Source organism: Solibacillus kalamii, assembly GCF_002174535.1.
Taxonomy (GTDB): Bacteria; Bacillota; Bacilli; order Bacillales_A; family Planococcaceae; genus Solibacillus; species Solibacillus silvestris.
The window spans coordinates 57,672-115,342 of the sequence record NZ_NHNT01000011.1; the positions used below are offsets into that span (position 1 = coordinate 57,672).

The following is a 57,671-nucleotide window of genomic DNA, read 5'->3' on the forward strand; positions in this document are numbered from 1 at the left end:
CAGCAGCTGAAGCTAAGAACCATAACGCCATTGTTTGTCCTGCGAATGCAGCTGGAGCCAATTTCGTTGTAGCTGATAGACCAACCGGTGACAGCAATAGCTCACCTAATACTAACAGGAAGATTGAGAATACAACCCAAAGTGGATTTACTAACGTATCTTCCGGAGTTAAAACGATTGCTGCGATCATTACGAAGAATGAAATACCTGCAAAGAATAAAGATAAAGCAAATTTCTTCGGAGTTGATGGTCCGCGATCCGCTAATTTTGTCCACATAATCGCAAACATTGGCGCTAGAACGATGATGAATAACGGGTTAAATGACTGGAACCATGCAGCTGGAATTTCAAAGCCCCATAAATTTAAATTTGTACGTGTATCAATGAATGTTGCAATAACTGTTGAAGATTGTTCAGCAATTGCCCAGAACATTACCGCACAGATAAATAATGGGATATAAGCTAATAGACGAGATTTTTCGTCTGCATTTGTTTTTGGACTACGATACATATAAATAATAAATAGCGTAGGAATCATTACACCTAAGAATGTAATTAACAATGAGAAGTTTTCAATGCTTGCGTTACCTGTTTGGTAAGCTACGAAACCTAAAATCACAATAATTAAACCACCGATTGTGAAGTTACGAGTCGTCGTTTTCTTCTCTTTACCAGAAAGTGGGTTTGGTGCTACAGAACCTGCTAAACCAAGGCTCTTTTGTGACATTAAGTAAACAACTAAACCGATGAACATACCTACCGCAGCAACACTGAATCCTGCGTGGAAGCCCCAGTTCTTTTGGAATAAACCAACTAATAACGGTGCCAGGAAGCCACCCATGTTGATACCCATATAGAAAATAGAGAATCCTGAATCACGACGTGCATCATTTTCCGCATACAAGTCACCAACTACCGATGAAACGTTTGGTTTTAATAAACCAGTACCAATAATAATAAAGAACATTGATAAGTATAATGCTGTTACACCAAGCGGCAAGGCCAATAATATATGACCAATCATAATTAATATTCCGCCGTAGAATATCGCTTTACGCATACCAGTAATTCGGTCAGCGATCCACCCGCCAATAATACCTGACATGTAGATTAATGAACCGTAAATCGACATGATGATGTTTGCTTGCGTACGATCCAATCCTAATCCACCATCTTTAACTGCGTAATACATGTAGAATAGTAGAATGGCACGCATACCATAATATGAAAAACGTTCCCAAAACTCTGTAAAGAATAGTGTAAACAACCCTTTAGGTTGACCGACAAAACCAGTTTGAGGAACGGACTTCACGATTTCTTCTTTTGAATACATTTGAAATCCTCCCGATTAATAAATATTCCGACAATATACTCCGTCGTCTGTTGTCTGACATTTGAAATAATATACTTGAACACTTTAGCCTAATAGTTGATTAAAATCAACAAATAATCAAAATGTTATAATTTTATGTTTTTTCTATATTTTCAGATAAATTAAGTGGATTGTCACAACAAGATTTTTGTATTATAAATCAATTAATTCAGTAATGAAATTATTTTGACTTTTCCTTAGAAAAATAAATTTTCATAAATATAGAAAAAGACTAAAGTACAATGTGTCTGCAATGTACTTTAGTCTTTCGTTTATATTATTGCTTAACAACATAATTTTCATACTTTTGATAATCCGCTTCTTTAAGTTCAAGCGTCAATAATGTACCCTCTTCTTCATACTCCGTTTCTAGAACGGTTGCCTGCTCATTTAAATAGGAAACAATTCCGCCCTGATTATATGGAATAAGCATTTGACACGTTATATAATTAGCAAAAATTTGCTGACGAATTAACTGAAGTAACTCCTCAAGTCCTACATCTTCCTTCGCAGAAAGCCAAATATTATCTCCGCTGACTAACGGATATTCTACATCAGCCAAATCGGATTTATTATATACATATATAGTAGGAATATTTTCAACATCAATTGCTTTTAATGTCTCATTCGTTACATCCATCATAAATCGGTATTCCTCATTAGAAACATCGACAACATGCAGCAACAGGTCGGATTCTCGTGCTTCTTCCAATGTCGATCGGAAGGCTTTTACTAAATGATGCGGCAATTTACTAACAAAACCAACCGTATCAGTCAGTAAAAAGGATTTGTTATCTTCTAGGTCAATATTGCGGACCGAAGTTTCAAGTGTTGCGAACAACATATCCTTTTCAAACACTTGCTTTGTATCATCTTGCCCTGCCTTTGCAAGTAACTGGTTCATAATCGTGGATTTCCCTGCATTTGTATAACCTACAATTGATACGACAGGCACTGCATTTTTACGGCGTTGTTTACGCTGTGTTTCACGCTGTTCTTTAACTACTTCCAACTCTTTCTTGATTTTCGAAATCTGATCTTCAATTTTACGGCGGTCAAGTTCAAGTTTCGTTTCCCCTGCACCACGGTTTTTAAAGCCGCCGCCTGTTCCTCCCCCTTGACGGGATAATGAAGCATGGAGCCCAACTAGGCGCGGGAGCATATACTGTAATTGAGCGAGCTCTACTTGTAATTGCGCTTCACGCGTTTTTGCACGGCGACTGAAAATATCTAAAATCAGCATTGTGCGATCAATTACTTTACATTGTAAATCACGTTCTAAATTACGGATTTGCGATGGTGAGAGTTCATCATTAAAAATAACAATGTTGGCATCTGTTTCATCAAAGAACGCCTTAATTTCTTCAATCTTCCCTGTGCCTACATAATGTGAAGGTGTGACCCGTTCCAGATTTTGCGTCACCATACCGACAACTTCTACATCTAAGGCTTGTGCTAAATTCGCCAATTCTTCCATTGAGTAATCGAAATGCTCATCCTTTTGTAAATTGACGCCAACTAATACACCGCGTTCAATCAATACTTCAACATCTTTCAAATTTTTGCCTCCTTGCTACCATCTATAGTTTTTTCCCATCGTAACATACAATTCAAAAGCCTGTACAATGACAGCATATAAGCGCATTATGATACTATAGGAACACAATTATTTCTCTTCATCATCACTCACCTTTCGCTGGTGAGTGATGAATGAAGAAAAGCCCCGGCGGATGTCACAGATTTTTTAAAGGAAAATGAAGTCAGCCTAAATACGTCACATCATGTGACAACGGCTGACTGCCCCACATCCTGTGGGCCTAAAAAAATCTGGATGCAATTACGCCGAGGCGTAATTGATGAAAAAAGAAAAGGCGGTTTTTATGGAATTCGAACAAATGAAAGTGCAGCTTCATGCACTCATTTCTAATAAAACACTACTTCAGGCAACAATTAGCCAGCCACGTCAGAAGTCCAATGACCTAAAACGGGTCAAACTCAAGCCGGTAGAGATTCGCGGAGACTATATGATCCAGCTGGAATTTCAATATGAGCGCATTTTAAAACATGAAAATATTACAATTGAAGATTTAGCTGTAAAGCTTGATGCTCTTTTTGAACAGTTTCGTCAAGTACATGCAGAGTTTCAGGAGCAGACAGTACAAGTGCAACTCTCGAAGAAAAATAAAGTACTTTGGAAATCCGATCAAAATACAACAGCTAAACAGGTGAACTTATCCCATAATCGAAAAAAACAGTATTTATTGGATGATTCCCGTGTTCATCCGTTTTTAGTCCGCTTAGGGGTGCAAACAGAGGATGGAAAAATAAAGAACCAAAAATACGATAAGTTTAAACAAATCAATCGCTTTGTTGAGTTTATCGATGATTCATTAGCGCATTTGCCGAAAGACAGAACGATTCGCATTTTAGATTTCGGTTCAGGTAAATCTTATTTAACATTCGCTTTGTACCATTACTTAAAAATTGAAAAGGGTCTTGATATTCATGTCACAGGCCTGGACCTCAAAAAGGAAGTAATCGAAGAATGTAATCGGATTGCTGCTGATTTACAATATGAAGATTTACAGTTTTTAGTCGGGGATATTAATGACTTCAATGAAGAAACTGCTGTAGATATGGTCGTAACGCTTCATGCTTGTGATGTTGCGACAGATATGGCATTAGCCCGTGCAGTAAGGTGGGGCGCAAAAGTTATTTTAAGTGTTCCTTGTTGTCAGCATGAGCTGAACCGTCAGCTGCAGGTACCAGCACTATCAATTATGACACAGCATGGTTTAGTGAAGGAGCGCTTTGCAGCATTAGCTACCGATTCAATTCGCGCTGAACTTTTATCACTTGTCGGCTATGATACTCAATTATTGGAATTTATCGATATGGAAAACACACCAAAGAATATTTTAATACGTGCTTACCATACCGGTAAGAAGCCAACGAGTGAGCAGCGGTTAAAGTACGACGAATTTGTGCGCTTTTTATATGCCAAGCCATTTCTAGAAAATGAGCTGCAAGATTTACTCCTATAGTAAAATAGTTTTCTCACTTTGTCTTTTTTTCTCTATTTTGTGACCAAAATTGATTACTTATTCAGCTTTTCCTTTTGTTACAGAATTGTAAAGATTGATAAGGTTAGAGTAAAATTTGTATAGATTTTTTTAAGTTTTTGTTATGATAATTGAGGTTAATTTTTAAAATTATTTTAATTATATATATTCAGGAGGCAATTCCATGTTTAGTTCAAAGAAGCAAGATCCGTTTTTCTCAGCCTTATTGAAAATTGCTGAAAATATGCGTGAAGGTATCCATTATGCAAATGATTTTCGCATTGAAACGGTTGCAGACTTAAAGGAAATCAGCATTCGTATGAAACAATACGAAACAGCGGGTGATAAATTAATTCATGAATTAATCGTCATGCTTAATAAATCATTTATGACACCAATTGAGCGTGAAGATATTTTATCATTAGCGATTCGTATGGATGACGTGTTAGATGGCGCAGAAGGTACGATTGCACATTTCGAAATGTTTTCATTAACAGAAATCGATGAATCAATGCGTGATTTCCTAGCATATATCGCCAAATCTACTGATGAAATCGTTAAAGCGATGGAACTTTTAAACAAAAAAGATCTTGTTGGAATGCGCCAGCACGCCATTTTAATTAAAGATTATGAGCGTGAATGTGATGAAGTATTACGTTCTTCTATTAAAAAACTATTTTTAAACGAAAAAGATCCTATTCGACTAATTAAATTCAAAGATATTTATGAGCAGCTAGAAGAAATTGCCGACTACTGTCAAACAGTTGCTAACACAATCGAAACAATCATTATGCGTAATGCGTAATAAATGAGGAGTCCTTTTAATGAATACACTACTTATCATTACCGTCCTAGTAGTCTTTTTTGCACTTGCATTTGACTTCATTAATGGTTTTCATGATACTGCAAATGCGATTGCAACATCTGTTTCAACACGTGCGCTACCTCCTCGAGTAGCGGTAATCATGGCAGCATTTATGAATTTCTTGGGTGCCATTACATTCGTAGGTGTTGCAAAGGCGATTGCGTCAGATATTGTTGACCCGTTTGCATTATCTACACCTGATGCACCATTAATCGGTTCTGTTGTTATTTTGGCCGCTCTATTATCGGCGATTACCTGGAACTTAGTCACTTGGTATTTTGGAATTCCATCAAGTTCTTCTCATACATTGATCGGTTCGATTGCAGGTGCTGCCATTGCAGCATCTGGAGTCGGGGTTTTAAATTATAGCGGATTCACAAAAATTATTATTGCTTTATTAGCATCACCAATCATTGCAATTTGTGCCGGTTATTTAATGATGACAATAATGAAATTTATTTTTAAGAATATGAATCTTTATAAAACAAATAAAGGCTTCCGTATTATGCAAATTTTCACTGCAGCCATTCAATCATTTACCCACGGGACAAACGATGCTCAAAAAGCGATGGGTATTATTACGATGGCACTGATTGCAGCGAATTGGCAAACAACGGATGATGTACAAGGCTGGGTTCGTTTTGCCTGTGCTTTAGCAATGGGTCTTGGTACATCGATCGGTGGCTATAAAATTATTAAAACAGTCGGCGGTAAAATCATGAAAATCCGCCCTGTAAACGGTGCCGCTGCGGACATTGCTTCTGCATCCATCATTTTCGGTGCGACATTAATTCACTTGCCTGTATCAACAACACATGTTATTTCTTCTGCAATTATGGGTGTTGGTTCGGCACAAAATGTAAAAGGCGTAAACTGGGGTATGGCTCGTAAAATTGTCACAACTTGGATTATTACAATGCCTATTTCTGCAGTCATGGCAGCAATTATCTATACAGTATTAAATCTATTCTTTTAAAAAAGAGGGCAGGTTTGTTTCGAAATTTTTTTCGGACAAACCTCCCTCTTTTCTTTTTTTCTATGAATCCATTACACTGTATTTATGGAAAAAGAAAGGCGGTAATTTATGAAACAGTTTGCAGCATTCATTACAAAATTCGCAAAACCGATTGTTCTACTATGGTCTGCACTTTTAATTGTTCTTGCATTTTTTGCGCTTCAACTCCCTTCTAAACTGCAAGGGGATGGTTTTTTCTACGATGGCGACCACTCGTATGTAACGAACGAGCTATCGGATACATTCAACTTACCTGCAAAAACGATTTTTGTACTGTTTGAAAATAAAACAGATGAGGAAATTTCGTCTGCACTTGAAAGTTTAGAAACAATCGAAGAAATTCAATCCATTACATCTCCTGTAGGTGTTGAAGAATTAAACAAAGAAGGATATGCCTATGGAATGCTGGAGTTCGATAACACGGTGGATGATTACTTCCCTATTATAGATGAGCTGCGTGAAAAGCTTGGCGATATTAACGGCATTTCCATTACAGGAGAACCGGTTATTTCAAAGGACATTAATGTTGCGAGTCAAAATGATTTAATAAAAGCTGAAACGATTGGCCTTCCGATCGCCTTAATCGTTTTATTGTTAGCATTCGGTACTATCGTAGCTTCTTTACTGCCGATATTAGTCGGCGGTGCTACGGTTGTCATCACACTTGGTCTATTGACTCTATTAGGAGATAGTGTGAACTTATCGATTTTCGTGTTAAATATTGTCCCAATGCTCGGGTTAGCCTTAAGTATTGATTTTGCATTGCTGCTTATTAACCGATACCGTGAAGAACGCAATACACAATCGGTTGAGCAGTCTGTTCAAATTGCTATCCAAACAGCCGGACGCTCAATTATCTTTTCAGCGCTTTGTGTCATGATCGGTCTTGGCGCAATGATCGTCATTGATGTGGAAATATTCATGAACATCGCGCTTGGCGGATCAATTGTCGTGTTGCTCGCTGTATTAACAGGTATTACACTTTTACCGGCAACATTGATGATTCTAGGCGACCGTTTAAATAAAGGCCGTGTTTTCCGTATAAAACCAAATGCCTCTCGTTGGCAGAAGTTCGCCGCCTTTGTCATGAAACGACCTGTCACAATTATCGTTGTGGCTATCATCTTGCTATGTGTTGCAATGGTGCCGATTAAGGATATCGAGTTAACTATTCCTTCTACGGAATCACTGCCGGAATCCTATGAGTCACGCCAAACGTTTGATACGCTCGATGAACAATTCGGTCTCGGCGATAATACACCAGTATTCCTTCTGGCAGAAAATGATGAAGCCGGTGCTTGGGATACGATAGAAGGCCGCGAGAAAATACTCGATATTCAGCAGCAGCTGTTGGATGATCCGCTTGTTGATCGTGTAACGTCAATGTTTACTATGGCCAATATCGATTCTGTTGAAATGTGGGAAATGGCGAACAGCAACCCGCAAGCACCAGGTGCACTGGATGAAGTGGCGGAAAACTTTATTCAGGAAGATAAAATGTATATGGTCACATACTTAAATGCAGAAGGTTCTTCATTCGAAGCACAGGATTTTGTACGGGACTGGAGTGAAAAGGATTTAGGTGTCGATTTCGCTTTGTCCGGTCAAGCAAAGTTCAATCAGGAAATCTTTGATGAGATTGCCGGCAAAGTACTCATTGCTATTGCGATCATCATTGTATCAACCTTCTTCATTTTAATGATTGCATTCCGTTCGATTTTAATTCCGTTGAAAGCGATCTTAATGAACATTCTCGGATTGGGTGCGACATTCGGAATTCTCGTCTACATTTTCCAGTATGGCCATTTCGGTTTGGAAGCGACGACGATTGTGCTGATTATTCCGGTGTTGACCTTCTGCTTAGTATTCGGCTTAAGTATGGACTATGAAGTATTTTTAATTTCACGTATTCAGGAAGAATATTTAAAAGGGGCAACAAATACGAAGGCAACGGTCGATGGACTTGTCTCGACGAGTAAAATTATTACATCTGCAGCGCTTATTATGATTGTTATTACCGGTGCATTCGCATTTACGGATGTCATGCCCGTGAAGCAAATCGGTGTCGGTATTGCGATCGCGATTGCCATTGATGCAACAATCATCCGCCTGATGCTAGTCCCAAGTTTCATGAAGTTGTTTGGTGACTGGAACTGGTGGCTGCCGTTTAGAAAGAATACTAGATAACGTTGAATAAATAGTCGTCCGGCCTTTTGTAAAGGAATCGGGCGGCTGTTTTATTTCGGTCATGATTTTATTAGAACAATTTTCGGGGATATTAGAAGATGCAGTGAGGTTATTAGAACATCTGTAGTTTTTATTAGAAAACCGGGTGAAACGGATGACTCTCCTTTCAATTAGAGGGAGTGCCGGGTGACCAATCTTGCGTTTATTAGAACATCTCGTGCCGATATTAGAACAAATTGACGGGATATTAGCACTTTCATCCTCTATATTAGAAACTCTTGAACACTTATTAGCACATTGAGCTTATATATTAGAAAATGAGACTTTTATTAGAACTTTTTAAAATATATTAGACCATTCCACCTGTTTATTAGAAAATCACCTACCCACGTTCCTCAAATAAAAAAATCCCCTTCGTCACTATAACGATGAAGGGGATTTTAGAAATCAAAGCGACCAACCTAGCCTATATACAGCTGTTCCTCAAACGGCAGCACAACTGCATATGCTTCGCTCGACTCTTCACTTTTGTTTAACTCGATCTGTTTCGGGTCTTTAGGTTCCCACAACATATAAAATGCTTGAATTACAATGACAATAACAACGGATGCTACTAAAATTGTACCGACGATAATCTTGACCATTTTATTTCCGGACATTTCTTTCGATGAATTCTGTTGTGCCATTCTTCAATTCCCTCACTTATCTATTTTGAAAGTCGGAAACCTTCCTCACGTAAATAAGCGATAGCATCTTCACGCGTACCGAAAGATTCCTCTAAATTTCCTTGATGATAAATATTCCAAGAACGATCATTAAACTCCAGCTCTAGTTTCGTTCCTTCACGCGATGTCCACGTCTCGACAATCGGTAAAATCTCTTCTTCTTCCTCAGATAAATAGTTGATTGATTCGCGCACTATTTCACGTAACGCTTCCTCGCTGTAGTCACGAATATTGACTAGCCCGTTGTCGCCCGCTTCTGTTTCATATTTCAATAAGTCACCGACGAAAACAAAGCCATTGCCGTTTGGATGCAACTTTTCTACAACAATCGATTTTTCGTAAAGGCTTCCTTCAAAATGATAATTCACACGTTTTAATGAAATTTCCTTTTTAGTCAACTGAGGAAATGATTCGATAATTTCTTGTTTTTGTTCAAATGTTAGCATTGTCTGCTCCTTTAAAATGTCTTTTCAATATTAAGTATACCGTGTCCGGCGAAAATTAAAAAGCGAAGCATATGCTTATCACATATGCTCCGCAACTTAGCCATATAAACTAGGTTATATCGTCTTATTGGCAGTCTCTTTAATCTGTTTACGTTCTTCATAAATATTTTGAACGATTACTTTAATGACGCAGTACGTAGGGATCGCAATCAGAATTCCGATAAACCCGGCAATATTTCCTGCTGCCAATACGATTGAAATGACTGTCAACGGGTGAATATCCAAAGATCGTCCCATAACATTTGGTGTGATTAAGTTACTTTCTACTTGCTGTGCGACAAGCGTTACTACACCAACCCAAATAACGTCAAACGGATTATTCAGAAGTGCTACAATCACTGCCGGTACAAGGGAAAGCCACGGACCGATAAACGGAATCATATTCATGAAAAATGCAAACAAAGCAAGTAATAATGAATATTCCAAACCAATGATTAAATAGCCAATGTACATCATGATTGCGAGTAAAAAGCTGACCAATACTTGTCCTTGTACATAGCTTCTTAATACGTTATCAATTTCTTCTAATGTTTTTTTCACCCATGTGCGGCGTTCCCCAGAAAATATACCATAAATCTGAGGAGCGAATTTTTCATGGTCTTTCAACATAAAAATAAAGAAAAATGGTGCTAATACTAATGTTAATGTGACGGTTACCGCCCCGCTTAAGAAAGAAACAAGATATTTACTACTTGCGACAGCAATGTCTTGTATCGAATTGGTTACAGATGCTATAAACTCTTCTACTTGCGGAGGTAACATCGGAATATTTTCCTTATTATCTAAAATAAAATCAGCTGCTTCTTCAATATCCTTAGCGATGGTCGGTGCATTTTCAACAAGTCTGTTTACCTGGTTTGCAATTGGAGTACCAACCAAAATCAAAAAACTTGCAAATAAACCTGCAATTATAAGAACAATGGTTATTAAACTACCCCATCTCGGCATTCCCCGTTTTTCTAATATACGCTGTAATGGCTCTGAAATATAATAGAGCACCCCACCGAGTAATAACGGTACAAGAATTGTCGTAAAAATGATGATAATCGGATTAAATATCGAATGAATTTCAATAAAGTATTTAATAATTAATAATGTTAATAAAATACCTACGCCAACTTGGAACCACAGTTTTCTTGTCATCGGCTCACTCTCTTTCCCAAACTTTCTTTTACTTTAAATTTTCACTATAACTATGTACGTTTTAGCATGCCATAAAGGTTCATAAAATACAAAAAATAAAAAGGTTTGTTTCGCAAAGGAGTTTTTGCGAAACAAACCTCTTAACTTTTATAGCTTTTTATCGTCAATTGAATTTAAATAGTCTTCGATTGTACCTACAACCGACTCCACACAGCCGTCGTCAAATGGCGAGATTAAGCCCGCTTCCTCAACAAGTTTTGTGAAAGCAAATGACCCGCCAAGACTGCATAAATGCAGATAGTCTTTCCAAGCACCATCAAAGTCTTCGCGTGAACGTTTCCAAAACTGGAATGCACAAATTTGCGCTAACGTGTAGTCAATATAATAGAATGGGCTTGAATAAATATGACCTTGTCGTTGCCAAAAAGCTCCGGATTCCAAGTAGTCATGTCCATCATAATCGCGATGCGGTAAATATTTCGCCTCGATTTCTTTCCATGCAGCATTGCGCTCTGCAGGTGTCATTTGTGGATTTTCATACACGACATGCTGGAATTCATCTACTGCTACACCGTATGGTAAGAATAGTAACCCGCTGCTTAAATGCGAGAATTTATACTTATCTGTTTGGTGCTTGAAGAATAGCTCCATCCAAGGCCATGTAAAGAATTCCATACTCATAGAATGAATTTCTGCTGATTCATATGTCGGCCATAAGTATTCAGGAATTCCAATATTTCGGCTTGAATACACTTGGAATGCATGTCCTGCCTCATGTGTCAGTACATCAATATCTCCGGATGTGCCATTAAAGTTCGAGAAGATAAACGGTGATTCGTAGTCTTCGATAAACGTACAGTACCCACCGCTTTCCTTACCTTTCTTCGCAACTAAATCCATCAGGTCATGCTCGATCATATAGTTGAAGAACTCGCCTGTTTCTTTTGAAAGTTCTTCGTACATTTTTTTACCATTATCGATAATCCATTGCGGATCACCTTGAGGTACGGCATTTCCTGTTAAGAATGTTAAACCTTCATCATAGAATTTGAAGTCTTCCACCCCAATGCGCTCTGCTTGGCGTTCATATAGTTTTGTGGCAAGCGGGACGATATTTTCGCGCACTTGCTCGCGGAATTTCGCAACCATCTCTGCATTGTAGTCTATACGGTTCATGTTGACATAGCCTAGTTCCACATAGTTTTTGAAGCCTAATTTCGTCGCAATTTCATGGCGCAGCTTCACTAAATCATCATAAATCTGATCAAACTTTTCTTTATTTGAAGCATAAAAATCTGCAGTCGCTTTACGTGCAGCTTTACGCGCGTTACGCTCTGTAGACTCTGCATATGGACCTAGTTGCGCCAACGTCAATGTTTTACCGTCAAATTCAATCTGAGCAGAAGCAACTAGCTTGCTGTATTCAGATGTTAATCTGTTTTCTTTTTGCATAAGCTCGATTACTGCTGGCGAGAAACCTTTTAATAAGTTTTCAGCTAAAGCAAATAGCTGCGTACCCCATTTTTCTTCCAGTTGTGCACGGAAAGGCGACTTCACGAGTTCCGTATAGTAGTTAAATACAAGCTCATCTGCCATTGGACTTACTTCATCAAAATAGTCGCGCTCTTTTTGGTAATATTCATCATTCGTATCAATTGATGCACGTACATAGACGATATTGGCCATTGTAGAAAATGTGTTGCGAATCGCATTTAATTTTTCGATGACCTCGCTTTGTTCATCTACTGTAGTTGCAGCTTTAAACTCTTCTAATAATGCTGCTGTCTGTTCTTTCATTTGTTCTAAATCCGGACGTTTATAATCAAAGTCTTTAAATGTTACCAAACTCATTCACCCCATCTGTTCACTTCATTCGGAATTCGAAATTCCCTCTTTTATTATTTATGATTATGGCAAAAATTGCAATTATTTTCAGAATATTTATCTCGCTTTATTTTAGGTTTAAATGGCATAAAACAAGCAGCCGAGAAAAGGTCTCAGCTGCTTGTTTTTATATCTTGAACTTATTCATTTCCAATACGACTTGTTGTGAATGGCTATCCAATTCTTCAACCGCTTTTGTTAAATCATCGACTACGAGAGTTTGTTCATCTGAAGCAAGTGCCAAATGTTTGGCGTAGTCTGATGTATCGTTTACTAAGCGACTCATCTCCTCAGTTGAAGCTAGAATTTGCTCTGCTCCAGCAGACATTTGCTCGACAACTGCTGAATCATCCTGAATTCGGTTGTTGACATTCACTACGGAATTCAAAATTTGGTTTAAACGCTGACCAATTTCACCTACCGCCATCGTTCCTTCTTTAACATCTGTAGTTGTCAGATCAATCTCAACTAGTAAACGATCCGTTATATGCGAGAAGTTTTGCAGATGATCTGAAATCTCCTCCGCTGATGATCTGGACATTTCCGCCAGTTTCTTTACTTCATCCGCTACAACGGCAAAACCTTTTCCGGCTTCCCCGGCACGCGCCGCTTCAATTGCAGCATTAAGCGCAAGTAAATTCGTCTGATCCGAAATATTCGTAATGACGGTCACCATTTCTTTAATCGAATGGAAGTTTTGCCCCATTTCCTTCACTAGCTTAGCCGTATTTTCTACCGATTTTTCTACCCCTTGAATCTGGTCAACTACCTTTCCGGAACTTTGTGCGCCAACTTCAACAAGGCTCGTCATATCGGAAGAAACTTCAGCAATCTCATTAAATGTATCGGCCAGTTTCTGAATGCCGATTGCCATTTCATTCATCGCAGCATTTACTTCATTATTGCTTATTTGCTGTAATGTCCCGCTGTGTGAAATCGTGGCGATATTTTCTACCATTTTTTCATTTGATGTGTTCACACGTTCTGTAGATGTTTCGATTAAATCGACTACTTCTCCCAGCCCATCTGTACGTTCCTTTAATACTTGGAATGTTGCAGATAATTCGACGAGTGAACTTTGGAAATTTTTAGCGAACGCTGTAACTTCATTATTCGTTTTAAAACTCAGCTTGTCCAACAAAGCCTGTGATTCAACAATATCACCTGAAGCTAGATTTTCCGCTGCTTTATTTAATGTTTGTAGTGGGGATAATGCCCGACGGATATAGGTATAAATCCCGATTAAAGCTACGATAAATATAATAATGAAAATAAGCGCTATAAGTGGGACAATCTCTTTTGCTACATTCTCTGTTAAAGAACTGATATACGAAGCATCGATATCAACACCTAAATAGGCAATCGTTTCTCCTGCATCATTTTTAATCGGAACAATGCCGGTAATATATTCACCGAAATCGCTGCTTAAAAGGTCTGATGCATATTGGCCGTCTTCGATAACGCGCTCAATATGCTCGTATTTTGTAGAACCTGATGGGTCACCCAGTTTCCCGGCGTTTTCAGTATCATCTGCCGGCATGCCATCAACTAAAAAGGAAATCTCCCCATTTTCTTCTGGTACAAAATAGGTGTAGGCATACATGACACCATTGTATTCACGTAATTCATTTAACTGTTCACGTAATTCCCAATAGGTTGCATTTTCACTTGGTTTTTCAATAAGTTGCTCATACTTTTGTACATCTATGTATTTTACGATATTGCTAGCTACTTCAATCGTACGTTCTTTTACAGATGATTGAACTGAACGCGCTGAGTTATATTGAAGCATAATGACGGTTAATAGCAAAATAACGGCGAAAATACTGCCGATCATCAGTATTATTCTACTACCTAATTTGTCCATTCTTTTCATAGCCTATTCTATCTCCTAGTATAATATTTAATTGTTTAATTTATTTTGAATTAAAGATTATTTAAATGCAACTTCTTTTCGTGAATCCTTTATATTATTAATGAATAATAAGTCAATAGAACTATTAATTTACCGCTAATTCCTAAAAGTAAATGAAGACAGAAAAAAAGCCCAAAGAATCATCTTTGGACTTAGATTTTTATTCGCCTAAATCAGCATTGTGGTAGACGCGTTGCACGTCTTCCAAATCTTCCAATGCATCAATCATTTTTTCAAACTTCACTAAATCATCACCAGTTAAAGCCACATCTGTCATTGGCAGCATCGTTAACTCTGCTACAGTAAAGTCTTCGATGCCCGCTCCTTTAAATGCTTCTTGTGTTGCATGGAACTGTTCCGGCTCAACATATACGATAATTGTGCCTTCTTCATCCATAATGTCACGCATATCTAAATCAGCTTCCATTAAAATTTCAAGAATTTCATCTTCTGATTTACCTTCAATTCCGAATACAGCTGTATTTTGAAACATATGCGCCGCTGAACCAGATACGCCCATATTACCGCCATTTTTACCGAATGCTGCACGTACTTCAGAAGCTGTACGGTTTACGTTGTTTGTTAATGCATCAACGATTACCATTGTACCTGCTACCCCGAAACCTTCGTAGCGTAATTCATCAAATTGCTCATCTCCGCCGCCTTTTGCTTTGTCGATTGCTTTTTCAATAATATGTTTTGGTACAGAATACGTTTTTGCACGTTCCAAAACCGTTTTCAGTGCACGGTTTGATTCCGGATTTGGTTCACCTGATTTTGCTGCTACATAAATTTCACGACCGAATTTAGCATAAATACGACTATTTGCTGCGTCTTTCCCAGCCTTTTTATCTTTAATGTTATTCCATTTACGACCCATTTTATTCACTCTCTTTCATACTCTATTAGTAACGTTATTTAAAAACGAAAAAATATATTTAACTTATTTATTATACATAAACTTGAAATAATTTTAAATTACTCTGCATAAAAAAATATAAAAACCTATAGCACGATTTGGCATGCTATAGGTTTCGTTTATAATTGTGATGCCTCTAAGCTAAATGTATCGCCGCCTTGAAGTGTCCCAGCATTATACCCTTTTTTGAACCAGCGCATCCGTTGCTCGCTTGTACCATGTGTAAAGCTTTCCGGTACGACATATCCTTGCGCTTCCATCTGTAGTGTATCATCGCCAATGGCATTTGCTGCCGTTAATGCCTCCTCAAAATCGCCTTCTTCCAAATAGCCCTTGTCTTGGACATGATGTGCCCATACACCCGAGTAATAGTCAGCCTGAAGTTCCAGACGCTTCACAGCTTCATTGTAATTGGCTTGTGATACTTTTCCGTTTAACGCATGTACCTGTTCGGAAGTGCCCAATAATGTTTGGACATGGTGCCCAACTTCGTGCGCGACTACATAAGCCATCGCAAAATCACCCGGTGCATCAAACCGGTTTTTTAATTCTTTATAAAAACTTAAATCAATATACAGGTTATAATCGGCCGGACAATAAAATGGCCCGACCGCAGCACTTTGCATCCCGCATCCGGAGCTTACACTATCCGTAAACAATACGAGCGTCGGATTTTCGTAAGTTAATCCATTGTCAGCAAACAACTTTTGCCATATATCCTCTGTATCCGCAAGTACTACAGAAACAAATTCCGCCAATTCCTCTTCTTCAGCGGTCGGTTCATAGTTTTCCGACGTTGCGCCATTTTGCGTTATGTTTTTTGAAACTTCCGAAACAACATCTCCTGCATCTCCACCATTGAGCAATGTGAAAATAATGGCAATAATAATCCCGACTCCGCCAAGGCCTCCACCGATTTTCCCGGCACTCATCCCACGGCGGTCCTCCACATTACTGCTTTTCCGTCTTCCTTTTACATCCATAGTGTTCCCCTCCACCTAAAACAGGCATTCTTTGCCCTATAATTACCCTATTTACGATTTCATATAACTCCTAATTTTAATTTGTAAAACAAAAGAAATCGAAGTAGTTTTCAATTCCACTTCGATTTCTTTCTAAACTTCGCCTAATGCAAAAATAACTACCTTATAAATCGGCTTCAATCTTTTCCAGTAATGCCTCGCAGCCTTCTACACATAGATCGTACGTTTCCTGGAAATCCCCTGTATACCATGGATCCGGAACATCTTTTTTATGTGCCGTCAGATCAAGGAAGCGGAACACTTTTGCATCAGCTTCAGCACGCAGCATTTCGATTGTATTTTTCACGTTGCTTTCATCCATACAGACAATATAGTCAAAGCTGTCTAAATCGGAAGTGCATAACTGTCTTGCAAGCATACCGGTTGTCATAATTCCGTATTCCTGTAATTTTGCCGTCGTTCCTTTATGTGGCGGTTCTCCTATATGGTAATTGCTCGTACCGGCTGAGTCGACTGTAATTTTATCCGTCAAACCACGTTTAGCGATTAAATCACGCATAACAGCTTCCGCCATCGGAGAACGGCAAATGTTGCCCAAACATACGAATAGTACTTGCTTCATCTCTTTTCCACTCCTAATCAAAGAAGCCGCACGAAAGATTCCGCGCAGCTCCTGTTATTTTACTTCCGGGTGCATTTCTTTCAAATGTGCTGTCAATCGGTTCAGCTCATCTTCCAAAAATTGAATGGATTGTTCACGTCCTTCTTTTCCTGCCCCAACTGTAAATGGCTTCCCATAAATTAAATAGCCTTTTTGGCGTTTGAATACACCTTTTGCATTTTTCGGACCGATATATGCAGCCGGCAAAATTTCCGTCTTCGCCAGCTGGGCAATTGTCACTGCGCCGGCTTTTAGTTCCGAGTTTTCCGAACTTCTCGTTCCACTCGGGAAGATTCCGACTACTTTTCCTTCTTTAATAAGCTGTCGTGGGATTTTAATAACACTTGGTCCCGGATTATCGCGATCTACCGGGAATGCGTTCAATCTCGTAATAAGCCAACCTAATCCTTTGACATCAAATAATTGTTTCTTAGCCATAAAATGTACTTCTTTAGGCAGCATCGAAATTCCTAGATTCAAAATATCGATATAGCCATTATGTGTACAGGCAACGACAAAGCCGCCTTCTTTCGGTATATTTTCTTTCCCGTATACCTTAGCCTTTGACCCGTTAACCCCTAAAATTCCATACACAACTCTTGCAATAAATTTATACACGTTTCATTCCTACCTTATCGTTAATCTCACTTTATTTTAATTGAAAGTAATACCATCATTCAATCACTACTGTTTTGCCGTCGTTCCCGCAATTTGCTCGATTAATGGAGGCAGCCAATCCTCAAGCTGACTAAACGAAAATCCTAATTGCTCCGCCTTGTCATTTTTCATATACCATGTTGCAGGTATGGCATATGGTGAACGGATTTCCTCTGTCCCAAGTAATGCTATTTTAGCGCGTTCCCCTGTCTTTTCTTCAATAAGAGAAATAAGGTCTTTTAACGAAATGACCCCATTTGCTATCGCATTAATTGGACCTTCCACATCTTCATTACCTGCCCATTGTAAAAATCGAGCGGCTTCTGTTGCCTGAATGAAGGACATTTCCGCATCCATGTTTAAAAATCCAATCGGTTCCTTATTAATAATGCGCTCAATATGGAAATGCAAACGGCGCGTATAATCATCTTCTCCCATGACAATCGGGAAACGGACCGCGACTACAGGGAACTCCGCATATTTATAAAATACCGCCTCTGCCAGACGTTTGCCTTCACCATACGTAAATTCATGTGTGTCTCCCATGATGATGCCATATGAAGTCGGATCAAAATCTTCTTCCGAATGCGGCTTTCCATCAGCCTCATATACAGCTAATGTAGAGGTGAAGACGAGCTTGCCGATTTTCCCATTGAACAGATCGCATAGCTGTTTTGCTTCATTTGGTGAATAGCAAATATTATCATATACAATATCAAATGTACGATTTTCCAATACCTTCCCAAAAGCCTCCGTATCTTTACGGTCCACTTTAATATGCTCTACTGCATCGCCAAACGGATTTTCCGACATTCCGCGTGTGACAATTGTTACTTCATGCTTTTGCTCCAATAAAAGTTCCACTAATTTACGGCCAAAAAATCGTGTCCCGCCTAATACTAAGATTTTCTTCATATACGATCACTCCATTCCAATTAATAAATCTAAATCAATTGTAATTTCCTGTAATTGAATACTTTCTTTATCGTTAATATGCCAGCCCATCGGTGTCATTTCAAGCAGGTTTTGTACTAAATGTGCTTCAAGCGGTACTGTATAGGTAATTCTTTTTACTTCTGCATTTGCAAAACTTGCTTTAAAACGCTCAACTGTTTGGGCATTTGTATAGCTTTCCTTTTCCGAATTTGCAAACGCCTGTTTACGCAGCTCTTTTAAGTAATTTTCCTGTGGCACAACTTTAATTACTTTACCGCCCCGTTTTAATAGCCGTTTAAATTCATCGTAATTTGCAGGTGACAAAATATTTAAAATCGCATCAAAAGATTGCTCGTTGAATGGACTATTGGCTAAATCACCTACACACCATAGCTGTTCAGGATTATACTTTGCCGCTGCGATTACCCCTTCTTTAGAAATATCAATTCCTACACCGACAGGGCGATCAAGCTGTTCGCAAATACGATGTAAATGAGAACCTTCACCACAACCTGTATCTAAAATTACCGGCTGTTCTACTGTGATTTCCCGGGCAATGGCGGCTTGTAACCGATCATAGATTCCTGCTTGAATGACAGTATGGCGAGACTCGAATAATTCTTTTCCATACATTGATTGGATAGGTCGATTTAACATATAAACATAGCCTTGTTTTGCCACATCAAATGTATGATTCGATAGACAGCTCATTTTTCCTTCATTGCTTATCTCTATTCCCTGTCGGCAAATAGGACAAGCAAAAAGTTGGCTATTGAATTGAAATTGCTGAATACTTAACGCTCGTTTTGATAATAGACCCATTATGGATCCTCCTTCATATGTGTTCGCTAGTATCGTACCATAAACTCATTCAAATAAAAAAAGGAAATAGTGGTCACTACTCCCTTCAAATACTTTTCAATCTATAATAGTTGGCTCGTTGTCACAAATTCATATCCTTCTTCTTTCAAATACAATATAACTTCCTCTAATGCATCTGCTGATTGCTGATGAATATCATGCATTAAAATAATCCCATTGTCCTTTGCTTGTGATTTTAAATTTGCCAATGTCTTTTTCGGCGTTTTATGCTGCCAATCAAGTGTATCAATATTCCACAGAACCGGCTTTATATCATCGATCGATTCCCTTACTTTTTCATCTATTGCTCCAAACGGCGGTCGATACATCGTAGGCGTCTTTCCTGTTGCATCACAAATTGCCTCGTTTGCTCGTTCGATTTCTGCTCGCATTTGTTGTGCGTTTAGCTTCGTCAAGTTTTTGTGGCTCCACGTATGATTGGCAATTTCATGACCGAAAGCATCCGCTTTTTTCACGACATCAGGATATTTTACAACGTTTTGACCGAGCACAAAAAATGTTGCCTTCACTTCATACTTTTGCAGTGTCATTAAAATTTGATCGGTCACATTTTTATGTGGACCGTCATCGAACGTAAGTGCAATTCTTTTATGAACGGCCAGTTGTTCTGGAGGTTGTTGCTGTTCATTTTCTTGTACAACATCGGCCTGCTTATTATTATCCAATATATTTTCAACCTTTATGTATGTTGTACAATTTCTGCCCGGTGCCCCTCCGTCATTCATATAAAACGGCATCATTTTATTTAAGCTGCCGGTTGGCTCGTTTATATAACCTTTGGAAGCGGATGGCTCATAATAAGCAGCATTCATCGAAACCGCTTTATTACTTGCGTAAGTTGACGGTGTATCGATCCATAAGCGATATCCGACAACTATTAATATTCCACATAATATGCTGAGCACTGATATTTTTTTGCCCATTCTACTACCCTCCTTTCCTCTTCTATTTATTAGACGTATGAAGAGAGCAAAAAGTTAATAAAATATTGGATTTTTTTATAAATTTTCCCCATAAAAATAGCAAAGTAGAAAAAACTACTTCGCTCTGTTTACTTTGTCGGTGTAGCGGTTTTTGAATGTAATGTCGTATTTTTCCCGTGCATAAAGGCTTCTAATGCTGTGTACACATTTTCAATCTCTGTTTCTGATAATCGTTTTCCTTCAAGTGTTTTTGCCCATTTTTTTAATTCCGCCATTTTTAGCACTTCTACATTTGAAGATTGAACTTCAATCTGCTGAAATGAGCAACCATTCGTAAAAACTACGAGCGTTCCAAAAAATGTACCGTCTACTTCAGGCAGCTGGTCTTTTAATGCATGAGTTAAACGTTTTGTTTCATGGATCGGGTTATTAAATACTTGTTTTTTATTTTTATGTAATAGCTCAATCCATTCAATACCCTGCTCCCTTCCATTAATCCAGCCTGATTTATCTTTCACATTTACTACATAGATCCCTGATTCATGAAGTAAAAGTGCATCAATTGTTTGGACTTCATTATGAACAGGAAGTTGGAGATTCACCATTACTTTTTTTATACCTTGAACATGCTCCAATTCCTTTACTAGCTGATAGGATATTCGGACACTCTTATTCATAAGCACATCAAAATAGGAATAGCCGGTCAATTGATAAAATGTTGTATTGTCATGAGTATATAATTTAAAAATAAAGTAACCAATAATCGCAATTAGAACGACCAATAAAAATAAGGTCATTGCGTTCACTCCTTGTCTGCGTCAACGCAGTTCATTTTAGATAACACTAGTGCCATTACTAAATTTCTATAGGCTGTTGAGAGTTGGCTTTATGACTGTTTATAATCGGCAAAAGCTGATCCAGCTTTTGTATTTCATAAGTTGGCCGAATTGTTGATGGTACCGCATTAAACGGATTAAGCCAGCATGTATCGATTCCGGCATTTGCGCCACCGATAATATCAGCACTGTAGGAATCACCAATGATCATCGCCTTGTTCGGGTCGAAATTTGGAATTCGTTCAAAAGCATAATCAAAAAATGGCTTCATCGGCTTTTGATAACCTGTATTTTCCGAAACGAAAACTTGCTTAAAATAAGGTGCCAAGCCTGTCACTTGGAGGCGTTTCATTTGTGTCTCGGCCAACCCGTTCGATGTGATATACAGTTCATACTCAGGTTCCAATGTATGAATCAGCTCCAATGCGCCTTCAACAAACACTTTACTTTCCGCTAAATAGCCTCGGTACTCAGCGTCCAATGCCTTGCCATCCACTTCAATGCCAAAATGCTCAAATGTCTTGCCAAATCGGGTTTCCATTAAAATGTCACGAGTGATCAGCCCTTCTTCAAGCGAGCGCCATAAGCCCGTATTAATTTTTCGGTAAACATCCTCGGTCTGGGGTGTCAATGGAAGCTGATATGCTTCAAATAACTTCGGCAGTGCCAACTTTTCGGCAGCTTTAAAATCCAATAATGTATCATCCAAGTCAAATAATAAAAATTGATATTCCTTCATTTGTGTACTCCGTTTCCATTATACTAATATATTAGCTTATCATAATCTAATCACAATTTTAACTATTTACACTACTCCTAATTTTCGATAGCATGAGTGTATTGCTCAATGTGAAGAAAGAAGGGTTCTTTTATGGGATTTGAGTTAGACCCACAACTAGTTATTATTTTAATTTGTTTTGGTTTTTTAGCAGCATTTATCGATTCTGTTGTGGGAGGCGGTGGCCTTATTTCACTGCCTGCATTAATGTTTGCAGGGCTAAGTCCCTCTGCAGCTGTTGCAACAAACAAACTCGCCGGGACAATGGGATCCTTAACGAGTACTATTACCTTTTATCGGTCTGGAAAGCTAGATATTAAATCTGTCATGAAGTATTTCCCATGGGTTTTTATTAGCTCGATGATCGGGGCTTGGATTGTCCATTTACTTGATCCAAACTTATTGAAACCTTTAATGCTGATTATGCTGGCAGCTGTAGCTGTCTATACAATTTTCAAAAAAGATTGGGGCAGTATTTCGGCGGTCAAATCACTTTCAAAAACAAAGTATATTTTATTTTTCTTAGTGATTTCACTGATTGGTTTTTATGATGGGTTTTTAGGTCCTGGTACTGGGTCATTCCTGATTTTTGCATTTCTGATGGTCGGCTATGATTTTTTAAAGGCAGCCGGTAATGCAAAACTCCTTAATTTTGGGAGTAATATCGGGGCGCTTTTAATGTTTATCTATTTAGGGCAAATCAATTATACATATGGCTTGATTATGGGGGCCGCTCAAATTGTTGGAGCGATTGTCGGTTCACGGTTTGCAATTAAGCGAGGAAGCGGCTATGTTCGTGTCCTTTTCATCATCGTCACAATTACATTACTTGCAAAAAATAGCTATGATTTTTTCTTGAAATAATTGTACCGGATGTCCAACTTATACTTGGGCATCTTTTTTCATTTAAAAAGCCCCGAAATATATTCGGGGCTGAGTTCTTATTGCATTTCTTTTGTAGGTCCCATTACTGGAGGCACTGCTAAGCCTGCTTGGCGAAGTAATACTGTCATTTGGCCAATATGATGTGTTTGGTGTGAGATTACTTTGCCGAGTAATTCACCGCGCTTCATCATTCCTCCAAAAGCAGGTACTTCTTCTAAAAGCTGTTCCTCTGTTAATGCTGCCGCTTCTTTTTTATACGCTTCGCGCACCATTTCATACTTCTCTATAATTCCAGCCATTGTTTCTGGCTGTGGCATATCAGGACCTGGACCCGGAATTTGCAATCCCGCAAAATGGCCGAATGCGCCTGCTACACTTACTAAATGCCATGATAACCATCCTAATGAATTGTGCTCATCTACGATGGCAATATGCATTTTGTCATCCGGAATAGCTTGCATTACTTTCAATGCACCCTTTGATGAAATTGCCCAATCTTTTACAAAATCTTCAGCTACACGATACATTAACAATTCCCCTTTACAACGATTTGTTTTTATCATACCGAATAAGATGGTATTGCGCTATCAATCAACATTTAAGATTTTTGATTAAGATAAATAATCTAGCACGATGCTCCATATTTCTACTTTTTCATCAAAGGTTTTAATATTCTTCCCTGGAATCGGACTTGTTGATGGCATTTTTTTATATGCCCGTCCGTCCAATACTTGGAGCCCAATATGTCTTTTAAAAACATCAAAGCTTTTCCCGCCATTAAATAGGACAAGCTGTATTTGCGGGTATTTTTTAAACAGCTCCGAAAAGTTATTCGGTATTTCATTTTTTATTGTTGCATCCAGGCTGCCTTCACGCTCACAGCTTTCGATGGAATCCCATAGCCCGATACAATGTTTACGAAGAAGTGCGATTCTTTCGTTATAGTCTTCCTGAATATCGATTGCTAGAAGCTTTCCTATAATCGGCCAAAAATGATTCCGTCGGTTGCCGTAGTATTGCTGTTTTTCCAGTGACTGCTTTCCTGGCATTGAGCCAAGAATAAGCACTTTCGTTTTCCCATCCACAATCGGAGGTAATATATTTTGGATTAGCTCCATCACAACTCCCACCATTCTTTACAGTTATTTTAAAGATAAAAGAACCACATATAGGTATGCGGTTCTTTCACTCTATTATTCTTTTTTATATACAATTGATCCATTTACAACGGTCAATAATGCATTGGCCTGTAAAATTTCTTCAGGGCTGCAGTTCATTAAATCCGTATCGAGTATTGTAAAATCGGCATCATACCCTTGTCGGATATATCCGCGTTCGTCTTCTTTAGAAATTGCTTCGGCACTGCCAACGGTGTACATTTTCACTGCCTCAAAACGGGTAAGCTTTTGTTCAGCATTATAGCCTTCATGTGTATCTTTCGGTTTCTTTCGCTCCACTGCCGCATAAATTGTTTCAAATGGACTCATCGCTTCAATCGGTGCATCAGTACCTGCCGCACATATTAAACCTTCTTCTATAAACGTTTTCCACGCATAATGATGACCAGGGCGATTTTCACCAAGCTTCTCTGTTACCCATGGATAATCCGATGTAACAAAGGCCGGCTGCAAATCCAATATAATCGACAGCTTCTTCATTCGGGCAAGATGTTCTTCCGATACGATGCAGCAATGAATCAGGCGATCGCGCTTCCCGTCAGCTACAGGATATTTCTCTAAATATTGAAGCACCTGTTCCATTGCGCCATCACCGATTATATGAATGGCTACGACTTCATTATACTTCCGTGCTAATTGTATGAGTGCTTCCATTTGTTCATCCGTATGAATGAGCATCCCTTTATTATGTTCATCATTTGCATATGGCGCCAATAATGCAGCCGTAGAGCCACCTAATGAACCATCCGCAAAAATTTTCATCGCACCGGCCTCGATGAATGGCTCATCAAATTGTGCATTGTCCGTTACCATTTCCTCAAATACCGTATGATGTCGCAATAAATTAACACGGAAATGCTTTCGTTCACCTATTACGCTATGATAGGCAGTCAGCGGATTCGTATAATGGCCGTAATAGCCCATCTCTTCTGTATGCCCACCGGTTAAACCATAGGATTGCATATGTTCAATGGCCAGCTGCAATACTTCCGCTAAACTTTCAATATAGCTTTCTCCCTCTTGCTTGAATAGTGATGACACTAGATTCGTTGCCTGTTCATACAACAATCCGTTCAGCTCACCGTTTTCATGGCGTCCAATCTTTCCGCCTTCGGGATTTTCAGTATCTATTGTAATACCCGCTAAATGAAGTGTGGTTGAATTCACTAAAGCAACATGGTGGCACACACGATTAAGGAATAGAGGGTTTTTTGTTACTGCATCCAATTCCTCTTTCGTTGGAATACGGCCATCTGTAAATTGATTTTCATTCCATCCGTCCCCAATGAGCCACTGCCCATCCTGTAGTTGGCTTGCCGCATTTTTAACCAGTTGCACTAGCTCTTCCCCACTTGTTGCTACTGTCAAATCAAGACGCATCAACTTTTCACCGTGTCCAATCATATGGAGATGACTATCTACAAAGCCGGGGTACATAACTGCGCCCTGCAAGTCGATAACATCATCTGCATATACTAGTAAATCGTCGAAAGCTCCTGTCTCCACGATTTTACCATCTTGTACAAGCACTGCCTGAACGGTCGCCCCTTCTTGCTCCATCGTATATATTGTGCCATTAGTCCATAGCTGCCTCATCTTCCGCTATCCCCCATCTACATATCAAAATCTTGTCGTGCATATGGTTCACCTATATTCATATGATCGAGAATCGGTTCATCTGATCCTTTATAAATAAACGTGATATCCTGCAATTCAGGTAAATTCTCAAAATAAGAGCGTGCTAACGTTTCAACAAACATATTGGCACCTGCAGAACCTTGAATCGTATATATATCGTCACCTAAATTAAGCACTAAGCTCTTATCCTTATTTCCCATTGTATAGTCAAGCAACACTACATCATGCTCATTTACTGTTGAAAAAATAAACGGCACCAGTTCTTCGTCATCGCTATTGAAATTTTCTTCAAATGGAACGGTATTCTCTGCATTCTCATCTGATTTATATAATGTAATCTTTTCCTCTTTCACTTTAGAGCTACCTTGTGTCACATTGTCTGTATTATTTCCCGGGACATTATTTACATCATCACTCATCTCTTTTGTCCCGCACGCTGCGAGCACGAGCGCAAATAACATGACCAATAACAATTTCTTCATCATTGCCTCACTCCTTTTGATGTATTACTTTCAAGATACAGAATAAATAAACAATTTTCAAACTTCCGATGACTTTTCTAAGTACTTGTTACGCTCAAAATATAGCTAAGTTTATCTAAATATAAGTAAACCATTAAATTTCGATACTGAAAATAAAATGTTTTCAAAAAATATTGACAATGGTAATTACCTCCAATATTATTAAGGAACACTAAATAAATTAAAACAAGGAAAGGAGTTTAGGGATATGATGACACCAATTGTAAAGTTACCAATTTCAACAACGACAATTTCATATTGCCCTAACCTGAACTTTTGTTTTAATTTCGCACGTACTTGTAAATAAAAAGCACAGGTGTGGACTCCCCCTGTGCCCTTTTCGTTTTGACACCTTTTCGAAAAATCGGAATAGGTGTCTTTTTTGTTTGCATTGGCCGGGTTTTTAAATATCCGCGGAAAATGTACGATGCATTTTAGTGTAACAATACTTTAGGAGGGCTTTATATGACTATCATTTGGCAGCGAAAACTATTAAAAATGGATCGATACGATGATGGGTAGCAACACGATCAACAATGAAGAAAGAAGGTATACGTAATGTTTAATGTATTTGTGAAATTAAAGTGGTTTTTAAAACTGTACCGTAAGCAATATACAATTGCGATTGTGCTCCTTATGCTGGCGAGCTTTATCGAAGTCTTGCCGCCATGGATTTTAGGGGAAGCCATTGATGACATGACAAATGGAGATATGGATCAGATGCAGCTGCTGAAGTATGTAGGCTTCGTTATTGGCGCTGCCATCGTGAGCTACGCTTTAAACTTCATATGGCAATACCAGCTGTTTGGCGGTTCGATCGCACTGGACCGTATATTACGTAAAAAACTGATGCACCAGTTTTTAAAAATGACTCCTACATTTTATGAAAAAAACCGTACCGGTGACTTAATGGCAAAAGCTACAAACGACTTGAATGCCGTAACATTGACAGCTGGCTTTGGTATTATGACACTCATTGATTCGACGGTCTATATGGCATTGATTATTTTAGCAATGGGCTTTTTCATTTCCTGGAAGCTGACATTTTTCGCGATGCTCCCGATTCCTGTCATGGCTCTAATCATTCAATATTTAGGAAAAATTGTTCATGAACGTTATATGAAAGCACAGGATGCATTCGGAGAGATGAATGACAATGTGTTGGAATCTGTTGCGGGAACTCGCGTAATCCGCGCGTACGTTCAAGAAGGAAAAGATGAAGAACGCTTCGCTGAAATGAGCGAAAACATTTTTGCCAAAAACATGCGCGTCGCTTATATTAACGGACTCTTTATGCCAATCACAAAAATTGGAACTGGCATTTGTTATGTAATCGCATTGGGCTATGGTGCTGTTCTTGTCTCGAATTCTGAGCTAACGGTCGGTCAGCTCGTTTCATTCAACGTATATTTAGGTTTGGCAATTTGGCCAATGTTTGCTATTGGCGAGCTGATCAATGTCATGCAGCAAGGGAGTGCTTCACTTGACCGTGTACAGGATACATTGGAATATGAAGCGGATGTTCAAAACCCTCCTTCACCAATGACGCACCAAGTACCAAATTCTATAGGGTTTTCTGAATTTACATTCCAGTATCCTCTATCTCAGGTAAAAAACTTGCAGCAAATCTCACTGAATCTGAAAAAAGGGCAGACACTCGGTATTGTCGGTAAAACAGGTGCAGGGAAAACAACATTTATTCGCCAACTGTTACGTGAATATCCTTTAGGCAATGGGCAAATCGCCATTAATGATACGGACTTGGCACAAATGACAAAAGAACAAATATTGGACTGGATCGGCTATGTGCCACAGGACCATGTACTATTTTCCCGCACAATCCGCGAAAACATTTTATTCGGGAAAGAGGATGCTACGATTGGCGAAATTGAGGAAGCCATTCGTTTAGCCGACTTTGAAAAAGATTTATCAAATTTACCGCTTGGCATTGAAACACTTGTCGGTGAAAAAGGCGTATCTTTATCAGGTGGTCAAAAACAACGTGTATCAATCGCACGTGCCTTAATTAAAGATCCGGAAATTTTAATTTTGGACGATTCTTTATCAGCAGTCGACGCGAAAACAGAATCAAAAATCATTGAAAATATACAAACAGAGCGCGCTGGAAAAACGACGATCATTTCAACTCACCGCCTGTCAGGTATTCAGCATGCGGATGAAATTATCGTGCTGGATGATGGTTATATCGTTGAACGAGGTACACATGAAGAGCTTCTACGCTTAGGTGGTTGGTACAAAGAGCAGTTTGACCGCCAGCAGCTTGAGGAGGTGGAGCAATGAGTACATCAAAACGACTGTACCTGTATGCTTTGAAATTTAAAAAACCGATTTTAATCGGATTAGCCTTATTAACAATTGCCGTTGCAACAGATATTGCCGGACCGTTCATTGCCAAATATATTATCGACCATCATATGGAACCGGGTAATCTGGAAGTAGAACCGATTGCAATCTTATTATCGATTTTCTTCTTATTGTCTGTTCTGACAGCAGTGTTCCGATATTTAATGTTCATCTTTTTACAACGAGGTGCAAACTTCGTTATTCAGCAGTTACGGAAGGATGTTTTCGGTCATATTCAAAAGCTACCAATTGAATACTTCGATAACCTGCCGGCCGGTAAAGTTGTAGCCCGTGTCACAAATGATACAGAGGCAATCCGCAACCTGTATGTAACTGTACTTTCGCAATTTGCGAACAGCTTTATTACCATTGCAGGGGTATATATAGCTTTATTTATACTAAATTGGAAAATGGCACTGTTTGCTCTATTGCTTGTTCCGATTGTTTATATTTGGATGATTTTATACCGGAAATTCGCTTCCCAGTACAACCATATTATTCGAACAAAAATTGCTGACATTAACGCAATGATCAACGAATCGATTAATGGGATGACGATCATTCAGGCATTCCGCCGTGAAGAACAGATGAAGCAAGAGTTCGACGAGATGAATGATGAACATTACAAATACAACCGTAAGCTTTTATTGCTGGACTCTGCGACATCACATAACCTCGTAAATATTTTACGTCTTGGAATGTTTGCAGTTTTCGTTTATTACTTCGGCACCCAATCAATGACAATGCCTGAAGCAGTATCAGCCGGTACGCTATATGCGTTTGTTGATTATATTACGCGCCTGTTCAATCCGATTACGAACTTAGTCAACCAGTTCTCTCAGCTGGAACGATCTTTAGTTGCAGGATCTCGGGTATTTGAACTGCTTGATCAGCAAGGGGAAGCTGTAAGTACAGAACGAATCGAACGCTATAAAGGAAATGTTGTGTTTGATCATGTATCATTCGCCTATAAAAATGATGAATATGTATTGAAAAATATTCACTTTGAAGCAAAAGAAGGCGAAACGATCGCACTTGTCGGTCATACAGGTTCAGGGAAAAGCTCAATTATGAATTTACTGTTCCGCTTCTACGACCCGCAAAAAGGCCGAATTATCATTGATGGGAAAGATATTACGAAACTTCCTCGCCAAGCGATCCGCGAACATATGGGAATCGTGTTGCAGGATCCGTATTTGTTCACCGGAACGATTGCCTCGAACATTAGCCTAAATGATAAGCGAATTTCAAGAGAAACTGTTGAAAAAGCGCTAGAAGCAGTCGGAGGCGAACGTGTTTTATCGAAATTCGAAAAAGGAATTGATGAGCCTGTTATTGAAAAAGGAAGTACCCTTTCTTCCGGACAGCGCCAGTTAATTTCGTTTGCGCGTGCGCTTGCATTTGATCCGGCTATTCTTATTCTGGATGAGGCGACATCGAATATCGACTCAGAAACAGAGGAAATTATTCAGCACGCAATGGATGTATTGAAAAAGGGACGTACGACATTTATTATCGCCCACCGACTTTCCACTATTAAAAATGCAGATAAAATTTTAGTATTGGACCGTGGTGAAATTGTTGAACTAGGCAGCCATGATGAACTTGTCGCACTTGGCGGTAAGTATGAACTTATGTATCGCCTGCAATCCGGTTCATTAACTTCTTCATAAAAAAGAAGCGTATAGCCCCCTTCATTAGGGAGCTGTACGCTTTTTGCTATTCTTTAAGCTTTTTATTCGGCCAGTATGACCACTTACCAAATACCGTAATAAGGGCTGGTACGAGCAATGGACGTACGACAAACGTATCAAGCAGTACCCCAACCGCTGTAACAATACCGAATTGTACTAATAGCTGAATTGGTAATGATGCCAATACTAGGAATGTACCCGCTAATATCAGACCTGCTGACGTAATAACTGCACCTGTTGAAGCAATACCATTTGAAATAGCTTGCTTATGCGCAGCGCCGCGTTTACGGTTTTTCCATATATCAGAAATCATGAAAATATTATAGTCGTTACCTAATGCAATAATAAATACGAAACTATATAGCGGAATCGAACTTGCCATTGCTTCATGTCCTAAACCGTAATGGATGATCAGCCAACCTGCACCTAAAGCAGAGAAGAAGGATATCACTACTGTTACCATTAATTGAATTGATGTAATTAGAGCTCGTAAGTAAGCTAATAATACGATGAAAATAATAATAATCATAACAGGCTGAATAATGTTTTCATCGCCCGACTGAACAACTTTTGTATCTAGTTGAGAGCTCGTTTCGCCCCCTATCCAGAATTGGCCGTCTTTCAGATTGCTATCCGCAAGAATTCCCTTAACATCGTCTTTCATTTGCTCAACATCATCCATTGCTTCATTCGAATATGGATTTTTATCCAAATCGATTTCATAAAGTTGGATATTGTTATTTGTCTCACCTGTACGCATTTCTTTTACTACACCGACATATGGAAGCCTTAACAGTTGCTCTGTAATGTCCAGATCAGTACCCTCACTGTCTATTAATAACTGAACCGGTGCCAATTCACCTGGTGTAAAGTTTTCTTCAATAATTTTAAATCCTTCACGTGAAGGCATATCTTCAGGGAATGAAGATATTAAATCGTAATTGTATTTAATATTTGTGGAAGCGAATGCTAAACCGATTAAAACCGCTCCCGCTACAATAATGACAAGCCATGGTTTTGATGTAACAAATTCACCAATCGCACGCATATAACGGTGATTTGGTTTACGTGGTTTATATGGTTTGTTTTTCTTTTCTGCATTCGCTTTTTCAGCTTCCTCCGTACGAGGAACAAACGGCCAAAATGCTGCACGGCCTAAAATGCCAAGAACGGCAGGGAGCAATGTAACTACAGCAAATCCTGTAATTAATACACCAAAGCTGAATGGAACGGCAAAACGCTGGAATGCGCCGTAATCTGCCAATGCCAATGTCGCTAAACCGATTACAACTGTTAAACCACTCATTACAATTGCGCCTGTTGATTCACGAACAGCCGATGCCAATGCCGTAAATTTATTATCTTCAGTCAGCAATATGTCTCGATAACGTGTAATTAAAAATAAACAATAGTCCGTACCTGCACCAAACAGTAAAACAATCATAATCGCTACCGCTTGCGCATCTTTATCGATCAATCCATTTTCAGCCATCGCACCCAGTAAAGGACTTACAACTAAATATGCAATCCCTACTACTACTAACGGGATAATCGCTAAAATTGGCGAACGATAAATTACTAATAAGATGACTAAAATTATAATTACAGTGGCAATCATAAGTTGTACGTCAGCTGCTTTGAAAAGATCTGTCGCATCAATTGAGATACCAACCGGTCCAGAAAATCGGGCATGAAGTCCTTCATCTTCCAAGTTTGTATCATACGGATTTTCACCGAATTGGCTTTCTGTACGTTCTTGAATAATCGCTAAATTTTCTTTTAAAACATCTGAGTTTTTCTCAGTTGAGAAGAACACAGGTGTGACAAGTGCTGCACCGTTCTCAGAAAGTGAACCCATTAATGCTGTAACGGGAAGTTCATGGAATGGCGGAATTGTTTCCTGCCCATCTAACGGCTCATCTGCCAGTTGTTTGTATAACCCTTGAATATTTGTCAGATCTTCTTCTGTAAGACCTGATTCGTTGTACCAAGTAATTAATAGTGGTATACCACTATCTGACGAGAATTCTTCTTCCATAATGTTTCCTGCTTGAATCGAAGTATAAGTATCAGGGATTTCATCACCCGAATAGTTTTCAACACTATTAACTTGCGGGAAGATAAGTGCAAACACAACCGCAAACATAATCCATAATGCAACAACTATCCAACGTGTTTTTTTACCGCCCATTACACTTCCCCATTTTTCCAATGGATGTTTAGCCATAACATAGCCTCCCTCTTCTTCTTTTTAGCTCTCCAAATATTACAAGGTACTCATGACATTTTATGGTACCCTTAACTCAAGTTATACAAACATTGTACAATATACGAAAAACATTTGACAAGTACTTTCTTTTTCGGTTGAATAGAGTTTAATAAAGGATCACTTTAGGAGGTGGTAAATATGACTAAAAAGACTTATTCGATACAACAAGTATCCAACTTAACAAATCTTTCTAAACAACTGATCCGAAAATGGGAAGATCGCTACCAAATCATTCAACCCGATAGATTAGACAATGGCTATCGAGTGTATACGGAAGATGAAGTTCAGACGTTAATGCAGCTGAAACAATATATAAATAGCGGTATGACAATCAAACAGGCGGTAGATCACTACATTAAAAATAAGGATATACCAGAAGCAGACCCTGTATCATTCTTCCACAAAGCACTGATCCAGGCTGGTACAGAAGCAAATGAGCATGAAATTTTGCATTTGCTAGAACAAGCCCACCATAAATTCGGAGTAGAGAAGCTGATTCAGGACATTGTCGTTCCCTTCCTTCATGAAGTCGGACAGCTTTGGTGCGAAAAAGCATGGGGGGAATATCAAGAAGCCATTAGCAGTCAAACAGTGCGTGACTTTTTAAGCCACATTCGTCGACACTTTTTTGTTCCGGACGATGCGCCACTCGCGTTAGGGAGCTGTCTACCTGGAGAGAGACATGAAATCCCAATGCAAATTTTGCTTATTCAATGTATGTTGCGAGGTTACCGTACATTAATGCTCGGTCCTTCACCTGCTCCAACAGCAATACAATCTGCTATCGCCCTGAAGAAGCCAGCTATTGTTTTGCTAACCGGATCAACTGAGATTGCATACAACGAATTTGCCCAATCCGTTCACACACTTGAAAAATTGGCACAAGTTCACGAACATATTTCATTTTTTATAGGGGGTGCAGGTACAGAACGATTTTATGAACAGTTCCAATTAAAAGCATTAAAATTAGCACGAACAATTGAGGATATCCTTCCTCCCGCTAACCTTTAGCAATATTGTATACTGAGTCACTGTACTTTCCATTTACAGCGAGCTTTTTTCTGCTTGTTTCCAGGAATCAAAAATTGACCACTTTGCTTATTCGCAAAATGGTCAATCTTTAGACTGTCTATACTGTTTTTTAAGTTTTAATTTTACGCATCTTTCGTTTCATCCGGCTGGTTTTTGCGTTCACTGCCTGATGTCGTTTTCGTGTTCGCATTATGTTTCTCATCTTTTACTTGATCATTTAATTCTTCCACCGGGATTGGATCCACAAATTTCATTTCCTCATCTATATCGAAAATGCTTTCCTTTTCGGTATTTAATAAATCCGGATTATCAAGCTTTTTATGCTTTATTTTATCGTCTCTCATTGATAAAAGCCTCCTTTTCGAATAGTCTTCTATCCTTTACCCGAAAAAAGAGTTCGTTACACTTTTTACTTTTAAATACCTGTCTTCTTAACTTTTAAAATCTAAGCCTTTCTCTGCCAGCGCATGTTTTAATGTAGGCAATGTCGCAGGTCCAATACCATGCAATTTTAAAATTTCTTTTTCCGTATAATCAGCAAGCTGCGCCAACTCGGTAATCCCTGCGTTTAGCAGTGCATTACATGCAGGTGAGGATAAACGCGATAAAAATCCTTCTGACGGTTTATTCGCCTGCTCACATTTAGGGCATGTTCCACAATCAGTACTTTTATAATACCGATGACCCACCGGACAAATGCGCAATGTCCTTTCCCTTTTCACCATTACCATCAACTCCTCTTTCAGTTAAAGTTTTATCTAATCTCCATTATTCTACCGTTCAAAAAAATCCGTTGCACGATTTTACGTACAACGGATTTCTATTTATGCTTTTACAAAATCACGTGAATCAACATTTCGAATCATATAGTCAAATGCCCCTAAAGCTGCTGTTGCGCCAGAACCCATTGAAATGACAATTTGCTTATACACCGTATCCGTGCAATCACCTGCAGCAAAGACTCCCGGAATATTTGTTGCCCCGTGGTTATCTACAATAATTTCACCATGCGCATTCATGTCTACCGTCCCTTTAAGGAACTCTGTATTTGGCAATAAACCAATTTGAATGAATACACCTTGTAATTCAATATGCTTTTCTTCACCAGTAGCAACGTCTTTATACGTTAAACCATTCACTTTATCCGTTCCTGTAATTTCAGTAGTTAAAGCATTCGTAATGACTGTAACGTTTTTTAAACTGTAAACGCGCTCTTGTAACACTTTATCCGCCTTCAACTCACTGTTACGCTGTATTAGCGTAACATGATTTACAATACCCGCTAGGTCGATAGCCGCTTCTACACCAGAGTTACCGCCACCGATTACCGCTACATCTTTCCCTTTAAAAATCGGACCGTCACAATGCGGACAATACGCAACACCTTTATTTTTAAATTCTTCCTCACCAGGCACCTCTAGTTGACGATAACGAGCACCCGTAGAAAGGATAACTGTTTTCCCTTTTAATACCGCGCCATTTTCTAACGTTACTTCAATAAAATCTTTTTTCTCGATCTTTGCAGCACGTTGGGATTTCATCACATCGATGTCATAGTCTAATACATGTGCTTCTAAGCTTGATACAAATGCCGGACCTTCTGTTGCCTTTGTTCCAATAATATTTTCGATCGATAACGTATCGTTAACCTGACCACCGAAGCGATCGGCTACAATACCTGTACGAATCCCTTTTCGCGCCGAATAAATCGCAGCTGCCGAACCGGCAGGACCGCCACCTACTACTAATACATCAAAAGCTTCTTTATCTGCAAATTCCGAGCCGTCTGATACTTCACCTAACTTTGTTAAAATATCTTCCAGCTCCATACGACCACCACCGAAGTTTTCGCCGTTTAAATATACAGTAGGCACCGCCATAATATCTCGCTCTTTAATTTCAGATTGGAATGCTCCACCTTCGACCATCGTGTTCGAGATATTCGGATTTAAAACCGCCATAATGTTTAATGCCTGCACTACATCCGGGCAGTTATGACAAGTTAAACTTACATACGTTTCAAACTTCAACGGCTGTTTGATCGCCTGAATACGCTTTACAACTGCTGCATCAATTTTTGGTGCACGTCCTGAAACTTGTAAAAGCGCTAAAACTAATGATGTAAATTCATGACCAAGTGGTAACCCGGCAAATGTAATACCAGATTCTCCTTCGTCTACTTTATTAATACTGAAACTTGGTGTACGTTCTAATAAAGCATGTTGCACCGTAATACGCGGAGACATCTTTTCCAACTCTTCAACTAAATTGAGCATTTCTTGCGACGTCTTGTCGTCATTAACACTCACTTTAATTAATAAATCACCTTCCAGCATTGATAAATACTGTTGTAATTGCGCTTTAATTTGATTATCTAACACTGCACAAGCTGCTGTATGAATACCACTTACCGTTCTCTCCCGAAAAATAAGCGGCCATTCTCTCTCTAATACAGCAAACCTTTCACCTCTTTCATATTAAATTAGAAGATAGAGAGCTTACCTTTCTTTTCCCTATTTAAAAACAGAGCGACAAAAATCAAGCCGTAACGGTTGTTTTTTGTCGCTTACTTGTTGTTATTTAATTACGCAAAGGCGTAATTGATTTCTTAGATTTTACCTACTAAATCTAAGCTTGGTGTTAAAGTTTCGCCGCCTTCTTCCCATTTAGCTGGGCAAACTTCACCTGGATTGTTACGTACATATTGAGCTGCTTTAATTTTGTTCACTAAAATCGAAGCGTCACGGCCGATGCCGCCAGCATTAATTTCTAATGCTTGTACAACACCGTCTGGATCGATGATGAATGTACCGCGCTCTGCTAAACCATCTTCTTCGTTTAATACGTCAAATGCCTTAGAAATTGTATGAGATGGGTCACCAATCATGATGTACTCAATTTTGCCAATTGCTTCAGAAGTATCGTGCCATGCTTTGTGAGTGAAGTGTGTATCAGTCGATACTGAATAAACTTCCACTCCTAAAGATTTTAAAGTAGCATATTCGTTTTGTAAGTCTTCCAACTCTGTCGGGCAAACGAATGTGAAGTCTGCTGGGTAGAAGCATACTACTGACCATTGTCCTTTGAAGTTTTCTGAAGTTACGTCGATGAATTCACCTTTTTGGAATGCTTTCGCTGCGAATGGTGCGATTTCTTTACCGATTAATGCCATTTTAAAATTCCTCCTATACATATATCAATGAAATAATTATTATAAAATAATTATTATTACCATCTAGAATTATCTTATATTAGTAATATTTCGTCAACCTTCAGCGACCTAAATTCATGAAATTCTTCTTTAAAACCTACAAATTAATATCAAACAGTAAAGTATTAAGATTGTTAACGCAATAAAATTGTACTTTAGAATAAAATTTTGTCTATAATACATTATTTTTGTATATTTTATTTGAATGGAGATAAATATCCTATAACTAATATTCTTCCCTCACACTTTAACTAGCAGCTAGTACTCTTTCTAATAGTTGCCATTCTCGATTAACATATGATCCTTCTTATAAACGAGAAAAATAGACAATTCTTCTCTCGATATTACCTTACAAATAAAAAAGGCCTATGCAGAAAGCTTTCACTTTCTGCATAGACCTTTCTTTAACTAGTTTGTAAATGACAGCACAGCATTTTTGTATTTCGCTAAAAATGCTGCAGCCTCGCTTTTCGTTGTGTACTCGAACATACGAATGTCATTTGGATTATTGAACACTGTTACTACCCACATATTGTTTCCGCTCCTTTTAAAGTCTTTATTTTGTATATGATAATATTGCATTTGTATATTTTTCTAACTTGGACGTCGCTTCATTTTTTGTCGTATATTCGAATATACGAATATCGTTTATATTGTTAAATACCGTTACTACCCACATGTTTCATTCTCCTTTTTTATAAAACTGTATTATAAATAGTCGATTGTTCCGTGACAGTTGCGAATTGTTATATAACACTCTTTCTGTTTTCTATTTTACTCTAATTTATTTAAAATGAAACCTTAAAATCCCTCTTTTCACAATGTGTTCATAATTTATCTGATTTCTTTGAACACTTTGTGAAAGTCCTGGATTCAAGGTTTCAAACAAAAAATAGAAGAATAAATAGTAAGCCAGCAAGTTCTGTTCTAGTACAGAATAATAACGCTTACATATAAAATTGCGTTCATATTTAATTGGCCGTTTCTTCATTTTCAATACTGTAAATGAAAATAAAAAAGGAATGTATAAAATTATACATCCCTTTCCTATTATGCTTTCCGCTGAATAATACCCATTGCAGTATTGGTCCAACGTTCTACTTCGGCTTGTCGTTTTGGATCATTGTTCGCTTTCTTCATAACCTTCTCAGTAGCATCGTGTGAGACATCGCTCACTTGGTTTAATACATCACCTGTATGTTTGATAGATTGAATGACAGACTGGACAGATTCTTTTTTAAATTCGATATCCGCTTTCATACGATCGACTGTTGTTGTTAATTTTGTTGTTTCGGTTTGAATAGGGTTCAGCTGTTTTTTCATTCCTTCAGCATGTGCCAATAACAGAGTTACAACTTTTTTTATCGGTCCAATTACTGCAACAATACATACGATTAACAGAACTACAGCAATTCCTAATATAACGAGAGCTGCTAAAAACCATGGATTCATAAAATATGCCTCCTTATTAAAATTCCTTTATTCCTTACTTATACCCAACTTACTCCTAACAATACACTAAATACTTTGTCATATAAGTTAAAAAGAAACGAAAAATTTCATTTAAATATGCCTGCTTTTATAGATAACGTCTTGCACCTGAGTAGTTCTTTTTGTAAACACCATTATTCATTGATTCGATTTTTACTTTTGATGCGTAATGTGGTGCATGTAACATTTTACCATTCCCAATATAAAGTCCAACATGATATACTTTCCCTTTTCCGCCATTATACGCAAAAAATACAAGGTCCCCCGGCTTTAAGTTCTTCTTTGCAACAGCCTTCCCGCCAGTTGCCTGATAGAATGAATCTCTCGGAATCATAATGCCATGTGTACGGAATACAGCATACAAAATACCCGAGCAGTCATAGCCCCATGAAGAGGTTCCTGCCCATAGATAAGGCAAATCCAAATATCGCTTCGCTTCATTAATAATTGTAGTCGCTGTCGGTTTTGGAACTTCACTATAGGATGCATGGGATTTGGCTGCACTTTTCTTTAATAGTTTAACCCCGTCACCTGGTGTCTCTACATAATAATATTTCGCAGTCTCATCAATCACCGGCAAAATTGTTGCATAACTAATTTGTAAATACTTCGTTTTCGCATCATTTTCTAACAGATTCGTTTTATCAGCAGTAACAATCACAATGGCGCAATCATCATAGTTTTTATTCGTTTCCACAACATGAGATTGTGGAACCCATCCAGGATAACCTGCTTTTAAATACGGTACATATTGGTCTTTTGCCGCAATACGTTGCCATTTTCCTTTCGTTTCAAGCAACGTTACTTCATCGCCATATAATGCCTGGGTATCCGTACGTCCAACAAGCCATTTCTTTTGCAACAGGCTTAATGATGAAATCCATTTTTGCATTTCTACCGGATTTTTTGTCGAAGGGTAATCAACAGCACGTGCCTGGTTAGGTTTATTCCATAAATTCGTTACTGCGACATCGACTACATAACGTTTTTTCGCCGTTTCTTTTACACAGCTTTGGAACACAGGCTGTTCAGGTTCGGTAGGTCTTAGTGATGGCTCAACTATTCTTGCAAGATACGAAACAAAATTCCCGCGCGTCATCATATCACTTGGATTGAACTTTTCGTTTTTTGCCGGGAATACAATTTTGTTTGCTACTAAAGCTGCAATCGCAGGTGCTGCATTATGATTTTTTGTAATATCCGTATATGGAATGGCTGTCTGTCCCGATAACTGAAACGCAGGTGCCAATATTTTCACCGCCTGTGCACGTGTTAATTTTACATCCGGATTAAATTTCCCTTCATACCCTGTCATCATCCCAAGCTCAGTAATTGCTGCAATGACAGGCATTCGAGGATCTTCTGCCGGAATGTCTAAATATGTAGGAATTGCACTCATTTCTAAATCGATTTGCAGTGTGCGTACGATAAACTCCGCCACTTCATACCTTGTTATTGGATCATCGGCACGAAAAGTATCATTTGGCGATTGTATTACTCCACCTAAATTATTTAACACTGTAAGCTCTTCATTAAGTTTAGAGTCACTTTTCACATCCGTAAATATTTGGGCATAGCCTGTATTTGCCGCAGCTGCAACCAACAGACAAATTACCCCAATTTGAATTAAAACTTTCCTGATCATATTCATATCCCTACGTCCCATTTTCCCTTAGCCCCCATAGTATTAAATTTTGCCTAGAACTGTATGATTTTACCTTTCTTTCTAAATATAATAGTATTTATTGTATTTTTTTTCTATGTTATTTCGTCACTATTTTTAGATTTTTACAAATTTTTATTATTAAGCCTTAATTAATTGGTTCATTTTCAGTTGGAATTTTTTCACGTGAAACATAATATGACAACTTTCGCTAAGTTAACACATTATTTTTTTGTACTACAGGCTCCTTTTAGTTAACAGCGAATTCATTATATTAATATTTTTCAAATGTTTTTATTGCATGTTACGTTACGTCAGCTTTTATACTACATATAAGGAGTGAGGAATATGTATTCAATCGGGGAATTTTCTAAAAAGACCGGCATTACAATTCGGACTTTACGCTATTACGGAGAGAAAGGTTTACTAAAACCTGCCCGTATTTCTGAAGGCGGTCAGCGCTATTATAATGACGCTAATATCATAACTGTCCAAAAGATTGTGACTTTCAAATATCTTGATTATTCTCTAGAGGAAATTAAAGAGCTGCTCAAAAAAGATGATTCTTTGCTCCAATCTTTGGAACATCAAAAATTGCAGTTACTAAAGAAGAAAAAGCAGCTGGAACAAATGCTTGCAACGATTGATACAGCTATTCATATCCATCAAGGAAATATGGCCGTTGATTCTACTACATTACTGCTCGTTATTCACAGTTTACTGACAGAGGATGCGCAAAAGGATTATTTGAGGCAATATATTTCGGAGCCGCTCATTGAACGTATATACAATTTTCTAGATATAAATTTTATCGAAATAAATCGACGTTATATTGAAAGTCTCCACGAAATTAAGCAGGCTTATCAAGCTCCACCGGAAGACACGATGCTAAAAGAACTGATCGAACGGCTATTTTCTATTATTCCGCAAGAATTAACCAAAAGTATTGCACAGGAATTTGAAAAGCATGCAACCGTAGATTTTGATAACTGGCTCTTTGCGATTCCGCTTACTAGTGAAGAAGAAAATTGGCTATTGGAGCAAGCTGCACGATTGAACATATTAGAGGAGGTTATTACATGAACGTTAAACTAAAGCAATTATGGGAGCTCATTAAAAAAAGTAAATTCCCACAAAAACTCGTCATCATTGTTTTTGTATTAAGTATTATCGAAACACTTGCTTCGCTTGCTGTACCATTATTTACAATGAATATGATCAACGATTTTTCGACGACAGGTTTTGCATGGACAGCGGTCACTGCCGTTGCACTTATTTTAGTCGTGCAGGCGGTTCTAAGTGGTTTTACCTATTTTCTAATGCGTATGCTCGGTGAACGGATTGTTGCGAATTTACGAAACACACTTTGGCAGCATATTTTATATTTAAAAACGCCTTACTTTGATGCACATGAATCCGGTGAAACGATGAGCCGTATTACACAAGATACGAGTGTCGTAAAAGAACTCGTGACCGACCATCTCGTAAGCTTTGTATCGGGCATTTTTTCTATTATCGGCGCGATTGCCATTTTACTGTGGATTGACTGGAAAATGACTCTGCTTATGTTAATCGCCGTACCTCTTGCAATTTTTGTGACATTGCCACTTGGACAAAAAATGCATAAGATCGCCAAGGCTAATCAGGATGAGCTTGCTTCATTCAGTGGACACCTGGGACGTGTGTTATCTAATATCCGACTTGTAAAATCTTCGCAAACCGAAACTTTGGAAAAAGAACGGGGTGAAACTCGCATTGAGCAGCTTTACCGATTTGGTTTAAAAGAAGCGAAAATCCTGGCTATTTTATCCCCGATCATGACACTCATTATGATGATTGTCCTAATACTTTTATTCGGATATGGGGGCACACAAGTATCTTCAGGAGCGATTTCTTCAGGGGAGCTTGTTGCGATAATGATTTACCTTGTGCAAATCATCATTCCTTTTACACAAATGGCAACATTTTTTACAGCATTACAGAAAGCACTTGGTGCAACAGAACGTATTCAAGCAATCATTGCGCAGGCAACCGAAAAGATATCCGGCCTTTCAATTCCTGCGTCTGCACAAAATATTATTTTTCAAAATGTAAAGTTTCAATATGCTGACCAGCCCATTTTAAAAGGAATGAACTTTACGATTCCCTCTGGCAAAACAACGGCATTTGTTAGCAGTAGTGGCGGCGGGAAAACGACGATGTTTTCATTAATCGAGCGTTTTTATGAAGCAACAGAGGGCAAAATTTTATATGGGCAGACAACTATTGAACAGTATGATTTATACGAATGGCGGAAACTGTTTGGCTATGTGACGCAAGACGCCCCCCTTATGAATGGCTCGATCCGTGAAAATGTTTTGTATGGTCAACACGATGTAACAGACGACCAAGTTGTGGAAGCATTGCGGGCAGCATATGCCTACGATTTTGTTATGGCACTTGAACAAGGACTCGAAACCGAAGTTGGTGAAGGTGGCATTAAACTATCAGGCGGCCAAAAGCAACGGATTGCAATTGCCCGTGCGATTCTACGCGACCCTCAAATATTATTGCTTGATGAGGCGACATCGAATTTGGACAATGAATCTGAACGTGAAGTCCAGCTTGCTTTACAGGCATTGATGAAGAACCGAACGACTGTCATTATCGCACATCGTCTTTCTACAATTACAAATGCCGACCAGATTTTACTATTTGAAGACGGGCAGCTGTCTGGCGCAGGTACTCATGGAGAGCTTATTAACTCACATTCATACTACAAGCAGCTATGGTCTAAAATGCAAGTGATTTAGCATGAAAAGTGCTCGAAGGAAACTTCGCAGCACTTTTTCCCCTATAGAAAAACACGCCAAAAGTAAATTTACTTTTGACGTGCTGTATTTCATTTCTAAGCTTTCAATTGAGCAAACTGTATATGCTTACAATGTTTTTTCAAGATATCCAATACTTCATTTAAAAAGCTAATTTCATCTTTTTCAACCATCCAGGCGTTTTCATCATGCTGAGCAACATACGTACTGCTTACATATGGGGCATTTTCCGCTGTAATGAGACGCACATAGCCGAATGTCATACCGGCTTCCTTGTAATCGACTCTCAATATGTCATTGTATGAAATTGTTTTCATCCGAGGCTTTGATTTATTTATAAATAGAAACTTTTCGCCAGCATAGTCAATTGTTATATCCGTTTTATCAAGCGACACCTTATAGCCACCAAATAATTTAAAGCTAAATGTTTTCATCGTTAACGACTCCATTTCAACTATCATTAGTTTTATTATACGGATTGTACCGATGAATTTCTAACTTTTACATAGACTACTGTGCTAAAAGATCCTCCACCGTTATTTTCCCATTGCTCGTTTTTAATTGAATTGTGTGTTCTTTAGTGCCATGGGAATAATGCGATGTTTTTTCATTATAAATGGATACGGATCCCCATGCTGTCCAACTATCAATTTCAATATTTTGAAGTTTTCCTTCTGTACTCAATATGATTTGCCCATTATCAGATACAAAATTTAATGGTGATTGAACAGATTTTAGCTGAGCAACAATTCGGCCATTTCGTGACTGCGCATGAATTTTGCCTACCACATTTTTAATCTCAACACGTCCGTTATCAGATTCTAACTGAAGCTCTTGACCCATTACATCCTCTGCAATAATCCTGCCATTATTGGAACTAGCTTTTACATGTTCAATATTCGTCTCTGTAAGCACCACTCGGCCATTATCCGAATGAGCATCAAGTACTTTCCCTTGAATATGATCCGTTAAAATACGGCCATTATCTGATTTTAGATAAAATTGCTGTGCGATTGTTTCAGACACCTTAATTCTGCCGTTGTCATTTTGAATCACGAGCTTTTCATATTGTTTCTTAGGCAGATAAATGACTGTATCAATTGTGTTGATTGTCCCTATTATTGTAATGAACCAAAAACGACGGACCTGTTCCTGACGCTTTATAGAGATGAAAAGTGTGTCATCTTTTATTAGCATGGATGCTTCAGTCAACTGGTCCTTATCCTTTGTTTCAATAAGTGCCTCGTCAGCGTCAGTTGGAACAATTACAACATTCACACCATTAGCCTCAATATCTACATTTCGATACGGAATTGGCTTATCATTTTTCATAACCGCCACATTTTCCATAAAGTCTTCTTCATCATATGAAGCAAGGAGCTCTTCAGCCAGCTCTTCAATATTTCCGAATGATTTTATAATTTCTTCAGTTGTCTTTCCTTCTGCACGGCCATTTTCGAAGTATTCTTCAAAGTCTCTGCGTATGTCATCTCTTTCTTGCTGTTGTAATTTTATTAAATGGTTATCAAGTAAATCTAAAAACTGTTGTTCATTCATTTTTATTTGCTCCCTTGAATTAAAGTATTTACACCCGAAATAAAACTTTCCCATTCATTACGTAAGCTCTGTAGTTGTTCAATCCCTAGTTCGGTAATCTGATAATATTTACGCGGCGGGCCTTCTGTTGATTCCATTAAATATGTTGTAAAAAGACCGTCTTTTGTTAACCTGCGTAACAGCGGGTATACCGCTCCTTCTGATATTTCAATTTGTGTAGAAATTGCTTGCACAAGCTCATATCCATACATATCTTTCTTTTCTAATAAGGCGAGGACACATAAATTCAACACACCTTTTTTAAATTGAGGATTCATTATTTCACCTCACTACTATTTAATATACAATAGTGTAACAAACACTACTGTTCATTGCAAGGTAGTGTACAAAAAATAATTGTGCTAAGATTTATCCTCAGCACAATTTTCGTTCGTTAAAACCTTCTATATGGTCTGTCGTTCGAATAATGGATTGCCGTCCACATTAACGTCGCGATTAAAACTAACTCAAAGGCATTTGTAATCGCGTCACTGCCAATATCAATCGGAACTGCACTACCGATTGTCATAACAATTGTACCGACAAGCATCCACCACCATTTTCTTTTCCGGGCAAGCATGATCGCAGCGATTAATAAGGCCACAAGAACAATCAAAATCATTAGGGGCGGTCCGGAAGCTGCTTCTGTTGTACTGTAGCTTAGTACACCATACGATTCCTCCGGCGCTAGTTCCAGCCCACTCAGTTCCGCAAAATATTCAACAATCATTGCAACAACCCATAAAGCACCAAATGTAAACGAAACCCATTCCTTATAGGCAAAATGAAGGTTTGCCTCTTTCATTATAAAAAGCGAAAAAAGTATTAAAGTAGGTGTGAATATTGCATGGAGCCAAAATCTGCCATAACTTAGGTTTTCAAGCAGCTCTCCCTCTCCGATAACATGGCCTAAAGCTAATATTGTATTATCATAAATTAGGGCAGCAATAACTAAAAATAAAATGGCGGATGCAGTTTTTTTATGTTTCGCCATTCCCCAGACGAAGATGGCAATATAGGCAATCGTGAAAAGCCCGAATATATAAGGATCCATCATACCCCTCCTTTTAATTACTATTCTTTCCCCTTTACCCCAAAATTAAGTTATTAAATATTTCAAGATTAGAAAGGGGCACGAGCGGGAAATATTCTTTAGATGAATAAAGGGGGAACTAATTATGGAATTACACAATGGTTTATTATTTTGGCCGACTACACTTGTAAAAGAACCTCACACGAACCCACCAATTAAACCTCATTATGACGCGATTATCGTAGGTGCCGGAATGAGCGGGATATTGACGGCGAAAGCACTAATTGATGAAGGATTATCAGTAGCCGTTATAGAACGAAATGAACTCGGCTCAGGCAGTACTTCGGCTAATACAGGACTACTTCAATATTCAAATGATATTCAATTACACGAACTTTGCGATTTAATTGGAGAAGAGGATGCTGTACGTTTTTATAAACTATGCTTGGAGGCAGTTGACCAGCTTGAAAAAACTGCCCAGCCGTTAAAAGATCAGGCAGATTTCACTCGACGTCCGAGCATCTGTTTTGCCAGTGAAAAAAAAGATGTATCAAAACTTGAGCAGGAATGCGAGATTTTAGTAAAGCACGGATTCTCTGCTGAGTTTTGGAATGAACTTGTCGTAGAAAAGCGCTTACCATTTAAAGCACCTGCTGCTCTGTACACAAATAATGATGCGGAAATGAACCCCTACAAATTCGTTGTTTCGTTAACTGAACAGCTTATTGCTAAAGGACTAGATTTATTTGAAAATACGTACGCCAATATTATAGAGGACAAAGGAAATGACATTATTTTGCACACAATGAACGGCATTTTTAAAACATCCCGTATTATATACACGACCGGGTATGATCGTCTTCCTTATGGAAAAATGAAGGGGGCTGACATTAACCGTTCCTATGCGATTGTGACAGAGCAAAAACCAACCTTTGAGAGCTGGTATGAAAATGCACTCATTTGGGAAACTGCCCGCCCATATTTGTATATGCGAAAAACGGTAGATCACCGCATTATAATCGGAGGATTAGACGAAAAAAAAGCCAATCCTGCCAAGCACGAATCAAAAGTGGAAGCAATGGCAAATATGCTGCTTGATAAACTTCATGAATTAATACCTGGCGAAAGCTTTCATGCACCGTATAAATATTGTGCTTCCTTCGGTGAGTCATTAGACCATCTACCATTCATTGGACAGCACCCAGAACAGCCGAATCACTATTACCTGCTTGGATTTGGAGGGAACGGCACGGTTTATAGCATGCTTGGCTCTCAAATAATTGCTGATTTAATCATGAATCGACCGAACGACGATGCACGTCTTGTGACATTGGACCGGAAATATGGAATTAAATAACCATAAAGTTCCCTATTGCTGGAATTTTATTTTTAATTCCACTTCTTTGTTATAAGCTATTAAGTAAAAGGGGGCTTTATCGTGGTTTTTAAGTCAAAAGTGGATATTTGGATGGCGTTCATATTTATTCTTGTGCCGATCTCAATGTTATACGGGGTCATTACCGAGCCAAGTGCTGTTTTACTTCTTGTTACGGCATTCATTATTGTTTTATTATGTATACTGTTTTTCGGTACCAAATACGTAATTAAAGCGGATGAACTCATCGTTTACGGTGGTATTTATAAAAAGCGAATTCCGATTAAGCAAATACGAAGCTTGCGTCCATCGAAAAATCCTCTATCGGCTCCGGCAATGTCAATCGACCGTATTGAAATTACATTTGATCCGCATATTCAGGTCATTCTTATATCCCCAAAAGAAAAGGAGCTGTTTGTAAAAAAGCTCCTTGAAATCAATCCAAATATTACACTCAAGTCGTAAGGAATCCACGCAAATTGTATCAGCAATCTGCGTGGATTTTTTACACGAGTATCCCTTTTTCACTTAAACGTTTTGAAAAATCATCAATTGTTAAGGGACGACTATAATAGTAACCCTGTACAAATTCACAATCAAATTCCCGCAAAAGGTGCAAATCTGCATGTTCCTCAACACCTTCCGCCACTACTTTTAAATTAAGTGCGCGTGCCAAAGAAATCATCGCGGAAACCATGGCAATGTCTGCGTTGTTCTTATACATTTCATGAATGAACGTACGGTCGATTTTTAATAAATCGACCGGGAATTTCTTTAAATAGCTTAATGAGGAATAGCCAGTCCCAAAATCATCAATAGCTAACGTAATATCCATTTCACTTAATTGCTTGATCGTATGGAGCAAATCTGAATTTTGATCTAAGAAACTCATTTCTGTTATCTCGATTTCCAGTGCGCTTGGAGAAATTCCATGCTGCTTTAAAATTCGATTTAAGCGCACAATAAAGTTTTCTGCTTTCAAATGGTTCGGTGAAATATTAACAGCCACACGAAGGTTTAAATTATATCGTTCATTCCATTCTGTTACTTGGCGACCTGCTTTAGCAATAACCCACTCACTGATATCACTGATCAAGCCAAACTCTTCCGCAAATGGTATGAACTGATCCGGTGGTACGAAACCAAGCTCATCATCAAACCAGCGAATCAGTGCTTCCATGCCTTCAATTTTATTTGTTTGCAAATTCACTTTCGGTTGATAATACAGTTCAAATGCCTCTTTTTTAATGGCATCATGTAACTTTGTTTCCAATGTTAGTAGTTGATTATACGAAAAACGCTGTTGCTTTTTATAAATGACAAAACCTCTGTTATTGCTTTTTTTCGCCTCATACATCGCAGTATCGGCATATTTTAATATGTCTTGTGCCGAGTAGCCATGCTCCGGGTAATTTACCGCCCCGATACTGATCGAAGCATAAAAGGTATGGTTATTTAAATTAAATTGGCTTTTAAATAGTGCTTGTATATCCTCTGCAGCACTTTCCAGTAGATCTGAATTTCTTAAAATACAGATGAATTCATCTCCGCTCAAACGATAAAAAGTTATAAACGGACTAGTCAATGTTTTTGTTCGCTCCGCAATTTCTGCTAAAAACATATCCCCGACGTGGTGCCCTAAACCATCATTTATATTTTTAAACCGATTGACATCAAATAACATGAGTGAAAATGGCTGTTGTTCAACTTCGATTAGCGTTTTTAAATCATTAAGCAACATCCGGCGATTTGGCAGTCCTGTCAGATCATCATGGTGTGCAATATGAATCATTTCCCCAATCTTCTTTTGTGCGGTAATATCTGTACGAATCGAAATATACTGGTAGGGCTTTCCTTTCGCATTCAAAAACGGTACAATCGTCGTCTGTACCCAATAGATTGAACCATCCTTTGCGCGGTTACACACTTCTCCGTTCCATGTCTTGCCTGAACCTATCGTACGCCACATTTCCTTAAAAAAAGTTTTGGGATGATAGCCTGAATTTAAAAGACGGTGATCTTTACCAATGAGTTCACAACGTTCGTATTTGGAAATTTTACAAAATCGATCATTTACAATTGTGATAATGCCTCTTTGATCTGTAACTGCCAAAATGGACGATTCGTCTAATGCAACTTTAATATTTTGTAATTCTTCTACAGTCAATTGCATTGAACCTAGTACATTTGTATCTTCTATTTTTACCATCTACCCACCAACTTCTATTTAGTGATTCTTTTCTAGTGCATTTTCGGAAAATTTGCATTCTTTAATTCATAATTATAGTTCTTAGTTCATGATTTTGATAGTTCTTTTAGATTATATCGGGGTTTTTTTATAATTTTTTACTTTTCCCCTTTCTTTTATAAATAAAAATGTAGTTTTTATTTTCCCTATCTGTTAATTTCTATAAATATTTCTAGAAGATTCTCTATTAAATGTTCAACAACCTCTTCTTTCGGTGGAATATTCTGATAAAATGATAGTAATTTCCAGTGAAAGGATTGATGAAAATGAAAATATTTATGAAGGTGATTGAAAAGTAATCTTTCGCCTCTTTTCAATCAGATGAACATCAAATTATTTCGAAAAGAGGAAAACAATGTACACAGATCAGGAATTAACTATCCGACCAATAACAGAACAAGATATGGAACGCTTATGGGAACTGATATATAAAGATGAACAGCCCGAGTGGAAAAAGTGGGATGCGCCGTACTATCCGCATAGAGCGATTCCTTATGAACAATTTATCCAGACAAATCAGGCTTGGATCGGGGATGAAAGCTTTTGGGTCATTGAAGTATCGGGAGTTGTTCGCGGAATTATCTCCTACTTCTGGGAACACGAACCGTCAAAGTGGCTTGAGATGGGCATTAACCTGCATGAAGGGCATTTGTGGGGAAAAGGCATCGGAACTCGGGCATTAAAATTATGGATTGCCCATTTATTTCATACAATGCCATTAGTGCGTGTTGGTTTTACGACATGGTCAGGCAACGAACGCATGATTCGTGTTGGCGAAAAGCTCGGAATGCAGCTAGAAGCAAGAATTCGTAAAGTCCGCTATTACGAAGGGCATTATTATGACTCGATTCGCATGGGGTTACTTAGAGAAGAATGGGAAGCTTTGAATAACGAATAATTTTTCAGGGGTGGAGAAGATGAGCGTAAAAGAGAAACTGCAAGCAAACTATGAGAACATGGTTGAAATTCGAAGACATCTGCATATGTATCCGGAGCTTTCATTCAAAGAAGTTAATACACCAAAACTAATTGCTGAAAAGCTTCGTTCTTTTGGGATTGAGGTAAAAGAAAATGTTGGCGGAAATGGCGTCGTTGGCCGCTTAGAAGGCGCTTACGACGGACCGACAATTGCGTTCCGCGCCGATTTTGATGCACTTCCGATTCAAGATGAAAAAGAAGTACCTTACAAATCGAAAGTCGATGGAGTAAGCCATGCTTGTGGTCATGATATCCATACAGCCGCACTGCTCGGTTTAGCAAAATCACTTGCTGATAACCGTGATGCGCTTCACGGCAATATTGTATTCATCCATCAATTTGCTGAAGAAGTTGTACCAGGCGGTGCAAAAGCTATGGTAGAAGCAGGTTGCCTGGAAGGCGTCGACTATGTGTACGGTTCACATGTATCTTCATGGAGCGAATTAGGTACTGTACTGTTTTGTGAAGGCTACGCAATGGCGGCTGCGGATTTCTTTGAGCTTACTATTCAAGGTAAAGGCGGACATGGCGCATCACCTCATGAAACAATAGACCCGATTGTTGCAGCGGCACAGTTTGTATTTGGAGTGCAGCCGATCGTCAGCCGAAATACCGATCCAATTGAATCTGCTGTTATTACAATCGGAAAAATTGAAAGTGGCACAGTCGGCAATGTCATTCCCGAGAAAGCCCATTTAACGGGGACTGTTCGTACATTCAATCCAGCGATCCGCGATATGGTGGAGCAAAAGTTAAACAACTTATGCAAAGCGATTGAAATTCAGTACGGGGCCAAACTTGAATTTAACTATACACGTGGTTATGATGCTGTATATAATCACCCGGCCGAAACAGCTATGCTTCGAGAAGCTGTTTCAATTAACCTGCCAGATTTGCAATTACTAAATGCCCCACCTCGCATGGGAGCAGAAGACTTCACCTATTATTTACAGGAAAAGCCGGGGACGTTTTTCTTCACAGGTGGCGGCCATAAGGATATTGAAGCTGTCTATCCGCATCACCATCCAAAATTCGATGTGGATGAACAGTCCATGCTGAATATTGCCGATGTGTTTGTGGAGGCATTGAAGCTTCATGGGGTTGTAAAATAAAATTAATTTTAATTTGAGCTATCATGTTCTAAAAGGAGGTTATAGAGATGAAAAAAGAAAAAAACGAGCTGTTGGAATGGATCAAAGTTATCGCCATAACCGCCTTGTTTGTTGTAGCAATCCGAACGTTTATTTTTACTCCGATCGATGTGAAAGGTGCTTCCATGATGCCGACATATGAAGACGGAGACCGGATTATCGTCAATAAAATCGGCAAATCGCTTCATGATTTTGAGCGATTTGATATCATTGTGTTCGATGGTTTAGAAAGTGAATATTTTATTAAACGGATTATCGGCCTTCCAGGTGATCATATCGAATATAAAGACGATGTACTTTATATAAATGGTCAGGAAGTCGATGAGCCCTATTTGGATGAATACAAATCTGCTCTTAACGATCCAGGTGATTTGACTCCTGATTTCACGCTGGAAGATCTGGCAGGTGTATCAGAAATTCCGAATGACTATTATTTTGTAATGGGCGATAATCGCCGCAAAAGTAGTGACAGCCGAGATCCACGCATTGGTCTTGTCTCAAAGGAACATATTCTTGGCTCTACATCTATCCGATTTTACCCGCTCGACTCATTAGGTTTGGTCAAATAATCTGAAAAACAGACTTGCCGTGATTGCTTTCATTAGCAATTGCGGCTTTTTTTGTATTTAATTAAGCATTAAATAAATTACATAATGACATATATAAATTGCATTTTGAATTATATATTGTATAATAAGCTTAATAATATTAATTTTGGGAGGGAATATGATGGGATTTTGGAACAAAAAAGTGGTCGATGAGCGCGTGTACAACATTCAAAATAAAATTTACCGGGAAATATATTTACTCACGATGATGATTGTTCTCGTGTCGATTGGGGTTAAATTTTATCGCTTCGGAGTAAGTATGGAGTCAGTTACTACAGAGATAGTCATTTTAATAGGCGTCAGTTTATACTACGGCTTCCGTTCCTCACAACTTGGAGTATTTTCGGATGAAGTTGAACTTCATGATGCCAACAGCAAATTTTCATACAGCACAAAACAGCTAATAATCGGTATTGGCATGGGGCTGGTTATCTCACTTTTCATGGGGATTAACAGTGCGTACCAGTATGCAGACAGTTCATCTCAGGCTATTGAATATTTCTTTTTAGTATTTTTCGTTTCACTCATTATTTACGTTCCATTTTATTTACTGCTTTTATTTGCTGCCTATAAAAGTGCCTTGAAAAAAAGCCAAAAAGTAAACAGCAAAATGCTTGAAGAAGATGATGATGTGGGGCGATACCAATGAAAAATATCCGCTTAAAGATGGCCCGAATTGAACATGATCTATCACAAGATGAGCTCGCAAAAAAGGTTGGGGTCACTCGCCAAACAATCGGACTCATCGAGCTTGGCAAATACAATCCGACATTAAGTGTATGTATCGCGATATGTAGAACATTGAGTAAAACTTTGGATGAACTATTTTGGGAACAATCCGAATAAAAGCAATCATTATAAAAAGGAGCATAAAAGTTTTTTCACTTTTACGTTCCTTTTAATTTCCTATAATTCTAGCTTATACAACTGATCATCCTTTTCTTCTGGTGTACCGCGCCCGTCCGTATTATTCGTAATCCAGTACAATGTATCCTCTTCAATCCATACATCGCGGATTCTGCCTACATTATTGACGATTTCTTTTACTTCTTTTGACTTTAAATCGAATTCGAGCAATGCTGTCCCCCGGAGTGCTGCAACATATAGTTTGTTGTCGTAGAATGCTATACCTGAAGGGGCCCATGTACTTTCACTCCCCGAGGTGAACAAAGGGGATATGAATCCTTCTTGCTCTTCCTCTCCTTCAATTATAGGCCAGCAGTAATTTTGTCCAGCTTCAATTTTATTAATTTCATCATTTGCGCTTTGCCCATGCTCACTTGCATACATTGTTCCATCAGTTGACCAGGTGATGCCTTGCGGGTTTCGGTGTCCGTAGCTGTACACGTATAAATGTGGAAAAGGATTATCGTCCGGAATGCTCCCGTCCAAATTCATGCGCAATATTTTCCCGCCAAGTGTAGTCAGGTCCTGTGCAGTTTGTGGATTCGATGCATCACCTGCTGTCACATAAAGCTTTTGATCCGGACCGATCTTTACGCGTCCGCCGTGATGATATTTACCACTAGGTATTTGATCAAGAAGTAAGCGCTTCTCCCGCCAGCTACCGTTCTCCTGTTGAAGCACTACAATTCGATTATACTGCTCACTCGCTGTTTTATACGTATAATAAGCGTAGGCTTCATTTGACTGATCAAAATCCGGCGCCAGTACAAAGCCAAGCAGCCCTGCCTCAGATGCAGTGGAAAGTGTTTTTTCAAGTTTTACAGCCTGCCTTGTCATTTCCCCTTGCTCTACTTTTACAATATACCCTGTTCGCTCCGTTATATAAAAAGTGTCTCCAAGTTTATTAATTGCCCATGGTGCTTCAAGATTGGTAGCGATTGTTTTGTATTGTTCTATACTTTGAGAGTTATTTGCGACGGAATCGGGTTGTATTTCATTTGTGGAACATCCTGTTAAACATAACAACGTAATTCCTAATCCAACAAATGATTTCTTCAAAGAAAAACCTCCCTTTGCGATACATATTGTTTCGTCATTTCCTACACCTAAAAGTGTATAAAAAATGGGTGCTTCGTTGCATCCAAACAATATTCTACTCTTTGACGAAAGTTTCCGAATGTCACCATTTCCAAGGCTTCTTTGATTGGGAAGTACCCTACTTCCAAGCTTTCCGGTGAAGTTGTCGGTATTCCCCAGACTGGCTTCGCCAAGAACAGCGTATTGCAAATAGATTTCTCTACATTTTGAAAGATACCGCAGAATTTGAGTATTTCCACATCAATTCCCGATTCTTCTTTTGTTTCCCTAATCGCAGCAGCTGTCAAAGACTCGCCTTCTTCTACTTGACCACCCGGCATCTCCCAACCTCTTTTAGGTCCTTTAATAAGCAGAATCTCATTTTTACTGTTCAGCACAATTGTTGCAGCGGACACAATATGTTTTGGGGTTATAATTATTTTCTGTTGGATTTTTTCCAATATCATCAGTCCTTTTAAAAGTCTCTATATCGCTTATTTTAAAAGGTTCTATAGAGGAAATTTAAAACCCTGCCATTAGTAGAATCTTTCTTATTTTGCATTTCCTAATTAACGAACAACGCCGCTAACACAACGCCAAATATAAGTACTGACACAACCCAAAAGAGAATTCCTGACTGTTTATTTTGAGTCCGTCTGTATTCTCTAAATCCTATTATCCCAAACATTGCACTCATAAAGATAAACATAAGCGGCTGCAGGTGGAAGCGATCTGTTACCAAACTATAAATACAAATCAACGTTGCCAAAAATGCAAAAGTTAGTTGAAAGGCAACAAGTATATCAACTTTCATTTCCTTCATTTGTAACCCCCACCTCAATTCATGATATGAAACTAAATAAGTTTTCCCTTAAAATATTCTTCAGCTAAAATAGCTAAATAATCCATATCTTCATAAACATCATCTTTTAAAAATTCCTGTCTGTGGCGGCCTTCCCATACCATTCCGGACTTCTCCATCACTTTTCTTGAAGCGATATTTCTAACCATGCAGCGGCTGTAAATTCTATTTAACTGATGTTCCTGGAATCCGTAATTAATTATTTTTTTGCAAGCTTCTGTTGCAAAGCCATTACCCCACTCCGAGACATCGATAAAATAGCCCACCTCTGCATTGCGGTGGTTTTTTGAAACCGCAACGAGCCCGCAATTTCCGATATAGCGACCGCTCTCTTTTAAAAACACTGCAAATTCATAGGCCGTTCCTTGCTCAAAACTTTTTTGTAAATACGAAATCCAACGATCGACAATTTCACGTGGATACGGATGCGGAATCATGACCATTGTGTCCGCAATCTCCCTATGTTTTACTACTTCATAAATAGCGTCTGCAAATTCAACTTCATACGGCTTTAATATGAGTCTTTCCGTTTCTAAAATCATTTCTTCATCCCCTAAAAATCAATTAATAAAATACTCCATGTAAATATCATTTTCGTTAAAACCTATCTTTTTGTATAACGGTTTTCCCATCGGTGAAGAAATTAAAAATATGTGATGAACATTTCTTCCTTGAGCTTCTTTAAATATACGTTCGACCAACTGTTTAGCAAGCCCCCGACCTCTGCTTTCCGGTGTTGTGTACATATTTAAAATATATCCGCGAATGCCTGTCGAATTGGAATAACTAGGTGGAAAGGAGATAAACTGAATGCCTCCTGTAGCGAGCACATTTTTATCCTCCTCAATAATCCATTGAACAAATTGACCTGAGTTCAATTGCTTCTCAAAAAAGTTTCTTAATTCTTCGTCGATATTGGAAGACACAGTTTGCCCCTCCTCCACTAATAATCGCTTACGTAAATCTATTAAAATTTCCATATCATCTGTAGTAGCCAATCGTAATTCCATTTATATCCACCTTCCTGATTTTTATTGAGAATATATCTCTACTTCCTGTCAACAATGACAATCTTTTTCGTCTTGAACTTTTCTGAAACAGCATAAAGAAGAGTAATTATAAGTGCTGTAATACATGGATAACCTACAATCACAACAACGTTTGTATGCTCGACTAAACTGAATTCTCCCCACTCTAGCCACAAACGCCATCCCATTCCCAGAGCACTGAATAATAACGAAATGAAAAAAACCAATTCCGTTTTATGAACAAAAATTCCCACAAAAACATTCGCAACAACGATATAAATAAGGAAAACTAAGAATGAAAAACCCAAGTCAAATCCCTTCAAATTTGGAATAACAAAAGTAAAAGATATTCCCGTAAAAAAAAGAATTGTCATGAGATTAAAAAATAAGAAATGTTTTTTATTATTTCCTATTTTTTTATAATCATCTGTACCGAACATTCCATTTCACCTCTTTTACTTATTGTAACAATTAATGGAATATATAGGAGTGGTAAATCTCTGAATATAGTAAGCAACTTCCCGAATTGTTGAGGTGCCGCATAAAGATTCGGTTGAATGTGAATTAAAAAACCACTCCGTTAATCTTTCGGAGTGGTTGTTCGATTTCTATGATTTTATTTCACTAATATCCAATAGCTTTTCTGCGGTGCTGTTAACATTTCCATAGGCATCGTTCAGTTCATGCATACTTGTGGCAAACTGTTCTGTAAATGCTGCGATTTGACTTGTCGATCCATTAACTTCTTCGATGGAAGTGCGGATTTTATTAAGCTGCGCAGCAATTTTTTCTGCACTTTCTTTGCTATTCTGCGCCATTTTTTGTATTTCCTTCGCTACGACGGCAAATCCTCTTCCATGCTCGCCAGAACGAGCCGCTTCAATCGATGCATTTAATCCTAAAATTTGTGATTTTGATGCAATTCCTTTTACAAGTTCGACCATTTGGTTTATTTCCCCAATATCGTCCGTCATCATTTCTGTTGATGTGACAAGGCCATCCAAGCGGTTTGATACATCCATGCTTGCCGCCGTTAACTCTTCATTCGTTGCAGTCATTTCCTCTACCGCACTCGATAATTCTGTCGCTAATTGACGCATAGAATCCATCTTTTTGTTTGAAATAGTGGCACTTACTACACCTATTATGTCTGCTCCATCAAAAATTGGCTGTGCTGATGAAATATAAGCAAACCCAAATCTTTCCGGACCCTTTTCTTCTCTTAAAAAACGCTTTGTCGTCAATGCACGCTCTGTAACGGTGCCGCGGAAATCTCCCATTTTCAACCCTACATTAATTTTTAAATCAATAAACTTGCCGGGTAAGTATCCCACAACCTCTTCATTGCTTGCTACAATGATACAAGCATCTTCCGGAAAAGTTGCCTGATATAGCTCCATCGTATCTACTACTGCTTGTAATTTTGTATGCATGCCCATCTCCCCTTTGAATGTATTATATAATAGATAATAATACCTTAATATCTTAATCTTTCGAAATGTTCATGAATAAACTCTGCTATATGTTCTCATAAAAAAATCCCCTTCTCTATAAAAGAAGGGGAAATTACTATTGTTCTTCCATCGCTGCAGCTGCAGTCATCATATTATCATAGTCTTCTTCATCATAGACTAGATTATAGATTTTCCACAGGCCGTCTTCTGTTTTCTTTAAGTAAGCTGTTCCGGATAAATCTAATGTCATTTCCAAGTTGAAGTTGATTTCCGGGTCATTCATCTTAATATGAACTTTCAAATCATCAATTTTTACTGCGGCAAAACGTTTATTCAATGAAATCAACTTA

59 protein-coding genes (2 of these 59 cut by a window edge) are annotated in these 57,671 nt (G+C 38.4%); 17 read left to right on the top strand and 42 right to left on the bottom strand.

The annotated features are described in order from the left end of the window. Both CBM15_RS14715 and hflX read right to left on the bottom strand, forming a co-directional pair. Window positions 1-1,333 carry the 5' portion of a peptide MFS transporter gene (locus CBM15_RS14715; protein ID WP_087618091.1) on the bottom strand. Its footprint begins 152 nt before the window's first position, so only the first 1,333 of its 1,485 coding nucleotides appear in the window; it begins with the start codon at window positions 1,331-1,333; its stop codon lies beyond the left edge, outside the window. Window positions 1,334-1,649: 316 nt separating this feature from the next. Next, window positions 1,650-2,930 (bottom strand): GTPase HflX, encoded by a 1,281-nt coding sequence (hflX, locus tag CBM15_RS14720; RefSeq protein WP_087618092.1) that lies wholly within the window; start codon window positions 2,928-2,930, stop codon window positions 1,650-1,652. Window positions 2,931-3,252: 322 nt separating this feature from the next. Here hflX and CBM15_RS14725 point away from each other — a divergent pair, with 322 nt between their 5' ends. The 4 genes from CBM15_RS14725 (at window position 3,253) to CBM15_RS14740 (ending at window position 8,501) form a co-directional block, all read left to right on the top strand. Continuing rightward, window positions 3,253-4,416, top strand: coding sequence for a class I SAM-dependent methyltransferase (locus CBM15_RS14725; protein ID WP_087618159.1), 1,164 nt, complete (start codon window positions 3,253-3,255; stop codon window positions 4,414-4,416). 202 nt (window positions 4,417-4,618) lie between these two features. After that, window positions 4,619-5,239, top strand: a complete 621-nt coding sequence (locus tag CBM15_RS14730) for a DUF47 domain-containing protein (protein ID WP_008405849.1) — start codon at window positions 4,619-4,621, stop codon at window positions 5,237-5,239. 19 nt (window positions 5,240-5,258) lie between these two features. Beyond that, complete coding sequence (locus tag CBM15_RS14735) at window positions 5,259-6,275, top strand: inorganic phosphate transporter (RefSeq protein ID WP_008405850.1); 1,017 nt, start codon at window positions 5,259-5,261, stop codon at window positions 6,273-6,275. 108 nt (window positions 6,276-6,383) lie between these two features. Beyond that, a complete protein-coding gene (locus tag CBM15_RS14740) occupies window positions 6,384-8,501 on the top strand; it encodes an MMPL family transporter (protein ID WP_087618093.1) in 2,118 nt (705 codons plus the stop codon). A 461-nt stretch (window positions 8,502-8,962) separates the two neighbouring features. On the opposite strand, the gene CBM15_RS14745 is transcribed toward CBM15_RS14740, so the two are convergent. The 14 genes from CBM15_RS14745 to CBM15_RS14810 form a co-directional block, all read right to left on the bottom strand. Next, window positions 8,963-9,187 (bottom strand): hypothetical protein, encoded by a 225-nt coding sequence (locus tag CBM15_RS14745; protein ID WP_008405853.1) that lies wholly within the window; start codon window positions 9,185-9,187, stop codon window positions 8,963-8,965. Window positions 9,188-9,207: 20 nt separating this feature from the next. Further along, complete coding sequence (locus CBM15_RS14750; protein WP_087618094.1) at window positions 9,208-9,672, bottom strand: hypothetical protein; 465 nt, start codon at window positions 9,670-9,672, stop codon at window positions 9,208-9,210. Between the two features lie 114 nt (window positions 9,673-9,786). Further along, a complete protein-coding gene (locus CBM15_RS14755; protein ID WP_014822503.1) occupies window positions 9,787-10,875 on the bottom strand; it encodes an AI-2E family transporter in 1,089 nt (362 codons plus the stop codon). A 147-nt stretch (window positions 10,876-11,022) separates the two neighbouring features. Continuing rightward, window positions 11,023-12,726, bottom strand: coding sequence for a M3 family oligoendopeptidase (locus tag CBM15_RS14760; RefSeq protein WP_087618095.1), 1,704 nt, complete (start codon window positions 12,724-12,726; stop codon window positions 11,023-11,025). Window positions 12,727-12,886: 160 nt separating this feature from the next. Next, window positions 12,887-14,635: a methyl-accepting chemotaxis protein gene (locus CBM15_RS14765; protein ID WP_087618096.1), complete on the bottom strand. Its 1,749-nt coding sequence runs from the start codon at window positions 14,633-14,635 to the stop codon at window positions 12,887-12,889. A 199-nt stretch (window positions 14,636-14,834) separates the two neighbouring features. Then, window positions 14,835-15,554 (bottom strand): YebC/PmpR family DNA-binding transcriptional regulator, encoded by a 720-nt coding sequence (locus CBM15_RS14770; RefSeq protein WP_008405861.1) that lies wholly within the window; start codon window positions 15,552-15,554, stop codon window positions 14,835-14,837. A gap of 158 nt (window positions 15,555-15,712) precedes the next feature. After that, window positions 15,713-16,576 (bottom strand): KPN_02809 family neutral zinc metallopeptidase, encoded by an 864-nt coding sequence (ypfJ, locus tag CBM15_RS14775; protein ID WP_014822500.1) that lies wholly within the window; start codon window positions 16,574-16,576, stop codon window positions 15,713-15,715. Window positions 16,577-16,739: 163 nt separating this feature from the next. Then, window positions 16,740-17,198 (bottom strand): low molecular weight protein-tyrosine-phosphatase, encoded by a 459-nt coding sequence (locus tag CBM15_RS14780; RefSeq protein ID WP_087618097.1) that lies wholly within the window; start codon window positions 17,196-17,198, stop codon window positions 16,740-16,742. Between the two features lie 54 nt (window positions 17,199-17,252). Next, the gene (locus tag CBM15_RS14785) at window positions 17,253-17,855 is read right to left on the bottom strand and encodes a lysophospholipid acyltransferase family protein (protein ID WP_087618098.1); all 603 of its coding nucleotides are present in this window, start codon (window positions 17,853-17,855) and stop codon (window positions 17,253-17,255) included. A gap of 66 nt (window positions 17,856-17,921) precedes the next feature. Continuing rightward, on the bottom strand, window positions 17,922-18,809 hold the full coding sequence (locus CBM15_RS14790) for an NAD-dependent epimerase/dehydratase family protein (RefSeq protein ID WP_087618099.1): 888 nt from the start codon (window positions 18,807-18,809) through the stop codon (window positions 17,922-17,924). A 6-nt stretch (window positions 18,810-18,815) separates the two neighbouring features. Next, the gene (locus CBM15_RS14795) at window positions 18,816-19,652 is read right to left on the bottom strand and encodes a putative RNA methyltransferase (protein WP_087618100.1); all 837 of its coding nucleotides are present in this window, start codon (window positions 19,650-19,652) and stop codon (window positions 18,816-18,818) included. A 101-nt stretch (window positions 19,653-19,753) separates the two neighbouring features. Next, on the bottom strand, window positions 19,754-20,635 hold the full coding sequence (locus CBM15_RS14800; protein WP_087618101.1) for a polysaccharide deacetylase family protein: 882 nt from the start codon (window positions 20,633-20,635) through the stop codon (window positions 19,754-19,756). A gap of 128 nt (window positions 20,636-20,763) precedes the next feature. Then, entirely contained in the window at window positions 20,764-21,432 is a 669-nt protein-coding gene (locus tag CBM15_RS14805) for a nuclease-related domain-containing protein (protein WP_087618102.1), read from the bottom strand. Window positions 21,433-21,490: 58 nt separating this feature from the next. Then, on the bottom strand, window positions 21,491-22,210 hold the full coding sequence (locus CBM15_RS14810; protein WP_087618103.1) for a YjjG family noncanonical pyrimidine nucleotidase: 720 nt from the start codon (window positions 22,208-22,210) through the stop codon (window positions 21,491-21,493). A 132-nt stretch (window positions 22,211-22,342) separates the two neighbouring features. On the opposite strand from CBM15_RS14810, the gene CBM15_RS14815 reads away from it, so the two are divergent. Continuing rightward, complete coding sequence (locus CBM15_RS14815) at window positions 22,343-23,113, top strand: TSUP family transporter (RefSeq protein ID WP_014822492.1); 771 nt, start codon at window positions 22,343-22,345, stop codon at window positions 23,111-23,113. Window positions 23,114-23,190: 77 nt separating this feature from the next. On the opposite strand, the gene CBM15_RS14820 is transcribed toward CBM15_RS14815, so the two are convergent. From CBM15_RS14820 to CBM15_RS14835, 4 genes are all read right to left on the bottom strand, one after another. Next, window positions 23,191-23,661 carry a DinB family protein gene (locus CBM15_RS14820; RefSeq protein ID WP_014822491.1) on the bottom strand — a complete coding sequence of 157 codons (471 nt, stop codon included), beginning with the start codon at window positions 23,659-23,661 and terminating at the stop codon, window positions 23,191-23,193. 84 nt (window positions 23,662-23,745) lie between these two features. After that, window positions 23,746-24,252, bottom strand: coding sequence for a DNA-deoxyinosine glycosylase (locus tag CBM15_RS14825; protein WP_193433802.1), 507 nt, complete (start codon window positions 24,250-24,252; stop codon window positions 23,746-23,748). 75 nt (window positions 24,253-24,327) lie between these two features. Continuing rightward, window positions 24,328-25,908 carry an amidohydrolase gene (locus CBM15_RS14830; protein WP_087618105.1) on the bottom strand — a complete coding sequence of 527 codons (1,581 nt, stop codon included), beginning with the start codon at window positions 25,906-25,908 and terminating at the stop codon, window positions 24,328-24,330. 17 nt (window positions 25,909-25,925) lie between these two features. Beyond that, window positions 25,926-26,435 carry a putative periplasmic lipoprotein gene (locus CBM15_RS14835; protein ID WP_087618106.1) on the bottom strand — a complete coding sequence of 170 codons (510 nt, stop codon included), beginning with the start codon at window positions 26,433-26,435 and terminating at the stop codon, window positions 25,926-25,928. 594 nt (window positions 26,436-27,029) lie between these two features. Here CBM15_RS14835 and CBM15_RS14840 point away from each other — a divergent pair. Both CBM15_RS14840 and CBM15_RS14845 read left to right on the top strand, forming a co-directional pair. After that, window positions 27,030-28,772 (top strand): ABC transporter ATP-binding protein, encoded by a 1,743-nt coding sequence (locus CBM15_RS14840; RefSeq protein WP_008405882.1) that lies wholly within the window; start codon window positions 27,030-27,032, stop codon window positions 28,770-28,772. Then, window positions 28,769-30,508 (top strand): ABC transporter ATP-binding protein, encoded by a 1,740-nt coding sequence (locus CBM15_RS14845; protein ID WP_087618107.1) that lies wholly within the window; start codon window positions 28,769-28,771, stop codon window positions 30,506-30,508. The genes CBM15_RS14840 and CBM15_RS14845 overlap by 4 nt, the downstream gene beginning before the upstream one ends. A 46-nt stretch (window positions 30,509-30,554) precedes the next feature. Here the strand turns inward: CBM15_RS14845 and CBM15_RS14850 are convergent, their stop codons facing one another. After that, window positions 30,555-32,756 (bottom strand): MMPL family transporter, encoded by a 2,202-nt coding sequence (locus CBM15_RS14850; RefSeq protein WP_087618108.1) that lies wholly within the window; start codon window positions 32,754-32,756, stop codon window positions 30,555-30,557. A 180-nt stretch (window positions 32,757-32,936) separates the two neighbouring features. Here CBM15_RS14850 and CBM15_RS14855 point away from each other — a divergent pair, with 180 nt between their 5' ends. Then, window positions 32,937-33,809, top strand: a complete 873-nt coding sequence (locus tag CBM15_RS14855) for a MerR family transcriptional regulator (protein ID WP_087618109.1) — start codon at window positions 32,937-32,939, stop codon at window positions 33,807-33,809. Between the two features lie 143 nt (window positions 33,810-33,952). Here the strand turns inward: CBM15_RS14855 and CBM15_RS14860 are convergent, their stop codons facing one another. From CBM15_RS14860 to CBM15_RS14885, 8 genes are all read right to left on the bottom strand, one after another. Beyond that, window positions 33,953-34,174 carry a hypothetical protein gene (locus tag CBM15_RS14860; RefSeq protein WP_014822485.1) on the bottom strand — a complete coding sequence of 74 codons (222 nt, stop codon included), beginning with the start codon at window positions 34,172-34,174 and terminating at the stop codon, window positions 33,953-33,955. Window positions 34,175-34,261: 87 nt separating this feature from the next. After that, the gene (locus CBM15_RS14865; RefSeq protein WP_087618110.1) at window positions 34,262-34,555 is read right to left on the bottom strand and encodes an RNA polymerase alpha subunit C-terminal domain-containing protein; all 294 of its coding nucleotides are present in this window, start codon (window positions 34,553-34,555) and stop codon (window positions 34,262-34,264) included. Between the two features lie 99 nt (window positions 34,556-34,654). Further along, complete coding sequence (gene ahpF, locus CBM15_RS14870; RefSeq protein ID WP_087618111.1) at window positions 34,655-36,211, bottom strand: alkyl hydroperoxide reductase subunit F; 1,557 nt, start codon at window positions 36,209-36,211, stop codon at window positions 34,655-34,657. A gap of 227 nt (window positions 36,212-36,438) precedes the next feature. Next, window positions 36,439-37,002, bottom strand: a complete 564-nt coding sequence (gene ahpC / locus CBM15_RS14875; RefSeq protein ID WP_087618112.1) for an alkyl hydroperoxide reductase subunit C — start codon at window positions 37,000-37,002, stop codon at window positions 36,439-36,441. A 447-nt stretch (window positions 37,003-37,449) separates the two neighbouring features. Continuing rightward, window positions 37,450-37,572: a hypothetical protein gene (locus tag CBM15_RS19630; protein WP_008405892.1), complete on the bottom strand. Its 123-nt coding sequence runs from the start codon at window positions 37,570-37,572 to the stop codon at window positions 37,450-37,452. A gap of 25 nt (window positions 37,573-37,597) precedes the next feature. Next, window positions 37,598-37,720, bottom strand: coding sequence for a hypothetical protein (locus CBM15_RS19635; RefSeq protein WP_008405893.1), 123 nt, complete (start codon window positions 37,718-37,720; stop codon window positions 37,598-37,600). A 371-nt stretch (window positions 37,721-38,091) separates the two neighbouring features. Beyond that, complete coding sequence (locus CBM15_RS14880; protein ID WP_087618113.1) at window positions 38,092-38,493, bottom strand: DUF948 domain-containing protein; 402 nt, start codon at window positions 38,491-38,493, stop codon at window positions 38,092-38,094. Window positions 38,494-38,620: 127 nt separating this feature from the next. Next, a complete protein-coding gene (locus CBM15_RS14885) occupies window positions 38,621-40,183 on the bottom strand; it encodes an NlpC/P60 family protein (RefSeq protein WP_239534858.1) in 1,563 nt (520 codons plus the stop codon). A 360-nt stretch (window positions 40,184-40,543) separates the two neighbouring features. On the opposite strand from CBM15_RS14885, the gene CBM15_RS14890 reads away from it, so the two are divergent. Together CBM15_RS14890 and CBM15_RS14895 are read left to right on the top strand one after the other, a co-directional pair. Then, on the top strand, window positions 40,544-41,278 hold the full coding sequence (locus CBM15_RS14890; RefSeq protein WP_014822481.1) for a MerR family transcriptional regulator: 735 nt from the start codon (window positions 40,544-40,546) through the stop codon (window positions 41,276-41,278). After that, complete coding sequence (locus CBM15_RS14895) at window positions 41,275-42,987, top strand: ABC transporter ATP-binding protein (protein ID WP_087618115.1); 1,713 nt, start codon at window positions 41,275-41,277, stop codon at window positions 42,985-42,987. Before CBM15_RS14890 ends, CBM15_RS14895 begins: the two co-directional genes overlap by 4 nt. 95 nt (window positions 42,988-43,082) lie before the next feature. Here CBM15_RS14895 and CBM15_RS14900 read toward each other — a convergent pair whose 3' ends face one another. From CBM15_RS14900 to CBM15_RS14915, 4 genes are all read right to left on the bottom strand, one after another. Continuing rightward, on the bottom strand, window positions 43,083-43,439 hold the full coding sequence (locus CBM15_RS14900) for an N-6 DNA methylase family protein (protein WP_008405898.1): 357 nt from the start codon (window positions 43,437-43,439) through the stop codon (window positions 43,083-43,085). Between the two features lie 76 nt (window positions 43,440-43,515). Beyond that, on the bottom strand, window positions 43,516-44,562 hold the full coding sequence (locus tag CBM15_RS14905; RefSeq protein WP_014822479.1) for a DUF4097 family beta strand repeat-containing protein: 1,047 nt from the start codon (window positions 44,560-44,562) through the stop codon (window positions 43,516-43,518). 2 nt (window positions 44,563-44,564) lie between these two features. Next, on the bottom strand, window positions 44,565-44,879 hold the full coding sequence (locus CBM15_RS14910) for a PadR family transcriptional regulator (RefSeq protein WP_008405902.1): 315 nt from the start codon (window positions 44,877-44,879) through the stop codon (window positions 44,565-44,567). Window positions 44,880-44,995: 116 nt separating this feature from the next. Continuing rightward, the gene (locus CBM15_RS14915; RefSeq protein ID WP_087618116.1) at window positions 44,996-45,655 is read right to left on the bottom strand and encodes a phospholipid phosphatase; all 660 of its coding nucleotides are present in this window, start codon (window positions 45,653-45,655) and stop codon (window positions 44,996-44,998) included. A 124-nt stretch (window positions 45,656-45,779) separates the two neighbouring features. Between CBM15_RS14915 and CBM15_RS14920 the strand changes: the two genes are divergently transcribed. Together CBM15_RS14920 and CBM15_RS14925 are read left to right on the top strand one after the other, a co-directional pair. After that, window positions 45,780-46,991: an NAD(P)/FAD-dependent oxidoreductase gene (locus CBM15_RS14920; protein ID WP_087618117.1), complete on the top strand. Its 1,212-nt coding sequence runs from the start codon at window positions 45,780-45,782 to the stop codon at window positions 46,989-46,991. 81 nt (window positions 46,992-47,072) lie between these two features. Beyond that, window positions 47,073-47,474, top strand: coding sequence for a PH domain-containing protein (locus CBM15_RS14925; protein ID WP_239835860.1), 402 nt, complete (start codon window positions 47,073-47,075; stop codon window positions 47,472-47,474). Between the two features lie 40 nt (window positions 47,475-47,514). On the opposite strand, the gene CBM15_RS14930 is transcribed toward CBM15_RS14925, so the two are convergent. After that, window positions 47,515-49,218, bottom strand: a complete 1,704-nt coding sequence (locus CBM15_RS14930) for a bifunctional diguanylate cyclase/phosphodiesterase (protein ID WP_087618118.1) — start codon at window positions 49,216-49,218, stop codon at window positions 47,515-47,517. Window positions 49,219-49,612: 394 nt separating this feature from the next. On the opposite strand from CBM15_RS14930, the gene CBM15_RS14935 reads away from it, so the two are divergent. The 5 genes from CBM15_RS14935 (at window position 49,613) to CBM15_RS14955 (ending at window position 52,840) form a co-directional block, all read left to right on the top strand. Next, a complete protein-coding gene (locus CBM15_RS14935; protein WP_087618119.1) occupies window positions 49,613-50,155 on the top strand; it encodes a GNAT family N-acetyltransferase in 543 nt (180 codons plus the stop codon). A 19-nt stretch (window positions 50,156-50,174) separates the two neighbouring features. Beyond that, complete coding sequence (locus CBM15_RS14940; RefSeq protein WP_087618120.1) at window positions 50,175-51,347, top strand: M20 metallopeptidase family protein; 1,173 nt, start codon at window positions 50,175-50,177, stop codon at window positions 51,345-51,347. A 47-nt stretch (window positions 51,348-51,394) separates the two neighbouring features. Further along, window positions 51,395-51,955 (top strand): signal peptidase I, encoded by a 561-nt coding sequence (gene lepB / locus CBM15_RS14945; protein WP_087618121.1) that lies wholly within the window; start codon window positions 51,395-51,397, stop codon window positions 51,953-51,955. Between the two features lie 160 nt (window positions 51,956-52,115). Next, window positions 52,116-52,643, top strand: a complete 528-nt coding sequence (locus CBM15_RS14950) for a DUF6773 family protein (protein ID WP_087618122.1) — start codon at window positions 52,116-52,118, stop codon at window positions 52,641-52,643. Further along, the gene (locus CBM15_RS14955; RefSeq protein ID WP_087618123.1) at window positions 52,640-52,840 is read left to right on the top strand and encodes a helix-turn-helix transcriptional regulator; all 201 of its coding nucleotides are present in this window, start codon (window positions 52,640-52,642) and stop codon (window positions 52,838-52,840) included. Before CBM15_RS14950 ends, CBM15_RS14955 begins: the two co-directional genes overlap by 4 nt. Before the next feature lie 60 nt (window positions 52,841-52,900). Here CBM15_RS14955 and CBM15_RS14960 read toward each other — a convergent pair whose 3' ends face one another. From CBM15_RS14960 to CBM15_RS14995, 8 genes are all read right to left on the bottom strand, one after another. Further along, window positions 52,901-53,959 carry a PQQ-dependent sugar dehydrogenase gene (locus CBM15_RS14960; protein ID WP_087618124.1) on the bottom strand — a complete coding sequence of 353 codons (1,059 nt, stop codon included), beginning with the start codon at window positions 53,957-53,959 and terminating at the stop codon, window positions 52,901-52,903. A 47-nt stretch (window positions 53,960-54,006) separates the two neighbouring features. Further along, on the bottom strand, window positions 54,007-54,438 hold the full coding sequence (locus tag CBM15_RS14965; RefSeq protein WP_087618161.1) for an NUDIX hydrolase: 432 nt from the start codon (window positions 54,436-54,438) through the stop codon (window positions 54,007-54,009). A gap of 104 nt (window positions 54,439-54,542) precedes the next feature. Beyond that, entirely contained in the window at window positions 54,543-54,800 is a 258-nt protein-coding gene (locus CBM15_RS14970) for a YczI family protein (RefSeq protein ID WP_087618125.1), read from the bottom strand. 32 nt (window positions 54,801-54,832) lie between these two features. Continuing rightward, window positions 54,833-55,381, bottom strand: coding sequence for a GNAT family N-acetyltransferase (locus tag CBM15_RS14975; RefSeq protein WP_087618126.1), 549 nt, complete (start codon window positions 55,379-55,381; stop codon window positions 54,833-54,835). An 18-nt stretch (window positions 55,382-55,399) separates the two neighbouring features. Further along, window positions 55,400-55,849 (bottom strand): GNAT family N-acetyltransferase, encoded by a 450-nt coding sequence (locus CBM15_RS14980; protein WP_087618127.1) that lies wholly within the window; start codon window positions 55,847-55,849, stop codon window positions 55,400-55,402. A gap of 38 nt (window positions 55,850-55,887) precedes the next feature. Further along, window positions 55,888-56,307 (bottom strand): ABC transporter permease, encoded by a 420-nt coding sequence (locus tag CBM15_RS14985; RefSeq protein WP_087618128.1) that lies wholly within the window; start codon window positions 56,305-56,307, stop codon window positions 55,888-55,890. Window positions 56,308-56,475: 168 nt separating this feature from the next. Then, window positions 56,476-57,300 (bottom strand): methyl-accepting chemotaxis protein, encoded by an 825-nt coding sequence (locus tag CBM15_RS14990; RefSeq protein WP_087618129.1) that lies wholly within the window; start codon window positions 57,298-57,300, stop codon window positions 56,476-56,478. A 136-nt stretch (window positions 57,301-57,436) separates the two neighbouring features. Continuing rightward, on the bottom strand, window positions 57,437-57,671 hold the 3' portion of the coding sequence (locus tag CBM15_RS14995) for an S-layer homology domain-containing protein (protein WP_087618130.1). It continues 896 nt past the right edge of the window; only the last 235 of its 1,131 coding nucleotides appear in the window; its start codon lies beyond the right edge, outside the window; its stop codon occupies window positions 57,437-57,439.

Bases quoted from the DNA above. Each gene is read 5' to 3' on its own strand.
- CBM15_RS14725 (WP_087618159.1), top strand. From the start codon at position 3,253: ATGGAATTCGAACAAATGAAAGTGCAGCTTCATGCACTCATTTCTAAT.
- CBM15_RS14730 (WP_008405849.1), top strand. From the start codon at position 4,619: ATGTTTAGTTCAAAGAAGCAAGATCCGTTTTTCTCAGCCTTATTGAAA.
- CBM15_RS14735 (WP_008405850.1), top strand. From the start codon at position 5,259: ATGAATACACTACTTATCATTACCGTCCTAGTAGTCTTTTTTGCACTT.
- CBM15_RS14740 (WP_087618093.1), top strand. From the start codon at position 6,384: ATGAAACAGTTTGCAGCATTCATTACAAAATTCGCAAAACCGATTGTT.
- CBM15_RS14745 (WP_008405853.1), bottom strand. From the start codon at position 9,187: ATGGCACAACAGAATTCATCGAAAGAAATGTCCGGAAATAAAATGGTC.
- CBM15_RS14750 (WP_087618094.1), bottom strand. From the start codon at position 9,672: ATGCTAACATTTGAACAAAAACAAGAAATTATCGAATCATTTCCTCAG.
- CBM15_RS14755 (WP_014822503.1), bottom strand. From the start codon at position 10,875: ATGACAAGAAAACTGTGGTTCCAAGTTGGCGTAGGTATTTTATTAACA.
- CBM15_RS14760 (WP_087618095.1), bottom strand. From the start codon at position 12,726: ATGAGTTTGGTAACATTTAAAGACTTTGATTATAAACGTCCGGATTTA.
- CBM15_RS14765 (WP_087618096.1), bottom strand. From the start codon at position 14,635: ATGAAAAGAATGGACAAATTAGGTAGTAGAATAATACTGATGATCGGC.
- CBM15_RS14770 (WP_008405861.1), bottom strand. From the start codon at position 15,554: ATGGGTCGTAAATGGAATAACATTAAAGATAAAAAGGCTGGGAAAGAC.
- ypfJ (WP_014822500.1), bottom strand. From the start codon at position 16,576: ATGGATGTAAAAGGAAGACGGAAAAGCAGTAATGTGGAGGACCGCCGT.
- CBM15_RS14780 (WP_087618097.1), bottom strand. From the start codon at position 17,198: ATGAAGCAAGTACTATTCGTATGTTTGGGCAACATTTGCCGTTCTCCG.
- CBM15_RS14790 (WP_087618099.1), bottom strand. From the start codon at position 18,809: ATGAAGAAAATCTTAGTATTAGGCGGGACACGATTTTTTGGCCGTAAA.
- CBM15_RS14795 (WP_087618100.1), bottom strand. From the start codon at position 19,652: ATGGGTCTATTATCAAAACGAGCGTTAAGTATTCAGCAATTTCAATTC.
- CBM15_RS14800 (WP_087618101.1), bottom strand. From the start codon at position 20,635: ATGGGCAAAAAAATATCAGTGCTCAGCATATTATGTGGAATATTAATA.
- CBM15_RS14805 (WP_087618102.1), bottom strand. From the start codon at position 21,432: ATGACCTTATTTTTATTGGTCGTTCTAATTGCGATTATTGGTTACTTT.
- CBM15_RS14810 (WP_087618103.1), bottom strand. From the start codon at position 22,210: ATGAAGGAATATCAATTTTTATTATTTGACTTGGATGATACATTATTG.
- CBM15_RS14815 (WP_014822492.1), top strand. From the start codon at position 22,343: ATGGGATTTGAGTTAGACCCACAACTAGTTATTATTTTAATTTGTTTT.
- CBM15_RS14820 (WP_014822491.1), bottom strand. From the start codon at position 23,661: ATGTATCGTGTAGCTGAAGATTTTGTAAAAGATTGGGCAATTTCATCA.
- CBM15_RS14825 (WP_193433802.1), bottom strand. From the start codon at position 24,252: ATGGAGCTAATCCAAAATATATTACCTCCGATTGTGGATGGGAAAACG.
- CBM15_RS14830 (WP_087618105.1), bottom strand. From the start codon at position 25,908: ATGAGGCAGCTATGGACTAATGGCACAATATATACGATGGAGCAAGAA.
- CBM15_RS14835 (WP_087618106.1), bottom strand. From the start codon at position 26,435: ATGATGAAGAAATTGTTATTGGTCATGTTATTTGCGCTCGTGCTCGCA.
- CBM15_RS14840 (WP_008405882.1), top strand. From the start codon at position 27,030: ATGTTTAATGTATTTGTGAAATTAAAGTGGTTTTTAAAACTGTACCGT.
- CBM15_RS14845 (WP_087618107.1), top strand. From the start codon at position 28,769: ATGAGTACATCAAAACGACTGTACCTGTATGCTTTGAAATTTAAAAAA.
- CBM15_RS14850 (WP_087618108.1), bottom strand. From the start codon at position 32,756: ATGGCTAAACATCCATTGGAAAAATGGGGAAGTGTAATGGGCGGTAAA.
- CBM15_RS14855 (WP_087618109.1), top strand. From the start codon at position 32,937: ATGACTAAAAAGACTTATTCGATACAACAAGTATCCAACTTAACAAAT.
- CBM15_RS14860 (WP_014822485.1), bottom strand. From the start codon at position 34,174: ATGAGAGACGATAAAATAAAGCATAAAAAGCTTGATAATCCGGATTTA.
- CBM15_RS14865 (WP_087618110.1), bottom strand. From the start codon at position 34,555: ATGGTGAAAAGGGAAAGGACATTGCGCATTTGTCCGGTGGGTCATCGG.
- ahpC (WP_087618112.1), bottom strand. From the start codon at position 37,002: ATGGCATTAATCGGTAAAGAAATCGCACCATTCGCAGCGAAAGCATTC.
- CBM15_RS19630 (WP_008405892.1), bottom strand. From the start codon at position 37,572: ATGTGGGTAGTAACAGTGTTCAATAATCCAAATGACATTCGTATGTTC.
- CBM15_RS19635 (WP_008405893.1), bottom strand. From the start codon at position 37,720: ATGTGGGTAGTAACGGTATTTAACAATATAAACGATATTCGTATATTC.
- CBM15_RS14880 (WP_087618113.1), bottom strand. From the start codon at position 38,493: ATGAATCCATGGTTTTTAGCAGCTCTCGTTATATTAGGAATTGCTGTA.
- CBM15_RS14885 (WP_239534858.1), bottom strand. From the start codon at position 40,183: ATGAATATGATCAGGAAAGTTTTAATTCAAATTGGGGTAATTTGTCTG.
- CBM15_RS14890 (WP_014822481.1), top strand. From the start codon at position 40,544: ATGTATTCAATCGGGGAATTTTCTAAAAAGACCGGCATTACAATTCGG.
- CBM15_RS14895 (WP_087618115.1), top strand. From the start codon at position 41,275: ATGAACGTTAAACTAAAGCAATTATGGGAGCTCATTAAAAAAAGTAAA.
- CBM15_RS14900 (WP_008405898.1), bottom strand. From the start codon at position 43,439: ATGAAAACATTTAGCTTTAAATTATTTGGTGGCTATAAGGTGTCGCTT.
- CBM15_RS14905 (WP_014822479.1), bottom strand. From the start codon at position 44,562: ATGAATGAACAACAGTTTTTAGATTTACTTGATAACCATTTAATAAAA.
- CBM15_RS14910 (WP_008405902.1), bottom strand. From the start codon at position 44,879: ATGAATCCTCAATTTAAAAAAGGTGTGTTGAATTTATGTGTCCTCGCC.
- CBM15_RS14915 (WP_087618116.1), bottom strand. From the start codon at position 45,655: ATGGATCCTTATATATTCGGGCTTTTCACGATTGCCTATATTGCCATC.
- CBM15_RS14920 (WP_087618117.1), top strand. From the start codon at position 45,780: ATGGAATTACACAATGGTTTATTATTTTGGCCGACTACACTTGTAAAA.
- CBM15_RS14930 (WP_087618118.1), bottom strand. From the start codon at position 49,218: ATGGTAAAAATAGAAGATACAAATGTACTAGGTTCAATGCAATTGACT.
- CBM15_RS14935 (WP_087618119.1), top strand. From the start codon at position 49,613: ATGTACACAGATCAGGAATTAACTATCCGACCAATAACAGAACAAGAT.
- CBM15_RS14940 (WP_087618120.1), top strand. From the start codon at position 50,175: ATGAGCGTAAAAGAGAAACTGCAAGCAAACTATGAGAACATGGTTGAA.
- lepB (WP_087618121.1), top strand. From the start codon at position 51,395: ATGAAAAAAGAAAAAAACGAGCTGTTGGAATGGATCAAAGTTATCGCC.
- CBM15_RS14950 (WP_087618122.1), top strand. From the start codon at position 52,116: ATGGGATTTTGGAACAAAAAAGTGGTCGATGAGCGCGTGTACAACATT.
- CBM15_RS14955 (WP_087618123.1), top strand. From the start codon at position 52,640: ATGAAAAATATCCGCTTAAAGATGGCCCGAATTGAACATGATCTATCA.
- CBM15_RS14970 (WP_087618125.1), bottom strand. From the start codon at position 54,800: ATGAAGGAAATGAAAGTTGATATACTTGTTGCCTTTCAACTAACTTTT.
- CBM15_RS14975 (WP_087618126.1), bottom strand. From the start codon at position 55,381: ATGATTTTAGAAACGGAAAGACTCATATTAAAGCCGTATGAAGTTGAA.
- CBM15_RS14980 (WP_087618127.1), bottom strand. From the start codon at position 55,849: ATGGAATTACGATTGGCTACTACAGATGATATGGAAATTTTAATAGAT.
- CBM15_RS14985 (WP_087618128.1), bottom strand. From the start codon at position 56,307: ATGTTCGGTACAGATGATTATAAAAAAATAGGAAATAATAAAAAACAT.
- CBM15_RS14990 (WP_087618129.1), bottom strand. From the start codon at position 57,300: ATGCATACAAAATTACAAGCAGTAGTAGATACGATGGAGCTATATCAG.